Here is a 57671-nt window from a genome sequence, read left to right on the forward strand (position 1 = left end):
TCTAAAAGATCGGCTAATTTTGCTGCTCCAAAATCCTTATCAATAACCGCTGCGACACCTTTTAATTGACCAGTTTCATCCTGCAAAACAGGAATACCACCGCCACCAGTTGATACTACCGTAACTCCAGCATGGACTAGCGCTTTAATTACGTCGGCCTCAACAATCGTCTGAGGTTTTGGTGAAGGCACAACTCGTCGCCAACCACGACCAGCATCTTCTTTCACCGTATAGCCCCGCTCACTAGCGACAGTTTTAGCTTCCTCTTCCGAATAAAACGGACCAATTGGCTTAGTCGGATTTTGAAAAGCTGGATCGCTTAAGTCAACAATTGTCTGCGTCACCACGCTGATAGCGCGATTATTCATTTGATTAACCTTAAAGGCATCATGCAGAGCTTGCTGCAGCCAGAAACCAATCAAACCCTGACTCATAGCGCCAGAATCCTCCAGAGGTAAGCTTGGCACGTCGGCCGTGTTAATCGCCTCTTCATGTAAGACGATATTGCCAACTTGCGGCCCATTGCCATGGACAATCGCTACATTATGACCAGCTTGAATCAGTGGTAAAAGTTGGCGAACTGTCTCATCAGCCACACGCTGTTGCTGCTCAGACGCGGCTTCGCCCTGCCGTTGCAGGGCGTTACCACCGAGCGCTACTACAATAGTACGCTTCTTATCCATGTGTTACAGCGCTCCAAAGATTGCAATAACTACAAGGCTAATGACGGCAAATACTGCCATGATTGGAGCTGACCGCTTAATCCAGTCGCGATATGAAACGCCAGCCAGTGCCAAACCGCCCATCAATGAAGCAATAGTTGGTGCCATCATATTGATGAGGCCTGATGCCGTAGCAAAAGCAGCGACCATGACCTCTTTGCTTGAGCCAACCAGGTCGGCAATTGGTGCAATAACCGGCATGGTTGCTGCTGCCAAACCTGATGATGATGGTACGATGAATGACATTGGCAAGTAGAACAGATACGCCAACACACCAACAACGCCACCGCCAGCATCTTTCAGGAGCGATTCACCCCAGCTGATGATAGTATCTTGGATTTCACCGTTAGTCATCACAACAGAAACACCGGTTGCCACTGCAATAATCAAAGCAACTGGCAAGATATCTTTCACACCATCAATGAAGGTGTCAACTGGGAAAATACCCTCCTTCTTAAACTCTTTATAGTAAATTGCGGTTATTACAATAGTTGATATCAAGAACAGTGTAGTGATTTCGCCAAACAGCCATTCACCAAAGGCGGCACTATGGACCACACCGAGCGCTGCACCGATAACTGGTAAATCTGAAGCTCTCTTAAACACGTCGTCAAAGAAAGTAATTTCCCAGCTCCCCCAAGGAATCAGCGAAAGAACCATCAAGATAAATGTGATAGCGAATACGCCCATGACAACTTTTCGTGGGGTAGTTAGTTTTGGTATATTTTCCATATCTAGAGCAGCCGTAGCTGGCTTATAACGAACATCTTCCTTATATTTGCCAGCCTTCACTTTTGCAGCGTAGCGCATAGTGAAGATAATTGCCGCAATCAGACACAGTACTAAAATGATCGACATAATTGGAATTACATTACCTAGCTTTATGTCTGCTGTTGCGGCTGCAGCGCCAGTAGAGAATGGGTTAATGGTTGAACCGAGCACACCCGTACCGGCGCCAAGCACAATCACCATCACGCCAGTCATTGCATTGTAGCCAGCAGCAATCATCATCGGTATAACTAGTGCGTAAAACGCCACAGTTTCTTCCTGCATACCGTAAGTTGTACCACCGATAGCAAACAGCGTCATTAAAATTGGAATGAGCCACTTTTCCTTGCCCTTCATCTTACGAAGGAGCGCACCGAGTGAAGCATCCAGGGCGCCAGTCTTCATAGTAACACCCAAGAATCCACCAAGCACCATGACGAAAACTATCACATCAAGCTTATTCGTCATACCTTTAATCGGCGCGGTGAAGACGTCCCACAAACCTTGTCGGTCATGCTTATCGACTTCAGTCTCTTTACCATCCTTCTTTTCCTTGACGGTGCGGTCTTTCTCAACCACATGATACGATCCCGCAACACGGCTACCATCGTTATCAGTCTTATAGACGCCTGACGGAATAATCCATGTCAACGCTGCCATGATTGCGATCACGACAAATAAAATCGTAAAAGCCGACGGCGATCGAAGCTTCTGCTTTGCTTTTTTAATTTTTTCTACCATTGCCTCGGAGCCTCCTTAACCTCCTTATTACGACAACAACTACAATGTTAAAGCCATAACAGCTTTAATTGTATGCATACGATTTTCCGCTTGATCAAATACTATCGAATGCGGCGAGCGGAACACCTCATCCGTAACTTCCATAGAATCTAGACCAAAATCTTCCTGAACCTTCTTGCCGGTAATCGTCAATGCGTCGTGGAATGCTGGCAAACAGTGCATGAACTTAACTTCAGGATTTCCCGTCAGGTTAATCATGTCACGATTGACCTGGAAGTGGCGCAATTGATTGATACGCTCAGCAAACTTATCCTCCTCGCCCATTGAAACCCAAACATCGGTGTAAATCACGTCAGCACCACGCAAGGCTTCTTCGAAGTTGTCGGTAATGGTAATACGCGCATGACTTGACCTGGCGAAGTGGCGAGCCTTGTCAACAAGAGCTTGCTCCGGATGTAGTTCACGAGGCGCCAAAATACGGAAATCAAGACCCATAATTGCCGATCCAATCATCAGGGAATTTGCCATATTATTACGGCCATCACCCACAAACACTAATTTGGTGCCTTTGAGCTTACCAACATGCTCCTCAATAGTCATGAAATCAGCCAAAATCTGTGTTGGATGGAATTTATCGGTCAAGCCGTTCCATACCGGCACGCCTGCATGCTTCGCCAAATCTTCCACCGTTTTATGATCAAAACCGCGAAACTCAATACCGTCAAACATCCGACCCAGTACCTTAGCCGTATCTTCGACTGTTTCTTTTTTACCGAGCTGAATGTCATCTTTACCAAGATATTCTGGCGCAATGCCCAAATCATTAGCCGCCACCGTAAAAGCGCAGCGTGTCCTGGTCGAGGTTTTTTCAAATAGCAATGCCACATTTTTGCCTTCGTGAATTCGATGTGATACACCAGCATACTTTAATCGACGATACTCACGCGCCGTATCTAAAAGTAGGCGGATTTCTTCTGCTGTATAGTCACCTAAGGTTAAAAGTGACCGACCTTTCAAACTCTGAGCCATTAAAATACATCCTCTCTCACTAGCGGCATACTCATACAGCGTGGACCGCCACGACCACGACCAAGCTCAGCACCAGCAACTTCAATAACTTGAATGCCCTGCTCGCGCAACTTTTGGTTAGTAACGTAGTTGCGATCATACGTTACCACCACTCCCGGTGCAATTGCCAAAGTGTTGGAGCCGTCATTCCACTGCTCACGAGCAGCCGCGATTGGATCACCACCGCCACATTCAATTAACGTAACGCTCGGCAGACCCAACGCTACTCGCAAAACATGCTCAAGGTCTGTCTCATGTGTAATGCGCGGGAACGGCTGACCTTCAACCTTCTCCAAAACGAAGCAGTTCATCTTACCACCACGGTCGCGAATTTCTGGGTGAATTGTAAACTTGTCTCGATCAATCATCGTAAATACCGTATCCAAGTGCATGAAGGCGTGCGACTTCGGAATTTCCATAGCAATGACCTTCTTAAAGTTAGAGCCAGCAAACAGCTTGGTTGCCATTTTTTCGATTGCTTCAGCCGTAGTACGCTCTGACACACCGATCGCCATTACCTTGTCACTCAGCACCAACTCATCACCACCTTCAATTGAGAATTTCTCGGTGCGGTTATACCAAACTGGCACGCGATTCGCGAAGCGTGGATGATGGTCGATGATATAACGCATAAACAGCGATTCACGACGACGAGCCGTCCAGTGCATCTTGTTGACTGTCAGACCATTACCAATAGCGGCAGCTGGGTCACGCGTAAAGTACAAATTTGGCATTGGGTCAAGATAAAACGGATAATGGTTCTTCTCAATCATATTATGAAGCTGCTGATGCTGATCTGGAGGAAGAGTAATTTCATCCTTACGCACACCAGCCATAATCTTGCGGATCATCGCGTGAGTTGGCAGGTCCAGCAAGAATTGACGCAAAGTTTGAGTTACGCGGCGTGAATCCTGCTTAGAAGCAGCCAGCATTTCATCGACAAATTGTTCGCGCAATTGATCCGTACTGAGAGCTTCTGCTACCAATTGATCTAGATATAGCACTTCAACTCCATGATTTCTCAACACTTCCGCAAAAGCATCATGCTCAGCTTGTGCCACCTTCAGATATGGAATATCGTCAAATAAAAGATCGGTCAGATAATCTGGCGTCAAATTCTCCAGCTCTTCACCTGGCCTATGCAACAAAACGGTCTTAAGTTTTCCTATTTCAGACGTGATGTGAATTGGTTCGTCCATCACAACCCTCCCCTGTTTATATTACTAATGTTTTAATTGTAACACGTTTATGTTTTTGGGCAAGAGTAGATAATTGCCAGACTGGCTTCAATTCTTATCGTAAATTGTTGGTTATTTTTTAGCCACTCATCAACCGCTCGTGCGGCGCCCGGCAACGCTTCATTGGCATAGTCGTCAACCACAATCGTTGCTTTTTTATGAAACTTACCGTCGCACATGCGGAATGAATCGGCAATTGACTCATAAAAATCACCGTCAAAAAATGCAAAAATAATATCTTCCGGCACGTCATTAGGAGAAAAATCAGCAAACCAACCTTTGTGAATGATTGGCAGTTTCAAGCCAGCCTTTTTGAAATTCTGAATGAAGGTTTTGCGTGGCGCGAGCAGCTCGCCGGCTTTGAACTGCTCACCCGCAGCGCTGGCGTCGGCTTGGGTTTTTTCTGGCAAGCCCATAAACGAATCGTAAACATGAAACTCACCCTTAAAATCATAAGCGTCCAGCAGCCGCCGCATGAACAAACTCGTCGTGCCGACATAACAGCCAAACTCGACGATGTTACCAGTCACACCGCTTTGCAACAACTTTTCCAGTTCTCGCAGCAAGGTGCCAAGCTCTTTGGCGTCAACTTGGTCGGAGATAATGGGGTATTTGGCGAGGAGATAGTTGGTGATATTCATAAAAATATTATAAGCAGACCACAAACTATCAGCAAATCATAGACGCTATGCTCTTGTGTATTTATGATTTCATCAGGTAAACTCTCAAATAGCATATATGAACAATCACGACATTATCAAAACATTTTTACCGAAACAATTAGACATAAAGCACCTCGATCTCCTGCAGCCCGCCCTACAAAAGTCAAACCTAATTGTTTATGGCGAAATTCACGGTATTAAAGAAAATGCCGATATCGTCTATACCTTGGTTAAAAAAACTTGCATACAACGATTGGCCATTGAAGCTAGCCCTACTGTGTTTGACTTCATCAATTCAGTAAAGATCAATTCTTATGATTTTTCCTTAGTTGATGAAGACCTTTTTGACTCAAGCATTCTATCTCTTGAAATGATAAAAGCAATAGCAATTCTTCTACAGCAAAATCAACTTAAAGAGCTCGTTTTTATTGATACATTTTTTGACAATTTAGATGAGGACGCCGTCATACCACCAAGCCCGCAGGAACGAGAAAAACAACTAGCTAAAAATATCCTCGGAATTGACGACTCTCTATCAACATTATGTATTATGGGACAATGGCATACGCAGCCCAAAGTTGTTACAGATGACGAAACACGACATGAATCAGCGTTATATCGCTTGAGAAAAACAAAACCAAATGTACAGTTTATTCACAATATCTATCGACAAGGGCAACTATTTAATGATGGAAAGATAATTGAATTACCAGATAATCAAGCCATACCGTCTTGTTACGAAATTGTCCAGAAAACTGATATTGATTTTGAGCTACACATACCAGAAGCTACGAGAATATCGCTATGCAAAAAATAGCGAACGTCTACTCAGCAAACTGGCTATTATACAGCTCAGCATAAAAGCCGTTTTGCTGTAGCAGTTCGTCGTGCTTGCCTTGCTCGATGATGTTGCCGTCGCGGACGACCAAGATTAGATCAGCGTCGCGGATAGTGCTCAGGCGGTGGGCGATGACGAAGCTGGTTTTGCCCTGCATCAACTTGTCCATGGCTTTTTGGATGAGTACTTCAGTGCGGGTGTCGACCGAACTAGTGGCTTCGTCCAAAATCAGCATCGGCGTGCGCGCCAACATCGCCCGAGCGATCGTCAGCAGCTGCTTTTCGCCCTGCGAGATGTTCGTGGCTTCCTCGCCCAGCACCATATCGTAGCCGCCCGGCAGCGACCGCACGAAATGGTCAACGTGCGCTTCCTTGGCGGTGGCGACCATCTCTTCTTCGCTGGCTGTTGGGTTGCCGTAGAGCAAATTTTGGCGAATCGTGCCGTTAAACAACCAGGTGTCCTGCAACACCATGCCAAACAGTTGCCGCACGTCGCTGCGCTTCATGTCCGCGATATTAACACCGTCAATTTTGATAGCACCGCTGTTAATTTCATAAAATCGCATCAGTAAATTGACCAAGGTAGTTTTGCCCGCGCCCGTCGGGCCGACGATCGCCACACGCTGGCCTGGCTTGATGTGCGCTGATAATCCTTTGATGATAGTCTGGTCAGGCTTGTAGCCAAAGACCACGTTGTCGAATTCGACTTCGCCCTTGACGTGCGCCAATTTCACCAAATCCTTACCTTCCGCCTTTTCTTCTGGCTCGTCCAAAAATTCAAACACGCGCTCGGCGGCAGCGGCGGTCGATTGCAGCACATTGGCAATGTTAGCAACTTGCACCAGCGGCTGATTGAATTGGTCGATATACTGGATGAACGCCTGAATGTCACCAATTTTCAGCCGGCCGTTAATCGCCAGCCAACCGCCCAAAATCGCCATGACGACGTAACCGATATTGCCGATGAAATTCATGATCGGATAAATTAAACCCGACAAAAATTGAGCTTTCCAGGCGCTTTCCTGCAGCTGATCGTTAATCCGCGAAAACTTAGCCAGCGACTTTTTCTGGCCGTTGAACACGCGCATCACCTGATGGCCGCCGTACATTTCTTCGATGTGGCCGTTTAGTTCACCCAGCTGCGTCTGTTGGCGGAGGAACTGCTTTTGCGAGCTTTTGGCGATCAGCGTGATTACGCCGCCAGCCAACGGCAGCACCAGCAGCGCCACCAGCGACATCTGCCAGCTGATGGAAAACATCATCACCAAAATCCCCAGCACCATCACCGTCGAGGAGACGATTTGCGACAGGCTTTGGTTGAGCGTCTGGCTGATGGTATCGACATCGTTGGTGACGCGGCTGAGGACTTCGCCGTAGGTTTGCTTGTCAAAATAACTCAGCGGCAGGCGATTGATTTTCTCGGACAATTGCCGGCGCATTCTGAAGGTAACCGTTTGCGTCACTTGGGTCATCAGCCAGGTTTGGATGTAGCGGAAAATGGCGCTGAGCACATACAAACCAATTAGCAAACTAACGACCCGCCAAATTGCCTCAAAGTGAAATTCTGGGCGCTGGCTGAGATCCAGTTTTTTGATGGTATCAAGCTGGTTGGATGGAATTTGGCTTTCAATTTCCGACTTGTTCGGTAGCCGCTTCAGAACATCAGCACCGGTCGTGCCAGCTGGCAACGAAGCACCATTCGGCAGCTTGCTAGTGATGGTTTCATACGCCTTAATGCTGACATAATCTTCGACGATTTGGTTGGTGGCGCCGCCCAAAATCTTCGGGCTGACAATCGCAAACGCGGTGCTGCCGACTGCAAAAATCGCCACCATTAGCATTTGCCAGCGGAATTCTGCCAAATATTTAGCTAACTTCTTGACCGTGCCTTTGAAATCTTTGGCTTTTTCGCCCGCGCCCATACCGCCGCCCATTGGACCGCCCATCTTCACTGGCTGGCGTTTTTTCATGCTTTGCTGAGCCATTACGCCGCTCCTTTCGCGGTCGTCGCCGACATTTTCTGCAGGTCATCTTCCGAAAGCTGGGAGGCGGCAATTTCTTGATAGACTTGGCAATTTTTCATCAATTCCTGGTGCGTGCCTTGGCCAACAATTTTGCCCTCATCCAGCACGATGATTTTGTCAGCGTTTGTGATGGTGTTAATGCGCTGACCGACGATGAGTACGGTTTTGTGCTTGGTTTCTTTAGCCAGTGCCGAGCGTAATGTGGCGTCAGTTTTGAAATCCAGCGCCGAGAACGAATCATCAAAAATGTAGACATTCGGCTCCACAGCAATCGCCCGAGCAATCGACAAACGCTGCCGCTGACCGCCGGAAACATTGCTGCCGCCTTGAGCGATGTCATTTTTGTAACCGTTTTTTAGCTCGCCAATGAACTCGGTGGCTTGCGCGATTTTAGCGGATTTTTCGACCAATTTTTTACTAGCTTTGGCGTTGCCGTACTTGATATTGCTGGCAATCGTCCCGCTAAACAACACGCCTTTTTGCGGTACGTAGCCGATTTGATCGTACAAATCTTCCAGTTTAAGCTGGCGAATATCCACGCCGTCCAGCAAAATCTGCCCCGCTGACACATCGTAAAAGCGCGGGATCAAATTGATCAACGTTGATTTGCCGGAGCCAGTGCTGCCAATGAACGCTGTGGTTTGCCCTGGTTCGGCGGTGAAATTGATACTTGAGAGTACCGGCAGATCAGCATCTGGATAAGTAAAGGTCACGTCTTTAAATTCGATTTTACCCGTAGCGTCATGCGGCAATTGCTGCGGCGACGGCGGATCAACAATTGACGGCAGCGTGTCGAGCACCTCGCCCACCCGCTTTACCGATACGGCCGCCCGCGGCACCATGATAAACACCATCGACAACAGCAAGAACGAAATAATCACCTGCATAGCGTACTCCAAAAACGCCATCATATTACCAATTTGCAGATTGCCGCTACTGATCAAATGCGCGCCGAACCAGACAATCGCCACGCTAGAAAAGTTCATCACCAGCGTCATGATTGGGTCAAGCAGCATCATAAGCCGATTGACAAATAAATTCATTTTATTCAGCTCGGTGTTGGCTTGCTGGAACTTTTTCTGCTCAATCTTTTCATTGTGAAAGGCACGAATGACTTTCAAACCCACCAGGTTTTCGCGCGTCACCAAATTGAGCTTATCCACCAGCGTTTGCAATTTTTTGAACCGCGGCACGGCAATCACGAACAGCACGGCAATGACGACCAGCAGCACCGACACTGCCAGCGCAATAATCCAACTCAAATCTGGCGCGTTGTGAACGGCTTTTTGCAGACCGCCAATTGCCATGATTGGCGCCATCAAGGCCAGGCGCAGTAGCAAGATTGACGTCATCTGAATTTGCTGAATATCGTTGGTCGAGCGAGTGATCAGCGAGGCGGTGGAAAATTTATTGAAATCCGCCAGCGCGAAACTCTCGACTCGCTCAAACAATTCTGTTCGTAATTTTTGCGCCATACCAGTGGCAATCCGAGACGCCAAAAATCCAATGACAATTGAGCACAGTCCGCCCGCCGCCGTCACCAAAATCATCACTAGTCCGTTATGCCAAATCGCTGGCATGTCTTGTTTGATGATGCCGTTATTAACGATTTCCGACATCTTGTCAGGCAGCCACAAATTTGCCATCACCATGGCGTAGGTAAAACAGACCAAGATGATAAACATCAGCCAATAGCCGCTAAAAATTCGTAAAATATGTTTCATAATTGTCCTTTTAGTACCTCAAATCCAGTCTCTATTTTACCATAATACGCGACATCCGTCGCAGAGACTCATTGGACAAAAGTATCAGCTGGACGTATACTGTTTTTAGCGTCGGGGTGTGGCGCAGCTTGGTAGCGCGCACCGTTCGGGACGGTGAGGTCGTCCGTTCAAATCGGATCACCCCGACCATGGAAATTATTTGAAGCGCACGTTCACTAACTAGAACCTCTGGCTATAAGCAAAATAAAGGAGGTTTTATGCAGCGGCGAGTTAATGTACGCGGAATTATTATTAACAACAAGGGTGAAATTTTTTGTCAAAAATTGACTGCAAATAACAGCAAAGGGCGTAATTTTTGGTGCACGCCAGGCGGCGGCTTGGAAATGGGCGAAAGCTTGCTCGACGGTCTACGCCGAGAAATGATTGAAGAAACGGGTATCAAACCAGAAATCGGTAAGTTGTTATTTATACAACAATTCGCCGAATCGGGTGAGCAATCAGCGCATAGCCCGAACGAGCAATTGGAATTTTTCTTCCTTATCACCAATTGGCAAGATTACCAGCACATTAACCTGGAGCAAACATCGCACGGCGTCGAGGAAGTGGCGGAATGCGGCTTTGTCGATCCGAAAACGACGCGAATTTTACCGAGTTATCTGACAGAGGTTGACCTGGACCAGCTAGTTAACAAATTGACAGAAGTTCCAGTTCTAAGCGAATTATAGCGAGGTCACTCGGGCTATTTGGCGAAGAATTTTTTAGCGCGCTCGGTTTTCGGATGATCCATTACCTGGGCTGGCGTACCGTTTTCGATTATTTCGCCCTTGTCCAGAAAAATCATCCGCGTGCCGACCTCGCGGGCAAATTTCATCTCGTGCGTCACGATCACCATCGTCATGCCTTTTTCAGCAACTTTGCGAATCACATCCAGAACTTCGCCAATCATTTCTGGATCCAGCGCTGAAGTTGGCTCGTCAAACAGCATAATTTTTGGCTCCATCGCCAGTGCTCGAGCGATGGCTACCCGCTGTTTTTGGCCGCCCGATAAACTACTTGGCAAAGCATCTGCCTTATCGAGCAGCCCGACATCATCCAGCAAACTTCGCGCTAATTTTGTAGATTTTTGATCAGAAAACTTACGTAGTTTTTTAGGTGCTAATTTAATATTCTCAATCACGCTCAGATTCGGGAATAAATTAAATTGCTGAAAAACCATACCGATAGTTTGGCGCAAAGCATTCAAATTGACATGCCGATCGGTAATCTTAACACCATCAACAACAATTTCGCCGGATGTCGGCTCTTCCAGTAGATTCAAGCAGCGTAAAAACGTCGACTTGCCGGAGCCGCTGGAGCCAACCACCACGACAATTTCACCCTCGTCAATTTCCACGTCAATATCGCGCAGCACGCGGTTGGTACCAAATGTTTTCTTCAAATTCTTAACGCTGATTATCGTCATGCTTCAACTTCCTTTCTACTCGTGCCATTACTCGTGTAAAAATCGCCGTCAAAATTAAATACATTGCCGCAGCAGCAAATAACGATTGAAAAGCTGTCGCTGTCTGGAAGCGAATATTGTCAGCGCCACGCATAATATCATTCAAGCCAATCCAGCCAACCACCGACGTTTCCTTTAATAAAGCAATAAATTCGCTAATCAATGCTGGTAACGAATTTCTCATCGCTTGCGGTAAAATAACCAGCCGCATAGCTTGCCAATTGCTCAGACCCAGCGACCGCGCTGCCTCCATTTGCCCCTTATCAATACTCTGGATACCACCACGAATAATCTCAGCAATGTACGCACCGCTGTTAATACCGAACGCCACCGCTGCCACAAAAATCTTCGGCATAAATTGATACGAGCCAAACACCACGTAATACATAATTAACAATTGCACTAACAATGGCGTGCCGCGAATAATATCAACGTAAAGTTTCCCCAAGCCAGCCAGTGGATTAAATTTGGCAAGCTTCCCCGATTTCATCCTGCCAAATGGATGAAAATTCGACGTACACATCAGGGCGATAATTATGCCAATTATTGAACCCAAAATAAGCGCTAAAACGGTTAAAACCAACGTTACTTCCAGACCGTGCCATAAAAACAACCAACGATCACCACCAAAAATTACCTCCCAAAAGTTCACGACTTTACCTCCTCGCCAAAATATTTGCGAATTAATTTGTCGTAACGGCCGTCTTGTTTCATCTTAACAATTTCTTTATTAACCTTCTCTAGCAAATCCGTATTGTCTTTTTTAATGGCAATGGCATAGCTTTCGTTGCTAAGCGCGCCCGGCAAAATTTCCAAATCAGGAAAACCAGCCGTGTACTGCTTGGCGGGAGCATCGTCCAGAATGACCGCCTCGATTTTCCCAGCACTTAGCTCCTGCAAAACGCTAGGCGCAGTCTGAAATTGAGTAACCGAGGCGCCAGCAATTTTTGATGCCAATGTGTCGCCAGTCGTACCCAGCTGCACACCTATTTTCCGCCCCGAAAGCTGATGCTTATTACGAATCGGACTACCCTTCTTAACAATTATGCGCTGCGACGCCGAATAATACGGCTCGGAAAATAATGCGTTTTTCGCCCGCTCCGGCGTTACCGTCATACCTGCTGCCACCATGTCAATTTGCCCACTGTCTAACGCCGGCAATAGCCCGTCAAATGACATGTCTTCAATTTTCAACTCTTTGCCCATACTTTTGGCAATTTCCCGCGCCAAATCAACATCAAAGCCAACAATTTCATTATTATCAATATACTCAAACGGCTTAAAGCCAGCATTCGTCCCCATCACCAGCACATCAGTTTTCGAGCCAATCACGCCGTCGCGCTGCAAAATATCGCCCAGCATCAAGCAGATCATTCCAGCAAATAAAGCCAGTCCAATCCACCAACTAATCCCAAATGTACGCGCTTTATTCTTGCTCATGCTTTTATTATAACCCTTTCTCCCTAAAAAACGTAAGTGATATAATGTAGCAGTGAAAAGAATTAAATTTACCAAGCGCTTCTGGGCGAAATTGATATCAATTACCTTACTCTTTTTGGCAGCATTCTTCTTAATTGCGGCACGTTATAAATCGGTTGTCTTTAAAGACTCGCAGATTGATGAGATAATTTTCTATTTTGTCAACGGACTAGCCGGCGGTAAATCTGACAATTTATGGTCGGCCGTCCTGCAAAACCTACCCCTAGTTTTCTTACTATTCGGCATACTTCTCATCCCAGTTTCAAAAAAAACCGTTACCTACCTTAATCATGGAATTACATTTTGCCTTGATAAAATTAAATCATCAAGAAAAATCATCCTGCCATTTTTGAGATTAAAATACGCTTTAATTTATTCACTAACTATGTTTTTAATCTCACTCACACTACTCATTCAAAGCTTCGGTATTCCTGGCTATATTTACGCTCTAACTCAATCAACCAAACTATACGAAGAAAATTATGTTAACCCAAAAACCGCCAAATTAACCTTTCCTGATGAAAAACGCAATTTGATATATATCTATCTGGAATCGATGGAAAACACCCTAGCCTCAAAAGCCAATGGCGGCAGCGCTGACGTCTCTGTTATTCCGGAGCTAGAAGAATTGGCTCTGAAAAATACCTCATTTTCAAATAAGGCTTCTGGTCTAGGCGGTGCCTTACCAGCAACAAACACTGGCTGGACTGTCGCGGGCATGGCCGCCCAATCAGCTGGCGTTCCTCTAAAAGAAACTTTAGTTGGCGGACGCGACCATAACTCGCTAGGTGAGTTTAAGAAGTTTCTGCCGGGCGCCTATAGCCTAGGCGAAATCCTCCAAAAACAAGGTTATAATCAAACATTTATCATGGGATCTGAGGCAAGTTTCGGCGGACGCGATAAACTACTCACACAACACGGTAATTTTACTATTCAGGATTATAATTACGCCAAACAGCATGGTCAAATTACTGGCGATTATAAAGTTTGGTGGGGTTATGAGGATAAAAAATTATTCCAGTTTGCCCGCGAAGAAGCCTCACGTCTGGCTTCGTCAGACAAGCCCTTTAATTTACAGCTGCTGACTGCTGACACGCATTTTACCGACGGCTATCTGGACGAAAATTGTGCTAAAAATTTTAATAATCAATACGATAACGTCCACGCCTGCTCGTCCAAACAAGTGGCAGAATTCGTCAAATGGGTACAGTCTCAGCCTTTTTATAAAAATACTACAATTATAATTTCTGGCGACCACTTGGGTATGCAAACATCGTACTACGACGAAAAAACCGCCGGCACCAATTATCAGCGAACAATTTATAATGCGTTTATCAATCCAGCTACAACCACTGATCGTACAAGAAACCGCCGCTTTACGACCTTTGACATGTACCCATCAACCTTGGCGGCACTGGGTGTAAAAGTTGACGGCGAACGATTGGGACTGGGCACAAATTTATTCTCTATTAAAGAAACTCTGGCCGAGCAATACGGTGGAATTGAAAATCTGAACGCCGAGCTCGCCAAACGTTCAGATTATTACGAAAAGAAGATTTTTACCAAATCTGGCAATTAACTATTGTAGCCGCTCGGGTTGTTGCTCTGCCAATTCCAGGCATCCCGACAAGCTTCTTCGATAGTTAATTCCGCTCGCCAACCTAGATCTTTTTCTGCCAAACTTGGATCAGCATAACATGCAGCGATGTCGCCCGGCCGGCGCGGCGTGATTTGGTATGGGACTTCCCGGCCCGACGCTGTTTCAAACGCTTTTACCAATTCCAACACTGACGTACCGCGGCCAGTGCCGATGTTATAAACCTTATATTCATCCGGCTCGCCCAAACGTTCCAGCGCCGCCACATGTGCCCGCGCCAAATCAACCACGTGAATATAATCACGCACACCCGTGCCATCCGGCGTATCATAATCATCGCCAAATACACTCAAGTGGTCGCGCTTGCCGACTGCCACCTGCGACACAAACGGCAGCAAATTATTCGGAATGCCCGACGGATCTTCGCCGATACGGCCGCTCAGATGAGCGCCAACGGGATTGAAATAGCGTAGTGAGGTAAACTGCCAGCCCTGCTTGGTCGCCGCCACGTCGCGCAGAATTTGCTCAATCATCAGCTTGGTTTGTCCGTACGGATTAGTCGCCGACAGCGGCATATCCTCGGTAATCGGCAGCCGCGCTGGGTCGCCGTACACCGTTGCTGAGCTGGAAAAGACCAACTTTTTCACATCAAATTCCTGCATGACATCCAGTAGTGTCAATGTGCTCTCTAGGTTATTCTGGTAGTAGAGCAGCGCTTTTTCCACCGACTCACCGACAGCTTTCAGGCCCGCAAAATGAATCGCTGCGTCAATCGTCTCAGACTTAAATAACTCCACCAGCCGCGCTCGATCACAGAGATCAAACTCATAAAACGGTACAGACTGGCCGGTAATTTTCTCAACCCGACGCAGGCTCTCAGCCGATGAATTTGATAAATTGTCGACCACCACCACGCCGTGTCCCGAGGCCAGCAGTTCAATGATAGTGTGGCTGCCGATATACCCAGCACCGCCAGTAACGAGAATATTCATGAAGTACCCCTTTCACTGTGATTCTAGTTAGTATTATATCAGATATAACCTTCATCAATAGGCAAATTTTTCCATTTAGCACTCTTGCGCTGAGAGTGCTAATTTGCTATGATAGTTATATCAATTATCCCCGCTCTGATTCTCGTCGTGGCGTAATAATTTAGGCAATGAACAGCCAAAGAAAAAGGAGGACCTATGCCACCAAATATGCAAGAAGAATTACAGCAGCCACTGGAAAAATTCGGCACCGATATTACGGCGCTCGCCAAGGAAAATAAACTTGATCCGGTCATCGGCCGGGATGAGGAAATTCGCCGCACTATGCAAATCCTCAGCCGGCGCACCAAAAATAATCCAGTCCTCATCGGCGAACCAGGCGTTGGTAAAACCGCCATCGTCGAGGCCCTGGCGCAACGCATTGTCAAAGGTAACGTACCGGCGTCGCTAAAAGACAAGCGGCTGATTTCCTTGGAAATTTCTAGTTTATTGGCTGGAGCGAGCTTTCGCGGTCAATTTGAAGAGCGCTTAAAAGCAATTTTGAAAGAAGTTGAAGAAGCCGCCGGCGAAATTATTTTGTTTGTTGATGAAATTCACACCATGGTCGGCGCCGGCAAAACCGAAGGCAGCATGGACGCCGGCAATATGCTCAAACCCGCCCTAGCGCGCGGTAAGCTACACATGATTGGCGCGACAACCTTGGCGGAGTATCGCCAGCATGTCGAGAAAGACGCGGCCCTAGAGCGGCGCTTCCAGCCGGTCTATGTCGGCGAGCCAAGTTTTGACGACACCGTGGCAATTTTGCGCGGCTTGAAAGAAAAATACGAGGTGCATCACGGCGTTAAAATCTCTGACGATGCCATCGTGGCGGCGGCGCGGCTGTCCACTCGCTACCTGCCCGACCGCTTTTTACCTGACAAGGCCGTTGACCTCCTGGATGAAGCCACCAGCGCTCTGAAGATGCAGCTGGAGAGCGTGCCAATTGCCCTGGACCGGCTGAATAACCGCCGCTTGCAGCTGGAGATTGAAGAAGCGGCGCTGAAAAAAGACAAATCCGACCACGCCAAGGCCCGCACAGAGGAAATTAAGCAACAAATCGCCGACCTTCGGGCTCAGGCCGAGGTGATTGACAATAAATGGCAGCACGAAAAAGACATTCTCCAGATCGTCAATACCGCCACTGAAAAAATGGATAGTCTACGCTCACAACTGGAAATCGCCGAACGCGACGCGGATCTCGCCACCGCTAGCCGCATCAAATACGGCGACCTACCAGAGCTGGAGAAAAAGCTGGCTGCCGCTCGCCAGGAACTAGCGGCCATCCCACCGACCGACCGCCTACTGCGCGAAGAAGTCACCCCTGACGACATTGCCAGCGTGGTGGCGCGCTGGACGGGCATCCCCGTGGAGCGGCTGATTGAGACCGAATCCAGCAAATTGACTAAACTAGAGGAGCATATTAGCACCCAAGTAATTGGTCAAGACAAGGCTATCGCCGCCGTGGCCAGTGCCATTCGCCGTTCACGTGCTGGCCTCAGTGATACCAACCGACCAATCGGCTCCTTCCTCTTCCTCGGCCCCACCGGTGTGGGTAAAACAGAGGTGGCCCGCAGCCTGTGCCGTGAATTATTTGACGACGAACACGCCATGATTCGCATCGATATGAGTGAATATATGGAGCGGCACGCCGTGGCCCGCCTGATTGGCTCGCCGCCAGGCTACGTGGGCTACGACCAAGGCGGCCAACTCACCGAAGCCGTCCGTCGCCGCCCCTACAGCGTGGTGCTGTTTGATGAAATCGAAAAGGCCCATGCCGACGTCTTCAATGTACTCCTTCAGGTGCTCGACGATGGCCGCCTGACTGATGGCCAGGGACGAACAGTCGATTTTTCCAACACAGTCATCATCATGACCAGCAATATCGGCTCGCAGGCGATTATGGACTTTGCTGGCGACGATTTGTCAGCGCTGGATAATCAAATGCTTGATGTCCTCAGACAACATTTCCGCCCAGAATTCCTCAACCGCATCGACGATATCGTGATTTTTGACCGCATTCGACCAGAGGCCATGCGAGCAATTGTCGATGTCCAGCTGAAACGCGTCGCCCGCCAAGTCAAAGACAGCCGCGACATTATGCTCGAGTTTGACGATAGCGTCCGCGAGATGCTAGCACGCAACGGTTACGACCCGGCCTTTGGCGCCCGCCCGCTCAAGCGCTTGATACAAAAACGGGTGCTTGATCCGCTAGCACTGGAACTGATTGACGGACGAATTCACGATGGCGAGACTGTAAGAGTTGATGTTGTTGATGGTCGAATCACTTTTACAAATAGCGTATAATACATACATGGATCAACTCCACTACAAGCAGGAACAGATTAAATCAGCGTCTTTTGGGATTAGCAGATTACTTCTTATACCCCAATATTTCCTACTAGCAGCTGTTACTTCGCTGATCTTTGCGCTAGTAATTTTCTTTGCTATTAACGCTAATTTTTACGGACCGCTCATGATGTCGCAACTACCGTTTTTAGATAAAATAGCCTTGCTAGGTGATATGCTATCCGACATCTTCACGCAGGGTTTTACTTCAATAAACGGTGCCTTACTAATCGTCGTTTCAGTCCTTCAAGGAATATCAATTGCTGCTGTAATTTTTACAGCAAAAAAGAATAAAGTTGAGGAAAAAACCGTTACCCGCCAAGTCGGACTCAGCGGCATTGCGTCAGTTGCTGCCGCAATCGGTCTGGGCTGCGTCCCCTGTGGCACGTCCATTATTCTGCCAATTATTGCAATATTTTTTTCGGGAGCCGCCGCAGCTACCGCCGCCAATATTGCTAGTACGATAGTTTTGACATTAGCTCTTTTGTTGAGCGTATTCTCATTATATAAATCTGGAAAAATTGTTTTTATGTACACAGAATTAGCTAAACAGGAGAAAGAGTCATGAATCATCAACAAGAACGTGGGATTGCCCCAATTTGGATAATCTTATCAATTATCGTAGCAGGAATAGTTGCGCTATTTATCTATGGCGTTATTAATCGCCCACCAAATCGCCATATTGGCGACGGTAAAGCGTGGAATGAAAAAATGTCACAAGGCTCTGCTGACGCGAAGAACGTATTTGTCGACTACACTGACTATTTCTGCTCATTCTGCGCTGAAGTTGAAGCAGCCACCAACGCCGATTTCTTCAAAAATGAGTACGTTAAATCAGGCAAGGTTCGCTATGAACACCGCGTAGTTACCCTCTTAAAGGAAGTTACTAACAATACAGAAACTGGCGCTCACGCAGCATTTTGTGCCGCCGACCAGGACAAATATTGGCAATATACGCACGACATCGTGCCGCGCATTAAGCGTGATTATTTTGACAAAGGAATCGGCGTGAAAAACGTTGCTGTGCCACAAAAAATTCCAACATTACCACTAGAATACTTCCTTACTTCTGCTAAGAATATTGGCTTAGATGAGAGTAAATTCTCTGACTGCATGACTAAAAAGCCGCACCAAAAAGAGATTGATGACAATACCCAAAAAGCTCTTTCTCTTGGCGTAAGCGGCTTGCCTTACATGGTTATCAATGACTATCAAACCAGCGGTTTTGGTGGCGGCGAGAATGGATTAAGGGCAATTTTGAAGGCTGGCGGTGTTAAATAATTAGCACTATTTCAGTTGACTCATAAATCCACGTAGTTGAGATAAGGCCCGCTCTATTCTCTCATTCGTCCAGTATTTATCCGGCGTAATATTATCGTCGCCAGTTGATTCTTCCTTGTAGCGACCGATGATTTTACCGTTCTTGATAATCGATACATCAGGCACAAATATTCGAGGATTGCCATTTTTATCTTTTTCCAAATACGGTTCTAATTTCTTGACCAGCTTCTGATAGACTTCACTGTTGTTGGTGCGGGCTTCACGAATATTCAAATAATATATCTTATCAATACCTTCAGCCCGAGCTGCCCGATCAACGTGTTCGCTCAAATGCTGGCACCACGGACATTACGGAAAACCCAAGAATACCACGCCGCTGCCGTTATCAAAGATATCGAGAACTTCTTTGTCGCTAGCATAAACAAAGCGATTATCTGACGCTACTCGCGGATATTCTGACTTGAATCTGGCGGCATCGGAGATGTTCGACGTTGGAGTTTTTGGCTGTTCACTACTACGTTTGTTATACCATAGTCCAAATATAGCCCCAACCAAAATGATTATCCCAAGAATAATCGCAACGACTTTTTTGTTCATATCCGCCCTCCTTTTTGTAGCATTATTTTCCAAAGATAGAAGATATTAAAATTACTCCCACCTAAAAAGCTTAATTGCGGCAATGTAAATAACGACAATCCAAACAGCAATAGTACCGATTTGCGGCAAAACATCAACCAAGCCAGCGTGCTCAGTCATAACCAAACGAAACCCTTCAGTAATTGGCGTCATTGGAATAAAATTAGTTGCACCCCGAAGCCATTCCGGGAATAAGTAAATCGGGAAAAACGCACCAGACAAGAACATCATCGGAAAGGAGATTAGATTGCTCAGCGGTGCTGATTGATTTTCATTCTTCGCCCAACCGCCGATCAACAGGCCCAGACCCACCATCATAAAGGCCGCCAGCACCGCCATAAGGACAAATATCCCCCAGTCGCCGCGCATATTAAACTGGAACAATAGCATACCGACAACAATCATCATCGTCAAACTGAGCAGCGAAATAATCGTGTAGTGAATCGCCATAGAAATAATCAGCTGGCCCGAGGTAAACGGCGCCGCACGCAGACGGCGGTACGAGCCGCGCTGCTTTTCAGCCGGCATTTGGTTCGCCAAACCGAAGATGCCCATGCTCATCAAGCTAAACGCCAGCAGCCCGGTAAAGGTATAATCAAACGACTTCAGCTGCTCGTCGCCAACAGCTTTGCCAGCGGCTTTCAGCGGCGCTTCTGGCTGGCCCATGTGCATATTAATTTTATTGGCAATCTGGTTCATCACTGCTGTTAAGGCGCTACCAGTTTGCTCGGAACCTTTGGCGTATAGCACGTTAATTGTACCAGTCGGGCGAGCATCTCTGCCTTCTCCCTTTACTTTGCCAAAATCGCTAGGCAGTTCAATGATGCCGTTCAGTTCCGAACGCTTCATCTTCTCACGCGCCTCATCCATATCCTTGACGTCTTTAATTTTAAGAATCGAGTCTTTGGCGTTATCTTTGGCGCCTTTAACGAAGCTTTTGGCAAATTCCGTCTGCGAATTATTGATAATCGCGATGTCAAAGCTGGTCGATTGATTATTAAAAATCGAACCGAACACCAACAAGAAGATAAGCGGAAACAGGAAGGTAAAGAACAGCGACATTTTATCGCGGATGAAGCGTTTTTGTTGGGCGCGCACTTGCCCAAATACACCAGTCCAATATTTTTTCATACTAATCCCGAATCGCCTTTCCTGTTAAGTCAATAAATACATCCTCCAAATTGGCCTGCTCGACAACTTGCTTTTTCTTGAAGCCGCGCGCCAGTAGTTGCTGGATCAGATTATGCGGCGTATCAATGGTGATGATTTTACCGTTGTCCATAATCGCCAAGCGGTCGCACAGCAGTTCGGCCTCGTCCATGTAATGAGTTGTCAGCACAATAGTGATACCTTCATCGCGAATCTCTTTGATTAAATCCCAGAGATTACGACGAGCCTGCGGATCCAGACCAGTGGTCGGCTCATCGAGAAATAGGACCGTCGGGTTGTTAACCAGCGTCGACGCGATGGCGAAGCGTTGCTTTTGTCCGCCCGAGAGCTGCTCGACGTAGCTTTTGGCTTTGTCGGTCAATTGCACCTTGGCCAGCAGCGCGTCGGCGTCGACCGTTTGTCCGTACAGACTAGCAAACATTTTTAATTGTTCGCGCAAGGTTAGTTTGTCGTAAAACGTTGTCGATTGCAGCTGGATACCTATGATATTCTTGATATGTCTCGGCGCGCTGGCAACATCAATTCCGTCGATAGTCACTGTGCCACCATCAATCGTTCTTAAAGCCTCCAGCATCTCTAGCGTCGTCGTCTTACCAGCGCCGTTGGGGCCGAGAATACCAAAAATCTCGCCTTTCTTGACCTCAAATGATATACCATCAACTACATTCTTGCCATCATAAGTTTTAACAAGTTGGTCAACCGTTATGATAGGCTTAAGATTCGCCATTATTAAATTCCTTTCCTTATAGCAGTTTAAGTAATTTTGCCAACTAACCTTGCTATAGTTAATTGTAACAAAACTAATGCTATACTTAATATAGTATGAGAATTCACAGAAAAAAAGAAAAAGCTCAATCAAAAAAAATATTCATCATACTTACTCTAGTAACTACACTTATAGTAACTATTTCTGGTGGAATATATTACCTTAGCCAATCACATTCACAAAAAATAACCGCCCCAACTGATGAAAAATATTATTTCACCGATTCGCGCTATTCTGGAGTTCGCTCAAAATTCGTGACCAGAAATAATAAACGAGAAAAGGTGTCGATTGAATACCCAATTACTGAAAATAAAAAAATCAACCACACCGTTGCTGAGGCGATTGATAAAATTGATCGTGATTTTCGCAGCACGGTCCTTTTATCTACAGCATTTGACCAGCCAATGACAGAGACTATCAGCTACCAAGTCATGCATAATAATTCGGTAGCTCTGTCGATTATCACTAATATCAAGCAAGATATGCACGGCGCGCATCCGGTGTCGTTGACGCATTTTTGGACTTTTAATAAAAAATCTGGCGAGATTATTAGCCTGAACGATTTGACCGATCAATCAAATGAGGCTATCGAAGCAATTATAAAATCCGCCAAAGATAATATTGCGGAGACAATTAAGAAGCGCGATAAACCAGAACTTGATCTTAATGGAATAATCACCAAAGAGACTCTATCTAATTTTGTTATTACTGACAATGGCAATAGTCTGGCTTGGCCACTTGGCCAGGCATCGCTACTACCGTCATCTTATGGCGAGATGACCATCACTGTGCCAATTTCTTCAGTCAGCAAATACCTACAAAATCCAACAGCTCGGAAACTAGCCAATATTCCCAAGCCACCCGAGCCAAAGCCAGAACCAGCGCCAGTACCCGCTGCGCCAACACCTGCACCAACCACTGGCAATAAAGTGATTGCCTTGACGTTTGATGATGGACCAGGTCCATACACCGCGCACCTACTGGACATCTTGGATCAGTATGGTGCGAAAGCGACATTTTTCTTGATTGGTAGCAAAGTTTCTGGGCAATCTAGCGTCGTACGCAGCATACAGGCGCGTGGTCATCAACTGGGTAATCACTCGTGGTCACATCCAGAACTACCTAAGCTATCGGTTGACCAAATTGCTGGCGAAATTGACCGTACTAACGAGGCCATCAGACAAGCCACTGGCGTCAAGCCGAGCATCTTGCGCCCGCCTTATGGTGCTGTCAATGGTGTTGTCCTGGAACAGCTTCGCCTGCACGGTATGTCATCAATCTTGTGGTCGGTCGACACGCGGGATTGGGCTGATCGCAATAGCCAGATTGTCTGTTCACGTGCCGTCGCTGGCGCTCGTCCTGGAGCCGTCATCTTGATGCACGACATCCACCAAACTTCCGTCAATGCCGTGCCGTGCATCCTAAGCTCACTGAAGCAGCAGGGATATTCGTTCGTGACGATACAGCGACTACATTAGTCCACCTGATCAATCTCAAATATCTTGTATTTCGAAGATGGGCCGTGCAGCAATTTTACCTTTGAGGGTGCCACGCCGAGATGTTTTGCTAGTAGTTTCGCCGCCGCTAGATTCGCTCGCCCTTCAATGGCTGGCGCCTTGGTGTAGATTGTCAGCGAACCATCATCGTTCGGGACGACTTCTTCGCGGTGGCGAGAGTTGGGTTTGAGATGGACGGAGATTTTCATGATTATTTTATCAATCCAGCAAACTCGCTCCGCCGCCAGCGTCATACGCTGCGCGTTTTTGGCTCCATTCGTTACTATAACGTTTGGCTTGTTCTAATACCATGTCAGTTGCCAACGCCTGCTGATCTGGCGGGTAGCCATATTTTGCCAGCGTCTTTTTGACGTTAACTTTCAGTTTTGCCTGAACATTCCTGCGCTCTGCCCAGTCAATCGTCGCATCACGACGCACCTGCTCTAACAATACTTTTGCGATATCACGTAGCTGTGCGTCACCCAGTACTTCACGAGCACTGCCATTTTCAACCAGCGCATCGTAAAAGATAATCTCATCCTCGCTGAGGCCATCAACCACTCCGTTCTCAACAGTCTGGCGAATTTTCTGTCCAATGTTGATTAATTCCTCAATCACCTGCGCTGCCTCAATCGTGCCATTTCTATACCGTGTCAAGGCTTGATCGAGCAAGTCAGAGAACTTGGTATCCTTGGCATAATTTCTCGAAAATCGTAGTTTAATTTCATCAGCCAGCAGTTTTTGCAAAGCCTCCACCGCCAAATTCTTGCGCTCCATGTTACGAATTTCCGCCAAAAACTCATCACTCAAAATTGACAGTTCCGGCTTTTCTAATCCTGCCGCCTCAAACACATCAACCACACCAACTGGCGCAATTGCTTTATCGACAATTTGTTTCAGCGCACTGCGATACTCAGCGTCAGTCACCACTGCCGAGCTGGACACTTTCTCCAGCCGAGCTTTCACCGCCTGGAACAGTGCCACTTCTTCGCGAATTTCCAGCGCCTCAGGCCTCGGCATCGCCAATGCAAATGCTTTACTCAGTTCCAAAACATGCTGCTTCAACCGCTTCTCACCGTCTTCCAACCCTAAAATATATTCCTCGGCATCCAAAATAATTTGCAGTTGCTGGCTAGTTGGTGTGGTAAAATATCGCTGATAGTCAAAGTTACCAAACAAATCGCGCACCACTTCATAGCGCATCTGCATCTGTGCCACCGCCTCAGTAATATCAAGCTGCGGTGCGCCTTGACCACCACTTTGCGTATAGTCAGAAATAGCATCGCGCAGCGCCCCCGCTACACCCAGATAGTCAACCACCAAACCGCCAGTTTTTCCAGGGAACACTCGATTTACCCTGGCAATCGCTTGCATCAAATTATGCCCTTTGAGCGGTTTATCTAGATACATGGTGTGCATATTTGGCACATCAAATCCCGTCAGCCACATGTCGCACACAATCACCAATTCAAGCGGGTCATTTGGATCTTTGATACGCTTTTCGATTGCCTTTACTCGCTGTTTGTTACGAATGTGCGGTTGCAGGTAGTCGGGGTCGCTAGCACTACCGGTAATAATCACCTTTATCGCGCCGCGCGCGTCATCGTCACTGTGCCAATCCGGCCGATACGCCACAATTTTTTCATACAAATCAACCGCAATACCACGACTCATCGTCACGATCATACCTTTACCACTTAGGACACTTTGCCGGGTCTCAAAGTGCTCAATGATATCCAAAGCGATAGTATTCAGCCGCTCGCTATTACCGACAATGGCTTCTTTTTGTGCATACTCGGCCTTCAACGCATCCTGATGGCTCAGTTCTTCGCCCTCCAGCAAATCATCAACTTCCTTATCCAGCCACTGCCGCGTTGCCTCATCCATATTCAAATCAACCAGCCGGCTCTCATAATAAATCGGCACCGTTGCACCATCTTTCACCGCCTGCTCGACATCATAAATATCGATATAGTCGCCAAACACTACTGGCGTTGACTTATCGTCCGTTTCAATCGGCGTGCCCGTAAAGCCAATGTAGCTCGCACCCGGCAAGGCATCGCGCATATACTTGGCGTAACCATACACCAGCTGAGCATCACTAGCTCGGACATGCGCCTTCAAGCCATATTGACTGCGGTGCGCCTCATCTGCCATCACGATGACATTGCGTCGATCAGTCAGGACTGGCAAGCTATCCTCCTCGTCCTCGGGCGAGAACTTCTGGATTGTCGTAAAGATAATTCCACCCGCCTGGCGCTGCAACAGTTTCCTCAGCTCACTGCGTGAATCGGCCTGCTTCGGGTCTTCTCCTAATAGCTCGCGACAGGCGCTAAACGTGCCAAATAACTGACCATCAAGATCATTACGATCCGTCACCACCACGATGGTTGGGTTATGCAAATCGCGCGATTTCATCAGTTTGCCAGTATAAAACACCATACTCAAGCTCTTGCCCGACCCTTGCGTATGCCAAACCACACCAGCCCGCTGGTCGCCACGTTCACTACTGGCCGTTAATGTTCGATCAAGTGCCTTATTCACTACCCAATATTGATGATAAGCGGCAACTTTTTTGATCAATTTATCGCCATCACCTCGCTCAAATACGATAAAATTCTGCACCACATCTAGCAAACGTTCGGGCGTACACGCACCACGCAGCAATACCTCCAACATCGGCACATTGCCAGCTTCCTTTTCGCCGTCAATCGTTTTCCACGACATCATTCGCTCCAACGGGCTGGTGATCGTGCCCATCTCTGCCTCTAGTCCATCGCTCGTCACGCACAATTCATTAAAGCGGAACAGATCACTAATCTCTCGCTTGTACGTCTGGATTTGCTGATACGCTGCCACCAAATCGGCCTTCGTATCAGCCGCATTTTTTAGTTCAATCACCACTAGAGGCAACCCATTTACAAACAGCACGATGTCCGGCCGGCGATTATGGTCGCCTTGCAGAACCGTCAGCTGATTGACCGCCACAAAATCGTTGCTGTGTGACGAGGTAAAATCAACCACCCGCACAATATCGTGTTTCACTTCACCACTTGGTGCGCGATACTGTACTGGTACGCCCGCTATCAACAGCTGATGAAAATCATGATTATTCTCAATTAAACTTGGTTTACTAATCTGCGTCAACCGCCGCATCGCTTCATTCAAGGCTGGTTCTGGAATGTGCGGATTGAGCCGCGCCAAAGCACTATATAGACGCCCAGGCAATACCACCTGCCTGAGCTCACGCTCAGCTATAGCACCATCTGGACCAATATCTGGTCCATGCAGAATTTGCCAGCCGAGATTAGCTAGGATATCAAGCGCATATTGTTCGATTTGAGATTCGGTCATACTGCGACAATTATACACCAGTTGTCTTGGATCCCAGAATTATAATGTTTGTTGTGCTATAATAGATATGTATTAATAAGTGGGTGGAACAGGTAAGATGAGTAAGGGCGGTCTATATTTTTCGATTGACGATAAGCTAATGGATGAAAAGATTAGCTTAAACAACGTTTCTTTACCGATTTTAAAAGATTTCATTGAACAAGTATCTATTTTTATTCGTGGTAACGAGTCAGTTGACTTAAATGGAGTCAAAATTGCAATTAAACCTGGTTCGGTCGCAATAGTTGTAGAAGAAACACCACTAATCAAAACTGCCATTAGTGAATATCGCATCATAAAGTCAAGCGGCGACTTAGGAAAAATTAGTCCCGTTCGTGCAAAGGTCATAGCAAATCTCCAAGAAAAAGTAAGGAAAAATCCCAGTAGGCTTTATACAATATCTGATAACATCGACTCTGCGTTTATAGACCAAAATTCAATTAAAATATCTTTGGACTCGAGTTATAAGATTGTTCATGCCGATCAGTGGGTCGATACAGAGGCTTATTTGTATGGTAGAGTATTTAACATGGGAGGTAAAAGCAAGTCTAACGTTCACATTACTTTATCCAATGGCACCAACATAAAACTTGATACTAACGAAGACATTCTTGCCGATGACAATAAGAACCGGCTCTACAAAGAACAACTCGTCCGAGTAAAGGCTCAACGAAATCTCCGCACAAAAGAGTTGCGGAACGAACGACTGGTTTCTTTTGAATATTATGAACCCCATTTTAATGAAGACGAGTTTATCAAACAAGTCGCCAGAACTAAACTAGCTTGGAAAGATATACCTGACATAGTTAGCTGGGTGGAAGAAGTAAGAGGTAATCATGCTAAGACAACCTAGACAATCTGTACTAATAGACACTAGCTTTCTTATTACTCTTTTTGACAACTCGCGCCCTAATCATGAGGTAGCTAAGAAATATTATAAGTATTTCATTGATAATAATATAGATATGTATCTCTCTGCTATTGTTGCATCAGAGTATGAGTACAAAGACTCAATCGATCCTATACTAGATACTGGCAATTTTATACCTCTTCCCTTTAATCTTGATGACTCAAAGCTAGCCGGTAGTTTCGCCAGCAGGCTGCATTCAGAATCTAGAGGCAAGCATACATCGCGAGATTCAGCAAAGGACGACGTAAAGTTACTTGCTCAATGTTCAAACCACAGTATAGATTTTGTTGCCACCGACGACACCTCGACCATGGCAAAATATTGTCGACGACTCAATACTATGGATGAGTCGCGAACAAAAGTAATTACACTAGACTGTTTCGATGTAAGTGATTTTAACGGTGGTCAGACCGAGCTAGATATAAACTTTTAATAACTATCCTAACTCGGTATATCTCTAAACAAATCAACCTCCTGGCGATCAATAGATATTTTATTCGTCTCCCTGATGCCTTGTAGTATATCGACGTCAACTATACTTGTGTCTCTAACTGTTTTCATTATGTCGTCCTTTAGCCAATCAATACACCAGATAATAGAATTATCAATATATGCTCTTTCACTGACTGACCGGGTTAATAATTCATTAAATTGCAAGTCCGGATCAATAGAGTAAGATACTCGCTGCAACCAAATATCTAATAAGCCAGTGTTAGGTATAATCTTGAACTTATCAAGAATTTTTTGAACAAGGAGTCCCCTCCTTGACTCACCCGCCCCACGGATAGTTAGACTCGCAACCGCCATCGCCATATTGTAGTATTTAGGGTTTTTAATTGCCATATTAACTACAATACTCAGCATAACTTCTGGTTTTTCATAATGACGTAAGCTTTTTCCTTGATCTAAGTAATCAAGAAGTTCCTCGTGAAACATATTTAGCTGGCGAGACACCATACCTGAATTAGGATATTTATAACTAGCTGCATAAATCTGCATTAACCATTTTGCAAAATTATCTTTTTCTTTCTTTATATTCGGTATAAATAATTCTTCGATCTTATCCTTTTTAATAGAACTCAAGACTATATCGCTGCTCTTTTTGGTCTTCTGTGCATTTAATCTAAGACCAAGTATTGCTAAAATTTCAGTTAACTCTTTCAGTATACGAGCTCCTAGATCTAGCCTATTGGTAAAAATTCGATAGTCATCCCTGTAGCGAACAATGGAATATTCTCTTTTATCAATATCTTTTATAGCTTGAGCTAAAAGATTATCAGCATATGCAAAGATAAGCTCAGCAATAAAATCAGAAAGAGTGTTTCCCTGAGGTATCCCATTTGTTTGTCGATGATTCATCATCTGAAAATGCTCATCAATTTTACCTCCCAAAGATTTTTTATCACGGTTAGCATAAGCCTCGTCTTTACCATGAAGAGCCCATGAAATAGAATGCGTATATATTGATCCATAACAGTTTGCAACATCAGTTTCTAAGACATATCGAAACTCAAGACCTTTAGCCGCACAGTTTTGCTCAAATTTCTCCCACCAAGCACGTATTTGCTCCGCTTTCGCGCTTTTCTTTTTTGAGGGTTGCACTGGAATACTAGCAACTTCAATATTACAACCCCTCCTTAACTCAGAAAATCGCTTTTTTATAACACTCCAATTATCCTCTTTAGTGATATAATGCACTAACCCTACATAAAGAACCGGATTTATTATCTCAAATGGCCTCCAGGCTAGTTCACCGTCTTTGTTGCCGTAAATCACTTTATTTACATCATGTCTATCTCGTGGGTCTTTCTTCTTACGGCCACCATCCTCTGGATCAAAAAAATAATTAACATCATAACCGCCCATCTTACTTGACACAGCTTGAAGTATTGGATCAAAGTTAAAATATTCAGGCAAATCAAAGTTTACATAACTTTTACCGTCCAGCAAAAAAGCACGAGCTTGCTTATGATCAAGTTCTAATATATTAGCCATTATATCTTAATCTCTCCGGAAATTAATTTTGGTAAAAGCAAATCACGAATTTTGGACAAATAATCTATTTGCTTCTTGTTTTCATGTATCATATCAAACAATGGTCGCACCATCTGCTCGAAATCATCAAACTCGCAATCTGATAAATCAACAATTTCCAAAAGCTCTATGTGCTTTGGATAAATATGCGGCTGACCAGAGCCAGTTTGCATATCGTATATCTCTTTTTGCTTGTTCTTGAGGAATAAATAGTAGGTATAAACATATTTGGTAATTGTTGAGTCAATGTACGAAGAGTCTGCCGACCATACTGGTTCACCCCAAACAGACACAAAACCAGCATTTGCTCCGGATGCACTTATCGTGATAACTGGCGCGGTCGTATTTGCTTCATTGTGAAATCCGGCTGGCTTCAGTCCACCGCTAATAACCGGTGTGTCACCACAAATCATATCTCTAGCTTGCAAACTTCTACCTCTTTTTGGATGAAACTTTTTTCCTAAAGGTATGGTCTGTATATTACCATTACTCTGCTTAGCTTTATCAACAAAATAATGACGAAAGAGGGTTTGGCCAAGCTGCTCGAGGGTTTCGTTCATGCGGCGGTTGAGCTCGATTTTTTCATCAAGGCTGCTGAGGATATCGGCAATTTTCTTTTGTTGGTAGAGTGGCGGCAGATTGATGGTCATAGCTGATATTTGCTTAGAACCCAAATTCTGCTGAGCAGCACCAACAGCAGCGCTTAGGAGTTTTTCATAACTATTTACAAGATAATAGTACACGAATCTATAATCAGCTTTGTTGTTATCAATTATTAAATTGCAACAGGCTTGATTTGTAGCCAATGGAATCTTATTAATCGCAGACCTGCCGGCAGTTGCACCATACATAGCTACAATCACGGAATCTTCAGGGATAATCTTTGCCGATGAGTTCTTTAGCCCTAATTCTGTAATTGTTTTTTCAGTTGAATAAATATTACCAAAATTAACCTCCTGAGTCCTTAACCACGGTATACCGCCACCATAGTAATCATCCCTCTTGGTTAACGGCGTTCCACCAGATGTAATTTTAGTACAAATATCGCTCAACGAAACCGTCTGTATCATCGCTCATCACTTTCTGTAGAGATTGTTGTATATAAACCAATGAGAGCAGTCGCCTCCTCAAAATCTTGTAGGTTTTCGCCACTTCGCCCCCTACCTTCAGAAGCAAAGATATTTTTGTATTCCACTATCAACGCATCTACCGCCTTCTCTTTCATCTCCTCTTGCGATAAACTTGAACCATCCTCATATACAAATCTTTCTGCATATCCAAGAGCACTATATGAATTAGCAGTAAAATCTCTTAGTACGCCCTCACCTCTGCCTGATTTGAATTGTTCATATAAACTATCGTTTTTTATCTTTAGCGCAAGGGCCAGAGGTACGAACACAAGCTGTGTCGGATATTGGTCCTTCCTCCAGTTGTTATTTCTTGTCAGAAACCGACTCACCAAACGAAGTGATGAATAGTATGAATTAATTTCACGCATCTCAAAGCCGTAGTATTCTATAGCGTCAAATGCAACTCCATTAACTATCATGCTGCCTTCCATCCAGTCAAGTACGCTTCTTGCATACACTTCGATGCTCAACTTACGCAAACCAAACGTAAAATCAAAAAATTTATTTAGATACGCATATCCATCAAAGTCACTTCCGTAATATTTCTTAATTGTATGTGAAAGTTGATTGACATTTGTCGTAATGATGAACGTCACATCATCACGCATAAAATAATGCTTAACAACCTCTAGCAACTCGACAGCAAAAGACGGACGACAGCGATCAAGCTCATCAATTACAAAAATGAGTCTTTCGGAATCACCTTTTAACTTATCAATGAATTCGTTTACTGTATCGTGTCGATTTACTTGATCTTTTACCGCTTTGACAAGGTCAGCCTTACTAGTCTTATTATCAATGTCTATAAAATCATGGGTTATGTTCTTTAATCCTGCAGACATGGTTATCATACTAAGAGCCTTCTTTATCGAGCCTTGGGTCAGACTTTCATCGTCGTCCGCTATCAACTTTAGCAACATAGCACTGAGCGCGTCGCCAAGATAATCATATTCCCACGCATTGAAATAGAAAGTTTTTTGTTTTTCTCGCAAAAGGTTGATTGCATTCTCGTCAAGAGTATTATGGCCATAATCTTGAATAGCACTGTCAGATAACATTAGTAGTTGCTTTACAAACACCGTTTTACCGGATCCCCATGCACCATCAATTGCCAAAACGGTACTTTCTTTCAATGAATTTAGTAGCTTCACAAGCATTGACAGCTGATTGTTACGCAGAATAGTATTATTGTGCAAATGCCTTAGGATTTGTTTATCTGTTAATTCTTTCATTTCTTCCCCTTAACCTTCTCCTTCACAGATAGCCCAGATGCGAAAATTGGTAGCAATATTTGACTTCACACGGTAACCAAGCTCAATTAACGTGTCTAGGCTATAATGCTCTATATTCCTTGAGACCTCACGATCACCTTTAGTTTGAACTATAAAGAATTTCTTTATAGTTGCCGAAGGGACGAGCGCTTTCTCTTCGTAGATATTCTTAATATGTTGGCCTATATTTTGCCTTGTAGTCTGAAATACCTGGGCCAACTGCACTTGAGTGAGCCACATATTTTCATCTTGTAGCCTAGCTTGAATCTGCGGCTTGCCGTCATCGCCAACATACAACACCATCTCGCTGTTCGGGTTGTTGCTATTCATCATTTGGTTTCTTTCTCTATTTTGGCAAGATTTTCTTTTATTTTTACCTCTAACTCACGGCTCTTCGCAAATTGCCCTTCAAGCTCAGCCGTCAACCGAGCAAATTTCTCGGCGAACGGCTCATCGTCTTCCTCGGCCTCTTCGACACCAACGTAACGACCGGGTGCCAGTACGTAATCATGCTGCTTGATTTCTTCTAGATCAGCGACTTTGCAGAAGCCCTGCTGGTCAGCGTAATCCGCGCTGGCAGTTTTATAATCGTGATATGTCTTTGCTACCCTGGCAATATCTTCTTCGGTCAGCTCGCGGTTACGACGGGTGACCATTTTACCCAAATTACGCCCATCGATGAACAGTACTTTACCGTGACGATTAGCACGATCGCGCGACACAAACCACAGACAGCACGGTATAGCGACGTTAAAAAATAACTGACTCGGCAGTGTGACGATGGCGTCAACCATATCATTGAGCACTAGCTGCTTGCGGATGTCACCTTCGCCGCCAGTTTGACTGCTCATGCTCCCGTTTGCCAACACAAAACCTGCCGTACCACGCGGGCTCAAGTGGTGAATCATATGTTGAATCCAGGCAAAGTTAGCATTACCCTTTGGCGGCAGTCCATACTTCCAGCGTGGGTCGGCCTGCAAATGTTCTTGACCCCAGTCACTAATATTAAACGGTGGGTTAGCTAAGATATAATCAGCTTTCAGGTCAGGAAGCTGGTCATCCATCAAGGTGTCGCCGCGTTTGATATTTGCGTCAATTCCCCGAATTGCCATATTCATTTTAGCGAGTCGCCAAGTGGTTTCGTTGAGCTCCTGACCATACACCGCGATATCGCTAACGCGGCCCGCATGCTCCTCGACAAACTTCTCACTCCAGACGAACATACCACCACTACCGCAACATGGGTCGTACACGCGCCCACTGTATGGCTCAAGCATTTCTACCAGCAATTTCACGATGGAGCGCGGCGTGTAGAATTCACCACCATGCTTACCCTCACTGTCGGCAAACATACCCATAAAATATTCGTACACTTGACCAAGCAAGTCTTTGGAGCTGGCAGTATCAAATTTAATATTGGTAAATAAATCGATGAGTTCACCTAGGCGACGCTTATCCAGAGCTTCACGAGCATAATTTTTTGGCAACACTCCCTTCAGACTAGGGTTGTCGCGCTCAATCGCCTCCATGGCACTATCAACTAAGACGCCAATTTCTGGCTGTTTGGCACTCGCCACTAGGTATTCCCAACGAGCCTCCTTGGGAATCCAAAAAATATTCTCCGCCAAATACCAATCCTGGTCTTCAGGATCATAATTCTCATCAATCGCTGTCTGATATCGCACCGAAAACGCATCCGAAACATATTTTAGAAAGATCAACCCCAGTACCACATATTTATAGTCCGACGAACTAATATTACCCCGTAGTTTATCCGCCGCAGCCCACAACTGCTTTTCAAGCTCCCTCGTATTCATAGATAGATTATATCAGATTTTGAGGCTCATTTACTCTGCGTGCAGCAAGCTCTTGTAATTAAGTTTTGTAACGATAATATGATCATTAAGCGTAATACCAAGCAGTTTTCCCGCTTCCACCAGCCTGTTCGTTACTTCTTTATCAGCAATACTGGCCCCTAAACACCCGCTCGGATGATTATGCGCCACGATAATCGAGGCGGCACGGTCGGCGATGGCGTCGGCGAAGACCTCGCGCGGATGTACCAAGCTGGCGGTCAGCGTGCCGATGGTCACCACCCGCTTGGCGATCAAACGATTCGCGCCGTCCAGCGTCAGGCAGACAAAATATTCCTGCTTTTTGTCGCGAATGTCGGCCAGTAGCTCGACGGCCTTTTCTGGGCTGTCGATGATTGGTTGGTCGCTATCTAGCAAGTACCGCCGCGCCAGTTCCAAACTTGCCAGAATCACCGGAATTTTCGCTTCGCCCAAACCAACCACGCTACGCAGATCATCATACGAAACATCGCCGCCTTTTTGACGCAAAATTTTCAGTACCTCGCGCGCAATTTTACTGACATCGGCCCGAGCGTTGCCGCTGCCAATAATCGCCATCAACAGCTCCAAGTCACTCAGCCGCGCCGTACCGTAACGCGCCAATTTCTCGCGGGGACGGTCGATTTTTGGCTTGTCGAGCACTTTCATAGTTTCATTATATCAGGCTTCAACCATTCATCAGCTGCCAATCTTCGCGCTATCATTTCGTGCAGCCCTATTTATCGCTTACACCACGCAAAGATCATCAGCTATTCGGAATCGCTCTAGCTTGTCGGCCGCGCGCCACACACATCGCCACCACCAACATACCAACCAGCCGCGACACCAATGACGAGTCATCCGCAGCCGATTGAGTCGTTGTCACCACTCCCTCTTCTGGATTTAGCGGACTATCGTCTGACCATAAACCAAATGATGGATGGATATTCATCAGCAAATCATCACCATTCGCTACATTTTCTTCGCCATTATAGACACAATCATCCAGAGCATCGTTAAGTTCTACTTGCTCTCCGGACAGGTTGATGCCTGATTTTATATCACTAACATCCATAATTACACTTTCAATTTTATCATCACTGCGCAGCAAATCGCTTTTTTCCGATGTTTTCACAAACCTAAATTCACACTTCTCACGAGGCACGGGACATTCCTCTGGAATTTTCGCTGCCACCTCGTCCGACTCAATATCAGGTATTGTTTCGATAATCGATGAAGTGGAAATAGTTACTTGCTCCACTGGCTTATAGTCATCAGTTTCTTCACGCACTGTAATGGTTTCTATTGGCAGCGCAATCGTCACTGCTTCAGCCGAAGACACTTCCGACTCTACTGCTGGCGACTCCTGCCGTTCGACAAAGAAAACCGTATCTTCTTCAGCCCAAAAATCATTATCCTTATCATGACTACGCTCTACCGCTACATTGTTATAGTCAAGTTGCTCAATTGACGATATCTGTGTATCAATGAAAATTTGATCCGCCGCCAATACGTCAATCTCCTCATTTGGAGGATTAACCTTAGCTTCATCAATTATTGCGGTATCAACCAGCCGCTCATTATCAATACTGTCAGTCGATTCGACAAAATTATTATAATCCGGCGTCGCATCTAAGGATTCTGGTGTCGGTTTCTTGTTGTCATTATGCGCTGCGTCAGAAATAGCATCAATGACGTGTGACTTCACCTCTATTGAAGGACTACTCGCCTCTGCTGTTTCGGTAAAATGCCCTTCGCCAGAAATTTCGCTAGTACTTTCTGACAGAGCTTCCCCGGCATCTGTAGTATCGTCAGCGGCAATTTCTGGGGCTGTTTTTAACTCAAAGAATGGCGTTTCTACTGCTTCAGTATCCACATCCTCGCCCGAAGCTTCAACCGCCTGGTTAGTCGAAGTTTTATCTTCTCGTTCCTGCGATATGAGTTTCTCAGTTGACTTATTTGTTTTAGTTGTCAAATCTATGGGTTTTGCCTCTGCCAACACTAGCTCAGGCGCTTTTTTAATAATAGGCTCTTGATAATCGGTAGGCTCTGAATATCCCGCCATCACCAATTCCCCGCGTCCATTTTCATCCAGACTGTCGAGATCGTCTGGAGCTAGCAATCTCTCCAGATAACTTTCTTTTGGTGTTATTTCCATCAGATTAGGAACCGCCTCTTCACCCGCAGAACTCATATCGTCAGATAGTTTATCCTGACTCTCTGATTCCTGTTTCACGGCTAACGCCTGAGGTTTTACACACTGGCTAAGAAATGGACAGCCAACACATGTCGCGCATGCTGTTTGACCAATTGACGCTGTTACTTCCCCAGTAGAAGGTAGCTCTTCTTCACCGCTAGCCACCGCCACCAAATCAAACTGCTCAACACTATCAGCCACCGTTTCGCCAATACCAAACAAAAGATCTTCACCACTGACACCATCTCTTAGCGACGAAAATACGTCAGAATCATCACCGTCAATTCCTGTCGATGATAATTCTACGGTAGTCGTCGCCCCAATCATTGCTCAAAAAATGTCTCCGTTGAAATATGTGATTCATCGACACCGGCGGCGGTGAGTTTTTGCCAAACATCTCGTACAAATGGCAAGCTACCGCAGACCAGAAAGTGCACCTCACTCGGCACCTCACCAACAATGTTTGCTACCTCAAACCGCCCATTATACCAGCCATCTCGTTCCTCAACCTGCTGGCGGGTACTAAACTTTTTGACCGTAATATTCGACGCCGCTAACTCCTCAGAAAACACCATATATTCTGGCGATTTTTGACTAAAATAGAGAAAGGTCGGCTGCTGGGTGTCTGCCAAAATACTCCAGATCGGACTCAGCCCGCACCCCGCAGCGATGCCAACCAGCGGCCGCTCGGTTTGCGGATTGAAATCGCCATATGACCGACTAATATGTAACGTATCGCCAACGCGGCGCGAACACAGATAGCTTGAGAATTCACCGCCAACATTTTTGACGGTAATTGACATCAGCTCCTCACTTGGGCGCGAGGAAATACTATAGGCCTTGCCTTCACGCACCTGGCTGCCCTCAATGAACACCGTGATATATTGCCCCGCCATAAAGTCAAACGTTCGCGCAAAATACAGCGTTGTCACCTCAGGGTTTTCCTGGCGCACGCGCACAATTTCGACAGTTAGTGAATCACGCATTCTTCGACATACCTTTCCATTATTTTTTGGGCAGCTCTGAATTCCTCATCAGTAAAGGTGTGGTAGTTGGCAAATTTTGGACTAATCGTCGTGCCAGTGCGAAAATGCTGCAGAGCAAATCGCTTGGCACCTTTAACAAGCTCACCAATCTTTTCAAAATCCGCCACCTCCAGCTGCTCGCGGACGATCGTCGTCCGAAATTCATGACCAATCCCTGAATCAATCATCAGCCGCACATTGTCTTTGATCGCCGTGAGATCAATCGGCCGCGCCGCAATCTCCACGTATTTTTCCAGCGGCCCCTTAACGTCCATGGCGATGAAGTCAATCGTCCCCTCCTCGACCATACCGCGCACCATGTCAGGATGCGTGCCGTTGGTATCCAGCTTGACATCAAAACCAAGACCCTTAATCATCCGACACAACACCGGCAAATCCTCATTGACCGTCGGCTCGCCACCAGAAATCACCACGCCGTCTAGCCGGCCAATACGCGATTTCAGAAAGATCATCGCCTCCTCGACCGGGATGCTCGGTGCCAACCGCTCAGGTAACACCAGCTCAGGATTGTGGCAATAGCCGCAGCGCATATTACAGCCAGAGAGAAACAGCGCTGCCGCCACGTGCCCGGGATAGTCCACCAGCGACAGCTTCTGAATCCCGCCAATCGCCACCTTAAGCTGGGACAGCGACGGCGCAAGCTCGCTGATGTTCGGCGGCATCGTCATAATGCTCCCTCATGTCAAATTCAGCCTGCTTACCCTTGTTCCACTGAGAAACTGGGCGCAAGAAGCCAACCACACGTGAGTAAACTTCGGTCGTTTCATTACAATTTGGACATGTTGGATGTTCACCAACCAAGTAACCGTGATTCTTACAAATACTGAAGCTTGGGCTGAAGGTGAAGTATGGCAGTTTGTAATTTTCACAAATCGTTTTGACCAGTTTTTTCAGCGTCTGCGGATCATCCATGCGCTCACCCAGGAAGAAGTGAATCACCGTACCACCCGTGTACTTGGTCTGCAAATTATCCTGCAAATCCATCAGCTCAAACAGGTCGTCAGTGTAGTTGACCGGCAAGTGGCTGGAGTTGGTATAGAACGGATGCTTGACCGCCGCGCCGAGGCCATTGGCGAAGTGCGCTCGGTCAGGGAAGCTGGCCTTGTCGAGCTGCGCCAAGCGATAGGTCGTACCCTCAGCTGGCGTCGCCTCCAGGTTGTAGTTATTGCCCGTTTCTTTCTGGTATTCCACCAAGCGGTCGCGCATGAAATCAAGTGTTTTCTCGGCAAACGCCTTACCCTTTTCCGTGCCAATGTCAACACCCAGCAGGTTCAACGCCGCTTCGTTGGTGCCAATCAAACCAATGGTTGAGAAGTGATTTTTCCAGTATTGGTTAAATCGCTGCTTGATGTTGCGCAAGTAGAACTTGGTGTACGGGTAGAGGTTAGCGTCAGTCAATCGCTCCAGGACCTTGCGCTTAGTCTCCAGACTATCTTTCGCCATATCCATGAGTTCGCCTAGGCCCTTGAAAAACTCTTTCTCATTCTTCGACTTCAGTGCCAAACGTGGCAAGTTAATCGTCACCACACCAACTGAACCAGTCATTGGGTTTGAGCCAAACAAGCCACCACCGCGATATTCCAGCTGGCGATTATCAATGCGCAAACGGCAGCACATTGAGCGCGCGTCTTCTGGATCCATATCAGAATTGATGAAATTCGAGAAGTACGGAATGCCATACTTGGCGCTGGCTTCCCACAGACTTTCAATCACTGGATTATCCCAGTTGAAATCCTTGGTAATATTAACCGTTGGGATTGGGAAGGTAAAGACGCGGCCGTTAGCATCACCCTCAGACAGCACCTCCAGCAGCGCCTTGTTGAGCATATTCATCTCTTCTTGGTATTCGCCATAAGTGGAATCCTGCATTTCACCGCCGATTATCACTGGATTATCAGCCATGTGTTTTGGGCACTCGAGATCAAGCGTAATGTTGGTAAACGGTGTTTGGAAACCAACTCGTGTTGGCACATTAACATTAAAGACGAATTCTTGCAGCGCCTGCTTCACCTCGTCGTAGTTCAATTTATCAGCGCGAATAAATGGCGCCAGCAGTGTATCAAAATCAGAAAATGCCTGAGCACCAGCTGCCTCACCCTGCAAGGTGTAGAAGAAGTTTACCACCTGGCCCAAGGCTGAGCGGAAATGCTTGGCTGGCTTGGAGGCCACCTTTCCAGCAACACCGGTAAAGCCTTCTTGCAACAGATCAGTTAAATCCCAACCAACACAGTAAACACTGAGGAGATTCAGGTCGTGAATGTGCAAATCACCCTCTTTGTGTGCCTGACCAATCTTTGGCGTGTAGATTTTGTCCAACCAGTAAGTTTTGGTAATTTCGGCTGAAACGTAATTGTTCAAACCCTGTAGGCTGTAGCCCATGTTGGAGTTTTCATTCACTTTCCAGTCCAAGTTGCCCAGGTATTTATCAATTAAATCAATGTGCGATTCAGAGGTAATTTCACGTAATTTTTTGTGCTGGTCGCGGTAAATAATGTAGGCCTTGGCGGTCTTCTTAAACTTAGAATCAATCAAAATATCTTCGACAATGTCTTGGATATCTTCAACGCCCGGTAGACGTTTTTGGTTGCGAGCTTCCAACACCACCAGCACTTTCTCAGTTAGATCCTCGGCAGTTTTTTTATCAAATTCGCCAGTCTCCAGGCCGGCTTTTTCAATGGCTTTTTCGATTTTTTTGCGATCAAATTTGACGGTGCGACCATCACGTTTTTTGATTGATTTGTACATACCCCTCCTTATTATGACAACAACAAACAGGCCCCAATCTCCCCGAGGGGTGCGTGTTGCAAAAAACATTATTTATTTTCTAAAAACACCATATATAGTGCTTAATATAGAATATACACGCGATATATAGCGTATGTCAACGAAAATACATTGTATTATTTACATATATCAACTTCTATACAGCTTGTAGTAGATCATAAGCGGTGGCCGCTGACAGCGCCTGCATTTGGCGAAGATTATCACCTGGCTTAAGCGGCGGTTTGAGGCTGCGGATAAGGAAAAAACCGACAAACGCTGCCAGCATTTCAGTATTGAGTTCATCTAGCCACGGCGCTACATCCTGTCCGTGGCGCGCCATATCGATTAGAAACTCCGTCGCTCCAGACCCCTGAGGTGCATAGGAAGCCCAGTTCCAATCAACCAATTTCAACTCACCAGTTTGCGGATGAAACGCCAAGTTATCACTGCGAACATCAGTGTGATTAAAACAATCTTCTGGCTGTTTGGCGAAGTGTTTAGCATGTACCGAAATATCGGCTAATTCATCGCCCCTATTTAGTAACTCTATCATCTTCTGGCAGCGCCGCTGGTTGACTTCTGATTGCTCCGGTAATAATATTTGGTAATTATCGATCAGCTGACGGCGAATATCACCGTCAATAATAATCTGGTCAATGCCATTATCCAAGCCAAGTTCTGTCACTGCAAATGATTGCAGTTGCAGCTCCTCAATAACCTCACGTGGTAAATCTGTTTTTTCCAGCTCGCGAACCGCCGCTACCACCGCTAAAATGTATCGTTCTGCCACAGATTTTTCCTCTGGCGGTTGCCACAACCAGCCGTTGGCTGACGCATAACTGGTTGTCATCAGCACATATCCATCATCACTTAGCGTAATCTGATCAGCCACATATTGCGGGTGAATTTCCTGCAACATCCGCATCACTTCATAATCTTTTTTCAGCCAGCCTAATTCCCGCTCGCCTTCGTCTGGCAACACATCAACATCAACTTCTTTGACAAAAATCGTCCGATCGCCCGCCGACACCAAGGCTCGGCGATTACGTGAAAAGCCACCACTGACTGACGTTACTCGCAGGCCAGAAGAGCCGATACCGAGTTCTGCTGCCGCACAATGCAGCGCTCTGTCGGTCAACAACTGTCTTTGATTAACTAAAGCCTCCATGTAAAAATTATATCATTGATATTACTACTGTTGTCTCATTAACCTACTACTATCGACTCTCTTTTGTTATTGGGTTTATAGACTACTTTACTTTCATTAAGCTTATAGTTATAATATCTGTGAATACATATATAGGGGGAGAAAATGTTAATAAAAAAACGTTTTTCAAATAAAAAAGTAAAGGCATTGGCTGGAATAATGACCGCATGTCTAATTTTCGGCGGAACATTATTTGCGTTACCAATACAAAATGCTAGAGGTAATGATGATTCATATCCACCCAACGATGACAATTACGAAAAGGTTTGGTGGGACGAATTTAATGACACGTCTTTAAATAGAGAAAAATGGGATTATTACGTCGGCGGCTGGAACGCCAGTGAAGTTCAAAACTGCTATAAAGATTCACCCGAGAACGTTAATGTTAGTGGTGGCAGCTTAAACCTGGTCGGCCTTTATAAGCCAGGTCTGACATGTAACCAAGGAAGGAACGGTGACTTTACCTCTGGATTTGTGCATACAAAAGATAAAAAAGCTTGGACTTATGGCTATTTTGAAGCTCGCATAAAAATGCCAACAAATAAAAGTACTTGGCCTGCATTCTGGATGAGCCCTCAGGAAGCTAAATACGGTGGCTGGCCTAAGAGTGGAGAAATCGATATCGTAGAGACAAAGGGCTCTAACTTAAATTATGCCGCTTCTGATGCTCACTGGGGAATTTCAGCAGTGAATAAAAGCCACAGTCAGCGCGTAATTGGAACAGATAAATTTAGCGATACTAGCCAGTGGCATACATACGGCGTTAAGTGGACCGAAGGCAAGCTTGAATTTTATATTGACGGTAATAGATACCATGAAATTAAAAACTTTAGCCAGCCGAACTCTACTAATCACCCTGGACCCTTCAATATCCCATTTTACCTACGACTTAACCTAGCGATTGGCGGTAGCTACATTGACGCTCCATGGAAAGATGCCCATAATTCTATAGCCGACTTCCCAGCTACTATGTCAATCGACTATGTCCGTGTTTATCAGAGAAAACCGCGACAGCCTAAAAACGTCAATGTGCCAGATAGCAATTTGCGTACCCTGCTTAACCAAAAATTAGCAGCACAACTTGGGACTACTCGCACCAATGATCAAGTCATTACCGACGTAGAGCTAGAAAGCTTAACAAATCTTAACTTGGATGCAGCACCAAATGCACCACTTGATCAGCGAATTAACAATCTTACCGGCCTAGAGGCAACTAAAAACCTCACAGCCCTGTCCCTTCAGAATAATGCAATTAGCGACCTAAGACCGCTTGCCGGACTAGCATCCTTAACTTCGCTAAATCTTAATGATCAATTAATCGCTTCAAGCACTAATACCGACTCATTTGCTTCACCTCTAAGGGATCCTGCAGGAAATACTGTCGATATAAATAATTCAGCAGAAGTAGCTAACGATGCAGCAAACCCTGGAAAGATTAAACTACTCTCACCAATCCGTGACGGCAATCCTCATCTTATTGTCGCTAATTGGTCGAGGAACGTAACTATTGGGACAGCTTCAGCCGTCTTTAGTGGCAAACTTAATGTAACCGCCACCTTGCAAGCAGCGCCAACACCACAGCCACAGCCTAACCCTAGTACGCCAAGTAATACTCAGAAACCAGGAAAAACTCAAAGCTCTAATAATTCACTAGCAAGCACAGGATTTAATATTCTCCTGGGAGTCGTAACTGCCCTACTGATTGGTATAGCAGGCATGTTTATCCTACGATAATCATATAAACTAGAAGATGTCATCACTTATGGTATGACATCTTCTTTTTGTATATTTACTGTCCAGCTAAGATAGGTAAAGAAAAAACACCTCCGCAGAAGTGTCTTTTCTTGGCTCCGGCAGCTGGGCTCGAACCAGCGACCTATTGGTTAACAGCCAACCGCTCTACCACTGAGCTATGCCGGAATACGAATCTTATTATAGCGAGTTTTTAAACAGTTGTAAAGTTACTGACGAACAATTTCTAGTGCTTTTTTCAAAATTTCTACTTCTTTGCGTGATTTTTCATCATCTTTTTCTTCTCTTTTCTTGATCTCTCTAGTCAAATTATTCCACCAAACCTCTTTTTCAGCACTACACACAGCCAAAGACCTTACTTCGCCGTCGCGCTTATCCAGTAATCCTGCCGACACCAAATTATCAACATGTTTAGCTACAGTTGAAACCGATTTATATCCGAGTGCACGCATAATTTCCCGCAGTGTCGGACTGTAGCCGTTACCCTTAATAAAACCATCGATGAAATCCAGCATCATTTTCTGTTTTTTCGTCAACTTCATATCTAAAGTATACACTATGCGCTATACTTACAGTATGTCAAAAAACCTCATCAATGATATTCAATTTTGGCTCCTCGTAACGGTTATTTTCGGTGGTGCATTTGCCTTGCATCCCAGCCTCAACTTAGCAATCCTTGATTTTCCTTCATTACGATTAGGTCTATATCAGTTAGTTGCAGTCAGCCTAGTACTATCCACGATACCGATATTATTTAAGAAACGGCAAACCTTCCTTAAAAATCGTTACCTAATTGGCGGGTTTTTAGCAATTTTTCTAGCCATGGCTATAGGCGTCTTTTTTGCCGAAGCGCATCTTCGCACTGCGCTTTATTCATTGTCGCTCTTATTTTTATTAGTTGTAGGCTTGTCGGCTGGCGTGGTTTATACAGAATTGTCAAAGACCAAAAAACACAGATTAGTCAAGTTTGGTTTATGGAGCGGTCTGGTTTTCGGAATCTTAGCAATTATCCAGCTCGTCGTTGCCACCTTCGAACCAACTGGCTTTGGCACGCTTTGTTCTGGCTGTAAAGCTGACGTTTTTGGTTTTCCGCGCATCAATCTATTCGCCGCTGAACCACAGTTTTTAGCCAATGCCCTGCTACCCGCCTTTTTCTTAGCCCTCTTCCAACCAAAATCCCGCCTCACTCAACTCAGTTTATTTTTCACTGCCACAGCCATAGCCTTAACCTTTTCTCGCGGCGGATTTTTAGCAATTTTTCTAGCCATTATAATTTTCATCGCTATCGCCTCAATCAAGCGCCTCAATATTTCTTTCCTCTATAAAAACCTTCCTCTGATTATTATCGGCACGTTTTTCGGATTTACTTTACTATTTCTGTCTGCCAATATTCGCTATAGCAGTTCGCCGTTTATAGCACATAACACGCTTGTTAGTATGATTGACCAATTATCCCTCGGCCGAATTAAAATACCGCAAAAAACTGTCATTAAAACCCAGCCAGCACCATCTTCTCAACAGAAGACCTCAGATATAAAATCCACCCCGACAAAACAGGACTTCCAGCCTACCGGATTCGTTGAAGCTTCAGCTAACGATCGTCTTAGCGCCAGCGACCTAGCCCTTAAGTCCTGGCTGAGTTCGCCTCGTACGTTATTCTTTGGCGTCGGCCTCGGTAATCTCGGCAGCTTCATCCAAAAGCACCTCCACATTAGCGTACCGACCGACCAAACCGTCTACATTTTCTACGTTTTACTACTTAGCGGACTCGGCATCATTGGCTTATTGCCGCTCATCCTACCATCTCTTACAATTATCTTCTTTGCTATAAAAAATATCTGCCACCCTAAAGCGCAGCTTATCTTTTCATTAACCACTGCACTACTTATCCATTTCTGGTTTTTTGGCAGTTTTATTAACACAATTCATTGTTTTGCTATAATTGGTATATTTTTGTATAATTACCCCAGAGATTATGCGGAAAAAGTCTGATTTTTACTTCAAAGTTGTTCTGGTCGTTCTTGATATCTTGGCTTTATTGAGCGCCTTTACTATTGCCTATATTTTACGCATATCCTTAGATCCTAGACCGTTCCACGTCAGTATCAATGCTTTAGATTTCATTACGTCTATCGCTATGACCTTACCGCTATGGATTATAATGTTCTATTTCTTCGGACTTTACGACCGCGAAAGCTACACCCATCCTTTACGCCAATTTGGACGAATTCTTCTGGCATCAGTTACCGGAATTATGATTATGATTTCAGTAACTTTTTTCACCAACACGCCGCTGTTTCCAGCCAAGCTTGTCGCTGTCTATGCTACCGTGATTGGCTTTGCTCTATTGATGGTTTTTCGTAGCACCGCCAATATCATTCGTTTACGGTTATTAAAACGTGGATTGGGTGCACGTCGAGTCGTAATAGTCGGCAATTGCGACTTAACTCATGTTTTAGCCGATTTTATTGAGAATAATCCACTAACTGGCTTTAGGGTCAGCGGAATTGTAGCACGAGCTGAGTTTATACCGATTGAGCTGAAAAGTCTCAGACGCTCATCATTAGAATCAGCACTAACCAGAGATAAAATTGACGTTATTATCCAAACTGATTCAAAAAATGTTAATAACAATTACCAGCTCGCCCAGAAACATTATTTAGATTTTTATCAAGCACCAGAATTTGACGGAATTATGACCACTAAGCACACGATTGACATCATTGATTCCGTGCCGCTAATTCACGCCCACCCAACACCGCTGATGGGCTATGGCCAGATTGTGAAACGAGTTATGGATATTGTCGGCGGAACAATTGGTATTATTTTAGCCTCGCCGATAATGCTTTTGGTAGCAATTGCCGTGAAAATTAGCGATCCAGCCGGCCCAATCCTGATGCACGGCAAACAACAAAAGCGTCTCACTCGTTACAACCGGCCGTTCAAAGTTTACAAATTCCGCTCGCATTATGCCAAATTTGACGGTAAGACTGACGAAGAAGTATTCCAAATGGTCGGCAAACCGGAGCTGATTGAAGAATATCGTAAAAACGGCGATAAACTTGATCAAGATTTTCGCGTTACGCCAGTCGGCCGTTTTATCCGCCGGTTTAGTCTGGATGAATTGCCGCAGTTGTTTAATGTCCTAAAGGGTGACATCAGCCTAGTTGGACCGCGTGCTTTAGTACCGCATGAACTCAGCGCATACGATAAAAAACATGTTTTACTGGCGGTAAAATCCGGATTGACTGGGCTGGCGGTAGTCTCTGGCAGGCGCAGTATTAGCTTTGAGGAACGGCGGCGAATTGATCTATACTACGTACAGAACTGGAGTTTATGGTTGGATATTACTATTCTATTAAAAACCTGCTTGGTTATTTTCCAAAAGGATAATTGATGAGCAAGCCAAAGATTGCCATAGTTCACGACTGGCTGTATGGCGGCGGCGCGGAAAAAGTCGTCTTAGAAATCCACAAATTATACCCAGAGGCACCAATTTATACTTCTTTTTGCAGCGATGAATGGCGACAAAAACTAGATAATAAAGTCATTACTGGCTATTTGCAGCGCTGGCCATTTTCAAAACTCCGTCGCTTTTTGCCGCTCTTGAGGCAATGGTGGTTTGCGCGGCTCGACCTTAGTCAATATGACATTATCCTCTCTAGCTCGGGCAACGGCGAAGCTAAATTTGTCCGTAAGTCCCGCCCCGAACAACTGCATATTTGCTATTGCCACACGCCAACGCACTTTTATTGGCGGCACTATGATGAATATATTAAGCGCCCCAGTTTTCGTCCGCGCTGGCTAGCCAGATTAGGCTTAAAAACTTTGGTTCGTCCGCTGAAAAAACGCGATTTTATTGCTGCCCAGCAAGTTGATATTTTCATTGCCAATTCCACCGGCATCCAAGCTGATATCACAGAATTTTACCAGAAAAAAAGCACTATTATTTTTCCGCCCATTGACCTATCGAATTTCTCGCCGCTATCTAAAACTCGTCAGAAAAAAATCATTCCTAAAAAGCCGCGTTGCCTGATTTGGGGACGAATTGTGCCGATGAAGCGACTTGATGTAGCTATCAACGCCTGTCAAAAACTTGGTTGGAAACTAGATATTATAGGTAAGGGTCCCGACATGGACCGTCTAAAAAAACTGGCCGGCCCACATACAAATTTCTTAGGATTTGTTGATGATGCAACGCGGGAAAAGTACATAAAAGAAGCCGATTTATTTATTTTTTGTTCACACGAAGACTTTGGTATCGCGCCAGTTGAGGCTTTAGCGGCAGGAATTCCGGTAATCGCTTACCAAGCAGGCGGCGCACTTGATTATATTAAACCAGAAAAAAACGGCTGGTTTTTCTCAGAACAAACGGCCGAACAATTGGTAAAAACTTTGAAAGAGTTGCCAGGCAAAAAAATTTCGCCAGCAAAAATTTCTGCTACTGCCAATGAATTCTCAGCCGCCATTTTCCGCAAATCAATGAAAAATATAGTTGAAAAATCATGGAAGGAGTATTCTCATGAAAATCGCCATTGACGCTCGCACATTACGAACAAGTACTGGACGCTACATTGAACGGCTGATTCATTATCTACAAAAGATTGATAAGAAAAATGACTATATTATTCTACTAAAGCCAAAGGATTTCGATAGCTGGCAGCCAACTAATCCGCGTTTTCAAAAAGTAGCTTGCCCTTATAAAGAATATACTTTTGCTGAACAAATTGATTTTAAAAAACAATTGGAGGGGCTGAATCTAGACCTGGTGCATTTTGCAATGGTTCAGCAGCCGGTTTGGTATCATGCTAGTCCAGTCGTCACCACCATGCAAGACCTAACCACTGTTCGGTTTAGAAATCCTGATAAAAATCCCGTTATATTCTGGATAAAGCAACAAATTTACAAATGGGTCAATAAAAAAGTCGCTCGAAAATCCGCTCATATTATCACTATTTCCGATTTCGTGAAAAATGATTTGGTTGGATTTACTGGTATTAGTCCAGATAAAATTACAGTGACACTGGAGTCGGCTGACGAACTACCAAAGGGTAACGAGCCTGTTAAAGATCTGATTGGCAAGAAATTTATTATGTATATCGGTAGGCCAACACCGCATAAAAATTTACGGCGGCTGATTGATGCTTTTGCATTATTGCAAAAAAAATATCCAGAGTTGACTTTAGCTTTAGCTGGCAAAAAAGACAGTAATTATGCTCGCCACGAAGCATATGTCAATAAGCATGGAATTAAAAATGTCGTATTCACTGACTTTATATCAGATGAACAATTGCGCTGGATGTATGAAAATACGGCTGTTTATTGTTTCCCCTCACTTAGCGAAGGATTTGGCTTGCCAGGTCTTGAGGCAATGCTACACGGCGCGCCAGTTGCTTCAAGCACCACTACTTGCCTGCCAGAAACTCACGGCGATGCCGCTCACTATTTTGATCCGTATGATGTCGAGGATATAGCGCGAGCTATTGATGAAATTTTGTCTGACGAAAAGCTACGTCGAGAATTGATTAAAAAAGGCAAACAGCACGTCAAAACTTTCTCCTGGCAGCGGATGGCCGAGCAGACGCTAGCGGTTTATGAACAATACGGTAGCCAGAATAAAAACTAGCTTTCTTGACCAGTAGCCTGATTAATACGCGTAGACGAATCTGCTTTATTTGTACCGCCAACTCCATATACCATTTCGATGTTGTATTTTTCACAAACATTACGCTCTGGTACAACCTCTGGCGCCGATCGATCGCCGCCATTAGCAAATACCAATTGACAACCTGGATACTGTCGCGCAATCATTTCCAGCGTCTCCGTTACTGGCGGCTCTTCGTCAATAGACAACATTACTTGATCAACACCTTTTAATGCTCGCATTAATCGAAGCCGATTTTCCTCATTGAGAATGATTTTTCCTTTTTTAAGCAATTGCTGTTTGTCGTTATTAACAACCACAATCAAATAATCACCCATTTTTGCCGCTGCTTCAATCATGCCTAAATGTCCACCGTGCAATGGATTAAAATAGCCACTAACAATTACAACCTTCATATTTCCTCCTCTGTAACTTCTATATTATACCTGATATACTATACTTATGACAAAGATGCTAGTCACGGGAGGCGCGGGATTCATTGGCTCGAATTTTGTGCATTATACCGTCAAACACAAGCCAGAATATGACATCACTGTTATCGACAAGTTAACTTATGCGGGCAACCGCGCTAATTTGCAGCCAGTAGCCGATCAAATCAATTTCGTGGAGGGCGACATCTGCAACGCTGAATTGATGGACAAATTGGTCGCTGAAAATGATATTGTAGTGCATTTCGCCGCTGAAAGCCATAATGACAATTCTCTGCGCAATCCATGGCCGTTTGTCGAGACCAACGTGGTCGGTACTTACACCATCTTGGAGGCTATTCGCAAGCACGGCAAGCGCCTCCATCACATCTCGACCGACGAAGTATTTGGTGACTTAGAGCTCGACGATCCAAACCGCTTCACTGAAGACACACCATACAATCCATCAAGCCCCTACTCCAGTACTAAAGCTTCTAGCGACATGCTAGTGCGCGCTTGGATTCGTAGCTTCGGCATCAAGGCGACGATTTCCAATTGTTCAAACAATTACGGTCCATACCAACACATCGAAAAGTTCATTCCGCGCCAAATCACCAATATCTTGAGCGATATCAAACCAAAATTGTACGGTACGGGCGAGCAGGTTCGCGACTGGATTCATGTCGATGATCATAACTCGGCAGTTCACCTCATCTTGGAAAAAGGCGAGTTGGGCGAAACGTACATAATCGGTGCTGATAACGACCACGTCAATAACAAGATGGTGATTGAGCTAATTTGCGAGCTGATGGGCAAAGGTAAGGATTGGTATGAGCATGTCAATGACCGCCCTGGCCACGATATGCGCTACGCCATGGACTCCAGCAAGCTGCGCCGCGAACTGGGTTGGCAGCCACAATATACTGATAACCAAACAGGTATGCATGACGGCCTAATGCAAACCATTGATTGGTACCGCGCCAACGAAGATTGGTGGAAAGCACAAAAAAACGCCGTCGAAGCGGCGTATGCAAAACAAGGACAATAATTATGTTTGATCCAAACGACTACAACGAACTAACCGTCACCGAATCACCCATCCCTGGTCTATTCGTCGTCAAATTACCAGTCCATGGCGATAATCGCGGCTGGTTCAAAGAAAACTACCAAAAAGAAAAAATGGAAGCACTGGGACTACCGTCGTTTACCATCGTGCAAAACAACATCAGCTTCAATGATAAAGCTGGCGCCACTCGGGGCTTACACGCCGAGCCATGGAACAAATTCATCTCCACCGCCAACGGTCGGGTGTTCGGCTCGTGGTGCGATTTGCGTAAAGGCGACAGCTTTGGCCGAGTTTTCACGCACGAAATTAACCCCGGCACAGCAATTTTCGTACCAAAAGGCGTTGCCAATGGCTATCAAGCGCTTGACGACAACATTGCCTACACTTACCTGGTTGACGCGCACTGGTCGCCAGCCGCCAAATACACCTTTGTCAATCTGTTTGATCCGGCACTCGGTATTGACTGGCCGATCAGCCAGGATCAAGCGATTATTTCTGAAAAGGACGCCGCTCACCCGCTACTTACAAACGTAATCCCAATGGAGGTTTAATATGAATTCAAATAACATTTTTATCGTCGGAGCAAATGGTCAACTAGGGCGGGCACTTCGTCAACAATATCCAGAAGCACAGTTCGCCGACATAGACGAGATGGATATTACTGACCGCCAATCAGTTGAGTCATTTGATTGGTCAGGAATATCAATCGTTTTAAACGCAGCAGCCTTTACTAATGTTGACGGCGCAGAAACACCAGAAGGTCGCGTTGCAGCCTGGAAGGTTAACGCCTCAGCGGTTGCCAACCTAACCCGAGTTTGTCGCTCTCACAATATGACTTTAGTACATATTTCCAGCGATTACGTATTTGACGGGACAAAAGAACCACATTATGAAAGCGAAGACTTTAGTCCGCTGAGTGTTTATGGTGCATCAAAGGCTGCTGGAGATTTGTTGGTTGAACAACTCGATAATTTTTACCTACTGCGTACTACTTGGGTGATTGGTGAAGGTAAAAATTTCGTCCGCACCATGCTGGGATTGGCGGAGAAAAATATTTCACCAACTGTTGTTCATGACCAAATTGGCCGGCTAACCTTTACTAATGAATTGGTGAGAATTATTGACCACCTGCTGTCAACTAAGGCACCGTTTGGCACATACAACGCCACCAACGATGGCCCGTTGGAAAGCTGGGCTGACATTACCAGGCGAATATTTAAGCTGGCTGGGCGCAATGACCTGACTGTTACCAACACGACGACGGCTGAATATTTTGCTGGCAAAGATGGGATTGCACCACGTCCATTAGGCAGCAACATGAGCCTTGACAAGTTACATTCAACTGGATTTACTAGCTGTGATTGGACGCATGACTTAAAAGATTATATACTGAGCTAAAAGGAGTTTTATGAAAGGAATAATTTTAGCAGGTGGATCAGGGACGCGCCTTTGGCCAATTACTCAGGCGATCAGTAAACAACTAATGCCGATTTATGATAAGCCGATGATTTATTATCCGCTTACTACACTCATGCAGGCAGGAATTCGCGATATTTTGATAATTACCACACCAGACGACCAGGCTGGCTTTCAACGACTCCTTGGCGACGGTTCACAGTGGGGTATCACCCTCGAATATGCCGTTCAACCTAGCCCAGACGGCCTAGCACAAGCCTTCATCATCGGTGAAGATTTCATTGGCGACGACAAGGTGGCGTTAGTCCTGGGAGATAACATCTTCCACGGTGAGCGGCTGGATGAATCTCTACAGGGGTGTACTAATCCTGATGGTGGTATAGTTTTTGCCTACAAGGTTTCTGACCCAGAACGATACGGTGTTGTCGAGTTTGATGAACAAAATCAAGCTATTTCCATTGAAGAAAAACCAGCCAAGCCAAAATCAAACTTTGCCGTTGTTGGTTTGTATTTTTATGACAATGACGTGGTCGAAATCGCCAAGAACGTCAAACCATCCGACCGCGGTGAGCTAGAGATTACCTCCATCAATGCTAAATACTTGCGCCGCGGTAAACTGCGGGTCCAAGCCTTAGACAACGGTGACGTTTGGCTGGATACTGGAACGATTGACAGCCTGACCGATGCCTCTGACTTTGTTCGGGTTATCCAAAAACGAACCGGCCGCATCATTGGTAGTCCAGAAAAAATTGCCTTTAAAAATGGCTGGATTAATCGGGATCAGCTTAGCAAGCTCTCTGAGCCGCTGAAAAAATCTGGTTACGGTAAGTATTTATAAATAGTGTTATACTATTAACATGAAGAGGGTTTGTGTTATTATTCCAGCTTATAACGAGGCAGCTGTCATTGAAAGTGTAATTAAAAAAGCCAAGAAGGTTTTTTCAAAAGCCAAGAAAGATTATTTGATAGATATCGTACTTGTTAATGACGGGTCGAAGGATAATACTCTTGATCAAGCGCAAAAAGGCGGCGCAATTGTCATTGATCATATCTTGAATTCCGGAGCTGGCGGTGCAACACTAACTGGACTTGCCTACGCGCAGCAACGCGGCTATGATATTGCCGCCACCATGGATGCTGATGGTCAGCACGATCCAGAAGATGTCTTGGCGGGCATTCGACAGAGCGACAAATCTAACACTGATTTACTTATCGGTAGCCGGCTCATCAATAGCGAAGGCATGTCTAGGACTAAGGTTTTGGGAAATAAAGGCTTAAGTTTCATCACTTATGCTCTGTTTGGCATCAATGTCACTGATTCACAGTCCGGTCTGCGAGTTTACTCGCGAAAGGCAATTGATAACCTCGACTGGAAATCGACTGGCTACGAATTTTGCTCAGAGATGATTTGGCGCGCCAAACAAGCAGGCATGGTTATTTCCGAATACCCAATTAAAGCAATTTACACCGACTATTCCCGTGCCAAAGGTCAAAACAACTGGAATGCCATCAATATTGTCAAACGACTATTTAAGCAACGCTTAACGGAGTTATTCGAATGAGATACCTTGTCCTTGTATTACTTAATGTGCCGATTATTTTAGCAGCATTGATCAATATCATCACTCAGTACAAACTGCGCAAAGTCAGCGTAGCACGCTTTCGTCATCAATTAATCATCTGGGTAGTTATCATGGTTGTCCTGATTGGGTCATTTCCTCTGTATAATATTTCGATTGGCCATCCGCCGCTGGATTCATCAGAGTTAAGCTTATTTGATATTTTGCAAACTACAGCGATTATTTTGCTATTCTACATCGCCAACAACCAGCGCCAGCGTATCGACCAAAACGAGCGAAGACTACGCGATTTACATCAAGAATTATCAATTAGGCTGTCGGATGAAAAATAGTATTGATATCATCGTACCTTACTGGGGTGAGTTTTCACTGCTGAAACAAACCGTCGATTCAGTGCTAGCACAAACCAGCAAAGCCTGGCATTTAACGATCCTCGACGATCATTATCCAGATAAGACCGCCTATGATTATTACAAAAAGTTAAATGATAAACGCATCACATATATCAGACATAGCAAAAATATTGGTATCACTGCCAACTTTAATTACGCTATTCAGCATGCAAGCGCACCGTATTGCATGATTGTTGGCTGCGACGACAAGCTATTGCCTAACTATGTTGCAACTATGCTAAAAAATATCGGTGAAGCAGATTTTTATCAGCCTCGCGTACAAATAATCGACGACAAAAGTAACGTATATCTACCGCTTGTCGATAAAGTGAAAAGAATATTGCAGCCTAAAAAATCCAGCATACTGTCTGGCGAAAAACTTGCCGCGTCGCTTTGCCACGGTAATTGGCTTTATTTTCCATCCATCACTTGGAAAACCGATACTCTCAAACGATATTCATTTGATACAAAGTATAAAATCCTTGAAGACGTCATCGTCGAATTAACCATGATTATTGATGGCGCTTCGCTTTGTTTTGACACAACAGAAACTTTTCAATACCGCCGTTTTGCCGAGTCGTTATCTAGCAAGGAAAAAGGTAAAAATGGTGTCCGATTCAAGGAAGAGAACGAAGTCTATGATAATTTTTCCGATAGGTTTAATGAGATTGGCTGGAAAAAAGCCGCACGAGCAGCAAAACTTCGCGTGACATCACGCATCCACAGTTTCCTGTCGCGGTTTTAGCGCTTATCCTATCACTCTATTTTGTCTTTGCAAACTTACGATTAACCGCCCACGTATACAGATTGACGATTATCGATTGCGGCAATAGGTCATACAGTCGCCAGTTTATGTCTTTCTTCGCCACTGGCATTTTAGCGTTTTTCCAGGGCGTTAGTTTCAAATATTTACGCCACAAAAAACCAACTGGATTATCGTTACCCCGCTGCCATGGCCGACCGTTCACACCAAACTGCGAATGAATGATCTTCGGCGTGTAGTAACTCTCCATGATTTCATCATAACTGTAAAAGCTTTCAGGCAAGAAACCGTTGGCTTTAATGTATTTTTTAATATCATAGCCATAGAAAACAGTCGAGAAATTATATTCCACACCAACTTTCTTGATCTTACCTTTGAAAAACACGTTGCACAAATCTTGGTCAGCCACCTCGTAGCTATTGTGCCGCAAATGCTCGCGCATCTTGGCATCAATCTTATCTTTCATCCATTTTTTGTGATTGATAAGCATAATTCCACAGTTAAAGTAGCCGTCGGTTGGTTTCAAACCAATGACATCTTTGTGCGCGTTCACCATGGTAGCGTCGTACGACAGAGCCATCACATTACCCTCGAAATCAAGCTCCAGAAGACCATCAAGCGCACCACTAATCACCGTGTGCGGGTTAATGTACAAAATTCGGTCCGTTTTAATATCAAGCTTAGCAAACGCCAACATCTTATACCACGTGATATACAGCCCCTTCCAAGCCTTAACGCCGATCTCTTTCAGTTCATCATGGTAGCTTGAGACATCAACAAACGTAATTGTGGCATTCTGGTAGTTACCAACCATTTTGTTGAATTTATTGATACTATCTTTTTCCAGCTGGTGTCCGAGGTAAAAAATATTAATCTCTTTCAAATGTTTATTGTTCTCCAAAAGCGATACAATAGAAATTGCACTGACTACGGCATAGTTGTCATCACTTTGATATATAACATTTATAATTCCTTTATTCATGACTGTAATTCCTATCCACTAACCGGCAGTTGTTTAATGTAATCTTTCAGCATGTCCGTGTAGTCTCTTGGCGTGAAACCTGCTCGACGCAACTTCGACAAGTCCATATCACTATTGAGTGGTCGTGGCGCAAAGCCTGGTTTGCTGGCAGCGTATTCCTCGGTAGAAATTGGTTGCACACGATTGCGGTCATGTCCGGCGTATTCGAACACATCGGCAGCAATTTCATACCATGATTTAACTGGACCTTCGTTAGTGACATTGTATAGTCCGTATGCTACGTTATTATCTAAGAAATATTTAGTAGCTCGAGCAATCTCTGACGCAAACGTCAGCCGACCAAACTGATCATTAACTACTTTTGGATTGATGCGCATATCCGCCAATTTTTTCATAGTTTTTGGCATATTGTGACCGTCACCAACGACCCAAGATACCCGCATAATGTAGTGTTTTGGCACTAAGCTAACCACCAAATCACCCGCCGCCTTACTTTCTCCATAAACCAAAAGAGGCGCAACCACTTCATCATCTTGATGGTTTTTCTCCCGACCGTCCCAGACATAATCTGATGAATAGTGGACAAGGGTCTTATTCTGCTCAATAGCAATCTTAGCTAGGTTGCGTGGACCATAAGCATTCGCCAACCACGTCTTAGCACGCAGGTCGTCTGTCTCAGAACCATCAGCGTTAACCAAGGCTGCCGCATTTATGATAACGTCGTATTTCGACCAATCAAACGCGTCTATTTGCGCTTCATCGGATATATCTAATTCTTCTCGTGATAACGCCTTGGCGTCTGGAAACATAACACACAGCGCCCTACCCAGTTGTCCACTTGCTCCCACAATTACATACTTCTTACTCATAACTCCCCTTTTCTCTTGTCAATTATTATAGCATCTTTTAGTGACCGCTTGTAGATAACCAACAGAAGTGCTAGTTGCAAAAAGCTGATCAGCATAAAAACTAACACACTACCCAACATCGCCAACTGCTCAATCAGGCATATAGACATCACTACCGCCAAAACATCTGTGAGTAGCAATGTATAAAACTGCCCCTTAAACCGACGCATAATTATCAGCAAATTAACATAAATCGACACAAAAGCGTTCGCCGCCGCGCCAATCACCATAATAGTCAAATCAAGGCGGAAATTATTGATATTGATGCCAAAAATAACGTTAAGCATCCAAACACCAATCAAATAGCTCAGGACAACTGAAAGTACGCCCATCCCAAAAGTTATTTGATTAATCTTACCAACAATTCGCGCGAACTCCTTCAATTTTCCTTTTGCTAATAACTCAGACAAATTCACGACATTCGGCTGAATGATAAACGATATGAAGAGTCCAAGGAGCGTAATTGGCATCGCCATAATGCCAAAATAGCCAATTTGGTCAGGATGGGACTTGTCCAAAAAATACCGCGGGATATTGAGTGAAAACATCGTCAAAAACATCACAACGAACACCACTGAAGTGTGTTTCATGATGACAACAGCCTGGGTGATATACTCTTTGCATAATTTTTTACTTATACTGATAGTTTCAACGCGCCGCACCCAAAGTATATCGTAGAGGAATATAATCAGCATATTAATCAATAATATTGCCAACGTGCCGTATATGACATTTTTAGTGACAATGTCAACCGCCATGAACGCCGCAAAACCAAGCATCGCTTTCATAGTTAATGATATGCCAGCGATATATAGCTTATGATGAATTTGCAGGACACCGTATAGCGAGTCGGCGATTGATTCTAGTATCTTAAAGGTTACCAAAATCATGATCAGACCTGTCTTTGTAGTGTTATATCCGTTAAGGAAGCAAAATGCTACCGCGGAAATCGCCACAATGAGTGATGCGACGAAGCGTACAGCAACATAGCCGCCACTCGAAAATTCCCGCTTAATATCAGATACTTGATAGGTCCGACCACCCCATAAAGAAACCGCCCAAAACACCACCGAAAGCGACAGCGCAAACGAAAATAACCCAGAATCCTCGATGCCATTCAACCGCGTAATAACAATCAATAATACTGGTGAAATTGCACTCTGTAACAATGAACCTAACGAGTTCCAGATGTAGTCCTTTTTCTGCGATTGCATATCATTAGTATAGCAAGTTTGCTCAATAAACTACTCTACTTTATAATTTGCTTAGTATATGAAAAAATATTGGTCTTTATTCTTATCTTTTATTAAAAAGCCTGAAAATGTCTTTATATCTTTGTCATTGTTTTTTGGAGTGTTGTCGGCAGCCACCGTACCTCTGCTATCAATCAATGACGAAGGTGTACATTATATGCGGGCCTATGGGCTATCCCAAGGAAAAATTGAATCAGGAGTTGCCTGTACTTTACCTAAAGAAGTGGTATTAAAAGCAAAAGAAGCAGATGTAAATAATTTCGTAACTAGCTATAAGAAAACTATAAATCGTAGCGATACAGAGACAGGGAAATGCAGTAGCGCAACTGGCTATCCTCCAATTATGCATCTACCGCAGACAATTGGTATCATTTTGGCAAATCTCGTACACGGTTCACTTGGGATAACTATTATATTCGGAAGATTAGCCAACCTAATATTTTATTCATTTGCTCTTTATTTCATCATAAAATGGGTACGCGTTGGCAAATGGGCATTCGTAGCAACCGGCCTATTTCCGCTAATGATACATTTGGCAGCGTCTCTTTCCGGAGATAGTGTGACAAATATCGCAATTTTTACCGCTATTGCTGCTACATTAAATTTCTTTAGTCAAAAAA

Annotated in this window: 53 protein-coding genes, 2 tRNA genes and 1 pseudogene (2 of these 56 cut by a window edge); 22 read left to right on the plus strand and 34 right to left on the minus strand. The window is 45.0% G+C overall.

What is annotated here, in order from left to right; genetic code table 11:
- The 5 genes in view from arcC to TM7x_RS03915 are tightly spaced (at most 47 nt apart) and all read right to left on the minus strand, a layout consistent with a single transcriptional unit that may run on beyond the window.
- Positions 1-683, minus strand: the 5' portion of a protein-coding gene (gene arcC / locus TM7x_RS03375; protein ID WP_039327817.1) for a carbamate kinase. The gene continues 268 nt to the left of window position 1, outside the view; 683 of the gene's 951 nt are visible here — the first part of the coding sequence; the start codon lies at positions 681-683; its stop codon lies beyond the left edge, outside the window.
- Positions 684-686: 3 nt separating this feature from the next.
- Complete coding sequence (locus tag TM7x_RS03380) at positions 687-2231, minus strand: YfcC family protein (RefSeq protein ID WP_039327819.1); 1545 nt, start codon at positions 2229-2231, stop codon at positions 687-689.
- Positions 2232-2270: 39 nt separating this feature from the next.
- On the minus strand, positions 2271-3260 hold the full coding sequence (argF, locus tag TM7x_RS03385; protein ID WP_039327820.1) for an ornithine carbamoyltransferase: 990 nt from the start codon (positions 3258-3260) through the stop codon (positions 2271-2273).
- Positions 3260-4498, minus strand: a complete 1239-nt coding sequence (arcA, locus tag TM7x_RS03390; protein ID WP_039327822.1) for an arginine deiminase — start codon at positions 4496-4498, stop codon at positions 3260-3262. Before arcA ends, argF begins: the two co-directional genes overlap by 1 nt.
- A gap of 47 nt (positions 4499-4545) precedes the next feature.
- The gene (locus tag TM7x_RS03915; RefSeq protein WP_052198869.1) at positions 4546-5178 is read right to left on the minus strand and encodes a TylF/MycF/NovP-related O-methyltransferase; all 633 of its coding nucleotides are present in this window, start codon (positions 5176-5178) and stop codon (positions 4546-4548) included.
- A 97-nt stretch (positions 5179-5275) separates the two neighbouring features.
- Between TM7x_RS03915 and TM7x_RS03400 the strand changes: the two genes are divergently transcribed.
- Positions 5276-6016, plus strand: a complete 741-nt coding sequence (locus TM7x_RS03400; RefSeq protein WP_039327825.1) for a hypothetical protein — start codon at positions 5276-5278, stop codon at positions 6014-6016.
- Between the two features lie 7 nt (positions 6017-6023).
- Here TM7x_RS03400 and TM7x_RS03405 read toward each other — a convergent pair whose 3' ends face one another.
- Both TM7x_RS03405 and TM7x_RS03410 read right to left on the minus strand, forming a co-directional pair.
- Entirely contained in the window at positions 6024-8021 is a 1998-nt protein-coding gene (locus TM7x_RS03405) for an ABC transporter ATP-binding protein (protein WP_039327827.1), read from the minus strand.
- Entirely contained in the window at positions 8021-9784 is a 1764-nt protein-coding gene (locus tag TM7x_RS03410; RefSeq protein ID WP_052198870.1) for an ABC transporter ATP-binding protein, read from the minus strand. Before TM7x_RS03410 ends, TM7x_RS03405 begins: the two co-directional genes overlap by 1 nt.
- 112 nt (positions 9785-9896) lie before the next feature.
- Between TM7x_RS03410 and TM7x_RS03415 the strand changes: the two genes are divergently transcribed.
- Positions 9897-9973, plus strand: a tRNA-Pro gene (locus tag TM7x_RS03415).
- A 68-nt stretch (positions 9974-10041) separates the two neighbouring features.
- Positions 10042-10509, plus strand: coding sequence for an NUDIX domain-containing protein (locus TM7x_RS03420; protein ID WP_039327829.1), 468 nt, complete (start codon positions 10042-10044; stop codon positions 10507-10509).
- Positions 10510-10523: 14 nt separating this feature from the next.
- Here the strand turns inward: TM7x_RS03420 and TM7x_RS03425 are convergent, their stop codons facing one another.
- The 3 genes from TM7x_RS03425 to TM7x_RS03435 are packed head-to-tail and all read right to left on the minus strand — an operon-like array spanning position 10524 to position 12725.
- On the minus strand, positions 10524-11246 hold the full coding sequence (locus TM7x_RS03425) for an amino acid ABC transporter ATP-binding protein (protein WP_039327830.1): 723 nt from the start codon (positions 11244-11246) through the stop codon (positions 10524-10526).
- Positions 11227-11937, minus strand: a complete 711-nt coding sequence (locus TM7x_RS03430) for an amino acid ABC transporter permease (RefSeq protein ID WP_039327833.1) — start codon at positions 11935-11937, stop codon at positions 11227-11229. Before TM7x_RS03430 ends, TM7x_RS03425 begins: the two co-directional genes overlap by 20 nt.
- Positions 11934-12725: a basic amino acid ABC transporter substrate-binding protein gene (locus TM7x_RS03435; protein WP_052198871.1), complete on the minus strand. Its 792-nt coding sequence runs from the start codon at positions 12723-12725 to the stop codon at positions 11934-11936. The genes TM7x_RS03430 and TM7x_RS03435 overlap by 4 nt, the downstream gene beginning before the upstream one ends.
- Before the next feature lie 52 nt (positions 12726-12777).
- Between TM7x_RS03435 and TM7x_RS03440 the strand changes: the two genes are divergently transcribed.
- Positions 12778-14343, plus strand: coding sequence for an LTA synthase family protein (locus tag TM7x_RS03440; protein WP_052198872.1), 1566 nt, complete (start codon positions 12778-12780; stop codon positions 14341-14343).
- On the opposite strand, the gene galE is transcribed toward TM7x_RS03440, so the two are convergent.
- Positions 14340-15353, minus strand: a complete 1014-nt coding sequence (gene galE, locus TM7x_RS03445; RefSeq protein WP_039327835.1) for a UDP-glucose 4-epimerase GalE — start codon at positions 15351-15353, stop codon at positions 14340-14342. The genes TM7x_RS03440 and galE overlap by 4 nt on opposite strands.
- Positions 15354-15548: 195 nt before the next feature.
- On the opposite strand from galE, the gene TM7x_RS03450 reads away from it, so the two are divergent.
- The 3 genes from TM7x_RS03450 to TM7x_RS03460 are packed head-to-tail and all read left to right on the plus strand — an operon-like array spanning position 15549 to position 19016.
- Positions 15549-17693, plus strand: a complete 2145-nt coding sequence (locus tag TM7x_RS03450; RefSeq protein ID WP_052198873.1) for an ATP-dependent Clp protease ATP-binding subunit — start codon at positions 15549-15551, stop codon at positions 17691-17693.
- 7 nt (positions 17694-17700) lie between these two features.
- Complete coding sequence (locus TM7x_RS03455) at positions 17701-18303, plus strand: hypothetical protein (protein WP_039327837.1); 603 nt, start codon at positions 17701-17703, stop codon at positions 18301-18303.
- Positions 18300-19016 (plus strand): DsbA family protein, encoded by a 717-nt coding sequence (locus TM7x_RS03460; protein WP_039327839.1) that lies wholly within the window; start codon positions 18300-18302, stop codon positions 19014-19016. The genes TM7x_RS03455 and TM7x_RS03460 overlap by 4 nt, the downstream gene beginning before the upstream one ends.
- A gap of 6 nt (positions 19017-19022) precedes the next feature.
- On the opposite strand, the gene TM7x_RS03465 is transcribed toward TM7x_RS03460, so the two are convergent.
- The 4 genes from TM7x_RS03465 to TM7x_RS03480 are packed head-to-tail and all read right to left on the minus strand — an operon-like array spanning position 19023 to position 21549.
- Positions 19023-19346, minus strand: a complete 324-nt coding sequence (locus tag TM7x_RS03465; protein ID WP_039327841.1) for a hypothetical protein — start codon at positions 19344-19346, stop codon at positions 19023-19025.
- An 18-nt stretch (positions 19347-19364) separates the two neighbouring features.
- Positions 19365-19613 carry a hypothetical protein gene (locus tag TM7x_RS03470; protein ID WP_039327844.1) on the minus strand — a complete coding sequence of 83 codons (249 nt, stop codon included), beginning with the start codon at positions 19611-19613 and terminating at the stop codon, positions 19365-19367.
- 51 nt (positions 19614-19664) lie between these two features.
- A complete protein-coding gene (locus TM7x_RS03475) occupies positions 19665-20783 on the minus strand; it encodes an ABC transporter permease (RefSeq protein WP_039327845.1) in 1119 nt (372 codons plus the stop codon).
- A gap of 1 nt (position 20784) precedes the next feature.
- Positions 20785-21549: an ABC transporter ATP-binding protein gene (locus TM7x_RS03480; protein ID WP_039327848.1), complete on the minus strand. Its 765-nt coding sequence runs from the start codon at positions 21547-21549 to the stop codon at positions 20785-20787.
- A gap of 95 nt (positions 21550-21644) precedes the next feature.
- Here TM7x_RS03480 and TM7x_RS03920 point away from each other — a divergent pair, with 95 nt between their 5' ends.
- Positions 21645-23066: a polysaccharide deacetylase family protein gene (locus TM7x_RS03920; RefSeq protein ID WP_052198874.1), complete on the plus strand. Its 1422-nt coding sequence runs from the start codon at positions 21645-21647 to the stop codon at positions 23064-23066.
- Here TM7x_RS03920 and TM7x_RS03490 read toward each other — a convergent pair.
- Positions 23063-23293 (minus strand): DUF167 domain-containing protein, encoded by a 231-nt coding sequence (locus TM7x_RS03490; protein WP_039327850.1) that lies wholly within the window; start codon positions 23291-23293, stop codon positions 23063-23065. The two genes, TM7x_RS03920 and TM7x_RS03490, sit on opposite strands and share 4 nt — an antisense overlap.
- 10 nt (positions 23294-23303) lie before the next feature.
- Entirely contained in the window at positions 23304-26438 is a 3135-nt protein-coding gene (locus tag TM7x_RS03495) for a type I restriction endonuclease subunit R (protein WP_052198875.1), read from the minus strand.
- A 97-nt stretch (positions 26439-26535) separates the two neighbouring features.
- Between TM7x_RS03495 and TM7x_RS03500 the strand changes: the two genes are divergently transcribed.
- The gene (locus TM7x_RS03500; RefSeq protein ID WP_039327851.1) at positions 26536-27330 is read left to right on the plus strand and encodes a hypothetical protein; all 795 of its coding nucleotides are present in this window, start codon (positions 26536-26538) and stop codon (positions 27328-27330) included.
- Positions 27314-27820: a type II toxin-antitoxin system VapC family toxin gene (locus TM7x_RS03505; protein ID WP_039327853.1), complete on the plus strand. Its 507-nt coding sequence runs from the start codon at positions 27314-27316 to the stop codon at positions 27818-27820. The genes TM7x_RS03500 and TM7x_RS03505 overlap by 17 nt, the downstream gene beginning before the upstream one ends.
- 8 nt (positions 27821-27828) lie before the next feature.
- On the opposite strand, the gene TM7x_RS03510 is transcribed toward TM7x_RS03505, so the two are convergent.
- From TM7x_RS03510 to TM7x_RS03560, 11 genes are all read right to left on the minus strand, one after another.
- Positions 27829-29382 carry an RNA-directed DNA polymerase gene (locus TM7x_RS03510; RefSeq protein ID WP_039327855.1) on the minus strand — a complete coding sequence of 518 codons (1554 nt, stop codon included), beginning with the start codon at positions 29380-29382 and terminating at the stop codon, positions 27829-27831.
- Entirely contained in the window at positions 29382-30491 is a 1110-nt protein-coding gene (locus TM7x_RS04190; RefSeq protein WP_039327857.1) for a restriction endonuclease subunit S, read from the minus strand. The genes TM7x_RS03510 and TM7x_RS04190 overlap by 1 nt, the downstream gene beginning before the upstream one ends.
- Positions 30488-31783: a KAP family P-loop NTPase fold protein gene (locus tag TM7x_RS03520; protein WP_082001358.1), complete on the minus strand. Its 1296-nt coding sequence runs from the start codon at positions 31781-31783 to the stop codon at positions 30488-30490. The genes TM7x_RS04190 and TM7x_RS03520 overlap by 4 nt, the downstream gene beginning before the upstream one ends.
- Before the next feature lie 9 nt (positions 31784-31792).
- A complete protein-coding gene (gene rhuM, locus TM7x_RS03525) occupies positions 31793-32155 on the minus strand; it encodes a RhuM family protein (protein WP_052198876.1) in 363 nt (120 codons plus the stop codon).
- Complete coding sequence (locus TM7x_RS03530) at positions 32152-33639, minus strand: class I SAM-dependent DNA methyltransferase (protein WP_039327859.1); 1488 nt, start codon at positions 33637-33639, stop codon at positions 32152-32154. Before TM7x_RS03530 ends, rhuM begins: the two co-directional genes overlap by 4 nt.
- 30 nt (positions 33640-33669) lie before the next feature.
- Positions 33670-34323 (minus strand): RadC family protein, encoded by a 654-nt coding sequence (radC, locus tag TM7x_RS03535; RefSeq protein WP_039327861.1) that lies wholly within the window; start codon positions 34321-34323, stop codon positions 33670-33672.
- 97 nt (positions 34324-34420) lie between these two features.
- Positions 34421-36178: a hypothetical protein gene (locus TM7x_RS04155; RefSeq protein ID WP_039327863.1), complete on the minus strand. Its 1758-nt coding sequence runs from the start codon at positions 36176-36178 to the stop codon at positions 34421-34423.
- Positions 36175-36837 (minus strand): ferredoxin--NADP reductase, encoded by a 663-nt coding sequence (locus tag TM7x_RS03545; RefSeq protein ID WP_039327865.1) that lies wholly within the window; start codon positions 36835-36837, stop codon positions 36175-36177. Before TM7x_RS03545 ends, TM7x_RS04155 begins: the two co-directional genes overlap by 4 nt.
- The gene (locus tag TM7x_RS03550) at positions 36822-37559 is read right to left on the minus strand and encodes an anaerobic ribonucleoside-triphosphate reductase activating protein (protein WP_052198877.1); all 738 of its coding nucleotides are present in this window, start codon (positions 37557-37559) and stop codon (positions 36822-36824) included. The genes TM7x_RS03545 and TM7x_RS03550 overlap by 16 nt, the downstream gene beginning before the upstream one ends.
- Entirely contained in the window at positions 37513-39642 is a 2130-nt protein-coding gene (locus tag TM7x_RS03555; protein ID WP_039327867.1) for a ribonucleoside triphosphate reductase, read from the minus strand. Before TM7x_RS03555 ends, TM7x_RS03550 begins: the two co-directional genes overlap by 47 nt.
- A gap of 175 nt (positions 39643-39817) precedes the next feature.
- The gene (locus TM7x_RS03560) at positions 39818-40828 is read right to left on the minus strand and encodes a hypothetical protein (RefSeq protein ID WP_039327870.1); all 1011 of its coding nucleotides are present in this window, start codon (positions 40826-40828) and stop codon (positions 39818-39820) included.
- A 144-nt stretch (positions 40829-40972) separates the two neighbouring features.
- On the opposite strand from TM7x_RS03560, the gene TM7x_RS03935 reads away from it, so the two are divergent.
- Entirely contained in the window at positions 40973-42601 is a 1629-nt protein-coding gene (locus tag TM7x_RS03935; RefSeq protein ID WP_052198878.1) for a family 16 glycosylhydrolase, read from the plus strand.
- 111 nt (positions 42602-42712) lie between these two features.
- On the opposite strand, the gene TM7x_RS03570 is transcribed toward TM7x_RS03935, so the two are convergent.
- Positions 42713-42787 (minus strand) — tRNA-Asn (locus tag TM7x_RS03570).
- A gap of 41 nt (positions 42788-42828) precedes the next feature.
- The gene (locus TM7x_RS03575; protein ID WP_039327871.1) at positions 42829-43161 is read right to left on the minus strand and encodes a LexA family protein; all 333 of its coding nucleotides are present in this window, start codon (positions 43159-43161) and stop codon (positions 42829-42831) included.
- A 34-nt stretch (positions 43162-43195) separates the two neighbouring features.
- Here TM7x_RS03575 and TM7x_RS03580 point away from each other — a divergent pair, with 34 nt between their 5' ends.
- From TM7x_RS03580 to TM7x_RS03595, 4 genes are read left to right on the plus strand one after another with little or no spacing between them, the layout of a single operon-like run.
- Entirely contained in the window at positions 43196-44611 is a 1416-nt protein-coding gene (locus tag TM7x_RS03580; protein WP_039327873.1) for an O-antigen ligase family protein, read from the plus strand.
- Positions 44595-46016 carry a sugar transferase gene (locus tag TM7x_RS03940; RefSeq protein WP_052198879.1) on the plus strand — a complete coding sequence of 474 codons (1422 nt, stop codon included), beginning with the start codon at positions 44595-44597 and terminating at the stop codon, positions 46014-46016. Before TM7x_RS03580 ends, TM7x_RS03940 begins: the two co-directional genes overlap by 17 nt.
- Positions 46016-47158 (plus strand): glycosyltransferase, encoded by a 1143-nt coding sequence (locus tag TM7x_RS03590; RefSeq protein ID WP_039327875.1) that lies wholly within the window; start codon positions 46016-46018, stop codon positions 47156-47158. The genes TM7x_RS03940 and TM7x_RS03590 overlap by 1 nt, the downstream gene beginning before the upstream one ends.
- Positions 47142-48245, plus strand: a complete 1104-nt coding sequence (locus tag TM7x_RS03595; RefSeq protein WP_039327877.1) for a glycosyltransferase family 4 protein — start codon at positions 47142-47144, stop codon at positions 48243-48245. The genes TM7x_RS03590 and TM7x_RS03595 overlap by 17 nt, the downstream gene beginning before the upstream one ends.
- Here the strand turns inward: TM7x_RS03595 and TM7x_RS03600 are convergent.
- Positions 48242-48679 (minus strand): FAD synthase family protein, encoded by a 438-nt coding sequence (locus tag TM7x_RS03600; RefSeq protein ID WP_039327879.1) that lies wholly within the window; start codon positions 48677-48679, stop codon positions 48242-48244. The two genes, TM7x_RS03595 and TM7x_RS03600, sit on opposite strands and share 4 nt — an antisense overlap.
- A 46-nt stretch (positions 48680-48725) precedes the next feature.
- Here TM7x_RS03600 and rfbB point away from each other — a divergent pair, with 46 nt between their 5' ends.
- The 6 genes and pseudogenes from rfbB (at position 48726) to TM7x_RS03635 (ending at position 53890) form a co-directional block, all read left to right on the plus strand.
- The gene (gene rfbB, locus TM7x_RS03605) at positions 48726-49739 is read left to right on the plus strand and encodes a dTDP-glucose 4,6-dehydratase (protein ID WP_039327881.1); all 1014 of its coding nucleotides are present in this window, start codon (positions 48726-48728) and stop codon (positions 49737-49739) included.
- Positions 49740-49741: 2 nt separating this feature from the next.
- Positions 49742-51155, plus strand: a pseudogene (locus tag TM7x_RS04230) (sugar nucleotide-binding protein).
- Positions 51156-51165: 10 nt separating this feature from the next.
- Complete coding sequence (gene rfbA, locus TM7x_RS03620; RefSeq protein WP_039327884.1) at positions 51166-52011, plus strand: glucose-1-phosphate thymidylyltransferase RfbA; 846 nt, start codon at positions 51166-51168, stop codon at positions 52009-52011.
- Between the two features lie 19 nt (positions 52012-52030).
- Positions 52031-52735 carry a glycosyltransferase family 2 protein gene (locus TM7x_RS03625; protein ID WP_052198881.1) on the plus strand — a complete coding sequence of 235 codons (705 nt, stop codon included), beginning with the start codon at positions 52031-52033 and terminating at the stop codon, positions 52733-52735.
- Positions 52732-53085, plus strand: coding sequence for a hypothetical protein (locus TM7x_RS03630; protein WP_039327887.1), 354 nt, complete (start codon positions 52732-52734; stop codon positions 53083-53085). Before TM7x_RS03625 ends, TM7x_RS03630 begins: the two co-directional genes overlap by 4 nt.
- Complete coding sequence (locus tag TM7x_RS03635; protein ID WP_052198882.1) at positions 53075-53890, plus strand: glycosyltransferase family 2 protein; 816 nt, start codon at positions 53075-53077, stop codon at positions 53888-53890. Before TM7x_RS03630 ends, TM7x_RS03635 begins: the two co-directional genes overlap by 11 nt.
- 16 nt (positions 53891-53906) lie before the next feature.
- Here TM7x_RS03635 and TM7x_RS03640 read toward each other — a convergent pair whose 3' ends face one another.
- From TM7x_RS03640 to TM7x_RS03650, 3 genes are read right to left on the minus strand one after another with little or no spacing between them, the layout of a single operon-like run.
- Positions 53907-54890, minus strand: a complete 984-nt coding sequence (locus TM7x_RS03640; RefSeq protein WP_039327889.1) for a glycosyltransferase family 8 protein — start codon at positions 54888-54890, stop codon at positions 53907-53909.
- Positions 54891-54901: 11 nt separating this feature from the next.
- The gene (locus TM7x_RS03645; RefSeq protein WP_052198883.1) at positions 54902-55759 is read right to left on the minus strand and encodes an SDR family oxidoreductase; all 858 of its coding nucleotides are present in this window, start codon (positions 55757-55759) and stop codon (positions 54902-54904) included.
- The gene (locus tag TM7x_RS03650; protein WP_039327892.1) at positions 55756-57012 is read right to left on the minus strand and encodes a lipopolysaccharide biosynthesis protein; all 1257 of its coding nucleotides are present in this window, start codon (positions 57010-57012) and stop codon (positions 55756-55758) included. Before TM7x_RS03650 ends, TM7x_RS03645 begins: the two co-directional genes overlap by 4 nt.
- A gap of 58 nt (positions 57013-57070) precedes the next feature.
- On the opposite strand from TM7x_RS03650, the gene TM7x_RS03655 reads away from it, so the two are divergent.
- Positions 57071-57671, plus strand: the 5' end (the start) of a protein-coding gene (locus TM7x_RS03655) for a DUF2142 domain-containing protein (protein ID WP_039327894.1). The gene runs 788 nt beyond the window's last position; 601 of the gene's 1389 nt are visible here — the first part of the coding sequence; it begins with the start codon at positions 57071-57073; its stop codon lies beyond the right edge, outside the window.

Origin of the sequence: Candidatus Nanosynbacter lyticus (assembly GCF_000803625.1) — a bacterium.
Classification (GTDB): Bacteria; Patescibacteriota; Saccharimonadia; order Saccharimonadales; family Saccharimonadaceae; genus Nanosynbacter; species Nanosynbacter lyticus.

Bases quoted from the DNA above. Each gene is read 5' to 3' on its own strand.
- TM7x_RS03935 (WP_052198878.1), top strand. From the start codon at position 40,973: ATGTTAATAAAAAAACGTTTTTCAAATAAAAAAGTAAAGGCATTGGCT.
- TM7x_RS03630 (WP_039327887.1), top strand. From the start codon at position 52,732: ATGAGATACCTTGTCCTTGTATTACTTAATGTGCCGATTATTTTAGCA.
- TM7x_RS03480 (WP_039327848.1), bottom strand. From the start codon at position 21,549: ATGGCGAATCTTAAGCCTATCATAACGGTTGACCAACTTGTTAAAACT.
- TM7x_RS03520 (WP_082001358.1), bottom strand. From the start codon at position 31,783: ATGAAAGAATTAACAGATAAACAAATCCTAAGGCATTTGCACAATAAT.
- TM7x_RS03560 (WP_039327870.1), bottom strand. From the start codon at position 40,828: ATGGAGGCTTTAGTTAATCAAAGACAGTTGTTGACCGACAGAGCGCTG.
- TM7x_RS03500 (WP_039327851.1), top strand. From the start codon at position 26,536: ATGAGTAAGGGCGGTCTATATTTTTCGATTGACGATAAGCTAATGGAT.
- TM7x_RS04155 (WP_039327863.1), bottom strand. From the start codon at position 36,178: ATGATTGGGGCGACGACTACCGTAGAATTATCATCGACAGGAATTGAC.
- TM7x_RS03635 (WP_052198882.1), top strand. From the start codon at position 53,075: ATGAAAAATAGTATTGATATCATCGTACCTTACTGGGGTGAGTTTTCA.
- rfbA (WP_039327884.1), top strand. From the start codon at position 51,166: ATGAAAGGAATAATTTTAGCAGGTGGATCAGGGACGCGCCTTTGGCCA.
- TM7x_RS03405 (WP_039327827.1), bottom strand. From the start codon at position 8,021: ATGGCTCAGCAAAGCATGAAAAAACGCCAGCCAGTGAAGATGGGCGGT.
- TM7x_RS03625 (WP_052198881.1), top strand. From the start codon at position 52,031: ATGAAGAGGGTTTGTGTTATTATTCCAGCTTATAACGAGGCAGCTGTC.
- TM7x_RS04190 (WP_039327857.1), bottom strand. From the start codon at position 30,491: ATGATACAGACGGTTTCGTTGAGCGATATTTGTACTAAAATTACATCT.
- TM7x_RS03505 (WP_039327853.1), top strand. From the start codon at position 27,314: ATGCTAAGACAACCTAGACAATCTGTACTAATAGACACTAGCTTTCTT.
- rfbB (WP_039327881.1), top strand. From the start codon at position 48,726: ATGACAAAGATGCTAGTCACGGGAGGCGCGGGATTCATTGGCTCGAAT.
- argF (WP_039327820.1), bottom strand. From the start codon at position 3,260: ATGGCTCAGAGTTTGAAAGGTCGGTCACTTTTAACCTTAGGTGACTAT.
- TM7x_RS03495 (WP_052198875.1), bottom strand. From the start codon at position 26,438: ATGACCGAATCTCAAATCGAACAATATGCGCTTGATATCCTAGCTAAT.
- TM7x_RS03550 (WP_052198877.1), bottom strand. From the start codon at position 37,559: ATGCCGCCGAACATCAGCGAGCTTGCGCCGTCGCTGTCCCAGCTTAAG.
- TM7x_RS03475 (WP_039327845.1), bottom strand. From the start codon at position 20,783: ATGAAAAAATATTGGACTGGTGTATTTGGGCAAGTGCGCGCCCAACAA.
- TM7x_RS03650 (WP_039327892.1), bottom strand. From the start codon at position 57,012: ATGCAATCGCAGAAAAAGGACTACATCTGGAACTCGTTAGGTTCATTG.
- TM7x_RS03420 (WP_039327829.1), top strand. From the start codon at position 10,042: ATGCAGCGGCGAGTTAATGTACGCGGAATTATTATTAACAACAAGGGT.
- TM7x_RS03425 (WP_039327830.1), bottom strand. From the start codon at position 11,246: ATGACGATAATCAGCGTTAAGAATTTGAAGAAAACATTTGGTACCAAC.
- TM7x_RS03380 (WP_039327819.1), bottom strand. From the start codon at position 2,231: ATGGTAGAAAAAATTAAAAAAGCAAAGCAGAAGCTTCGATCGCCGTCG.
- TM7x_RS03545 (WP_039327865.1), bottom strand. From the start codon at position 36,837: ATGCGTGATTCACTAACTGTCGAAATTGTGCGCGTGCGCCAGGAAAAC.
- TM7x_RS03595 (WP_039327877.1), top strand. From the start codon at position 47,142: ATGAAAATCGCCATTGACGCTCGCACATTACGAACAAGTACTGGACGC.
- TM7x_RS03915 (WP_052198869.1), bottom strand. From the start codon at position 5,178: ATGAATATCACCAACTATCTCCTCGCCAAATACCCCATTATCTCCGAC.
- galE (WP_039327835.1), bottom strand. From the start codon at position 15,353: ATGAATATTCTCGTTACTGGCGGTGCTGGGTATATCGGCAGCCACACT.
- TM7x_RS03575 (WP_039327871.1), bottom strand. From the start codon at position 43,161: ATGAAGTTGACGAAAAAACAGAAAATGATGCTGGATTTCATCGATGGT.
- radC (WP_039327861.1), bottom strand. From the start codon at position 34,323: ATGAAAGTGCTCGACAAGCCAAAAATCGACCGTCCCCGCGAGAAATTG.
- TM7x_RS03435 (WP_052198871.1), bottom strand. From the start codon at position 12,725: ATGAGCAAGAATAAAGCGCGTACATTTGGGATTAGTTGGTGGATTGGA.
- TM7x_RS03490 (WP_039327850.1), bottom strand. From the start codon at position 23,293: ATGAAAATCTCCGTCCATCTCAAACCCAACTCTCGCCACCGCGAAGAA.
- TM7x_RS03450 (WP_052198873.1), top strand. From the start codon at position 15,549: ATGCCACCAAATATGCAAGAAGAATTACAGCAGCCACTGGAAAAATTC.
- TM7x_RS03455 (WP_039327837.1), top strand. From the start codon at position 17,701: ATGGATCAACTCCACTACAAGCAGGAACAGATTAAATCAGCGTCTTTT.
- TM7x_RS03510 (WP_039327855.1), bottom strand. From the start codon at position 29,382: ATGGCTAATATATTAGAACTTGATCATAAGCAAGCTCGTGCTTTTTTG.
- TM7x_RS03645 (WP_052198883.1), bottom strand. From the start codon at position 55,759: ATGAGTAAGAAGTATGTAATTGTGGGAGCAAGTGGACAACTGGGTAGG.
- TM7x_RS03470 (WP_039327844.1), bottom strand. From the start codon at position 19,613: ATGAACAAAAAAGTCGTTGCGATTATTCTTGGGATAATCATTTTGGTT.
- TM7x_RS03460 (WP_039327839.1), top strand. From the start codon at position 18,300: ATGAATCATCAACAAGAACGTGGGATTGCCCCAATTTGGATAATCTTA.
- TM7x_RS03410 (WP_052198870.1), bottom strand. From the start codon at position 9,784: ATGAAACATATTTTACGAATTTTTAGCGGCTATTGGCTGATGTTTATC.
- TM7x_RS03555 (WP_039327867.1), bottom strand. From the start codon at position 39,642: ATGTACAAATCAATCAAAAAACGTGATGGTCGCACCGTCAAATTTGAT.
- arcA (WP_039327822.1), bottom strand. From the start codon at position 4,498: ATGGACGAACCAATTCACATCACGTCTGAAATAGGAAAACTTAAGACC.
- TM7x_RS03940 (WP_052198879.1), top strand. From the start codon at position 44,595: ATGCGGAAAAAGTCTGATTTTTACTTCAAAGTTGTTCTGGTCGTTCTT.
- TM7x_RS03600 (WP_039327879.1), bottom strand. From the start codon at position 48,679: ATGAAGGTTGTAATTGTTAGTGGCTATTTTAATCCATTGCACGGTGGA.
- TM7x_RS03530 (WP_039327859.1), bottom strand. From the start codon at position 33,639: ATGAATACGAGGGAGCTTGAAAAGCAGTTGTGGGCTGCGGCGGATAAA.
- TM7x_RS03920 (WP_052198874.1), top strand. From the start codon at position 21,645: ATGAGAATTCACAGAAAAAAAGAAAAAGCTCAATCAAAAAAAATATTC.
- TM7x_RS03580 (WP_039327873.1), top strand. From the start codon at position 43,196: ATGTCAAAAAACCTCATCAATGATATTCAATTTTGGCTCCTCGTAACG.
- TM7x_RS03640 (WP_039327889.1), bottom strand. From the start codon at position 54,890: ATGAATAAAGGAATTATAAATGTTATATATCAAAGTGATGACAACTAT.
- TM7x_RS03400 (WP_039327825.1), top strand. From the start codon at position 5,276: ATGAACAATCACGACATTATCAAAACATTTTTACCGAAACAATTAGAC.
- TM7x_RS03590 (WP_039327875.1), top strand. From the start codon at position 46,016: ATGAGCAAGCCAAAGATTGCCATAGTTCACGACTGGCTGTATGGCGGC.
- rhuM (WP_052198876.1), bottom strand. From the start codon at position 32,155: ATGATGAATAGCAACAACCCGAACAGCGAGATGGTGTTGTATGTTGGC.